The 49,591-nt window shown below is 67.0% G+C and carries 48 protein-coding genes, 1 tRNA gene and 1 pseudogene; 23 read left to right on the top strand and 27 right to left on the bottom strand.

Annotated features, from left to right (window positions below; translation table 11 throughout):
* Positions 1-194 precede the first annotated feature (194 nt).
* The 7 genes from ACTHNQ_RS19560 (at position 195) to ACTHNQ_RS19530 (ending at position 7,358) form a co-directional block, all read left to right on the top strand.
* Positions 195-2,720 (top strand): ATP-dependent Clp protease ATP-binding subunit, encoded by a 2,526-nt coding sequence (locus ACTHNQ_RS19560; RefSeq protein ID WP_440335596.1) that lies wholly within the window; start codon positions 195-197, stop codon positions 2,718-2,720.
* 89 nt (positions 2,721-2,809) lie between these two features.
* Positions 2,810-3,313: an amino-acid N-acetyltransferase gene (locus ACTHNQ_RS19555; RefSeq protein ID WP_440335595.1), complete on the top strand. Its 504-nt coding sequence runs from the start codon at positions 2,810-2,812 to the stop codon at positions 3,311-3,313.
* A gap of 79 nt (positions 3,314-3,392) precedes the next feature.
* Positions 3,393-4,085, top strand: coding sequence for a hypothetical protein (locus ACTHNQ_RS19550; RefSeq protein ID WP_051086271.1), 693 nt, complete (start codon positions 3,393-3,395; stop codon positions 4,083-4,085).
* Between the two features lie 341 nt (positions 4,086-4,426).
* On the top strand, positions 4,427-4,924 hold the full coding sequence (locus tag ACTHNQ_RS19545) for a hypothetical protein (protein WP_440335594.1): 498 nt from the start codon (positions 4,427-4,429) through the stop codon (positions 4,922-4,924).
* Positions 4,925-5,487: 563 nt separating this feature from the next.
* Positions 5,488-6,213 carry a gamma-glutamyl-gamma-aminobutyrate hydrolase family protein gene (locus ACTHNQ_RS19540; RefSeq protein WP_018170319.1) on the top strand — a complete coding sequence of 242 codons (726 nt, stop codon included), beginning with the start codon at positions 5,488-5,490 and terminating at the stop codon, positions 6,211-6,213.
* Positions 6,210-6,926, top strand: coding sequence for a FadR/GntR family transcriptional regulator (locus ACTHNQ_RS19535; protein WP_440335593.1), 717 nt, complete (start codon positions 6,210-6,212; stop codon positions 6,924-6,926). The genes ACTHNQ_RS19540 and ACTHNQ_RS19535 overlap by 4 nt, the downstream gene beginning before the upstream one ends.
* A 21-nt stretch (positions 6,927-6,947) precedes the next feature.
* Positions 6,948-7,358 (top strand): hypothetical protein, encoded by a 411-nt coding sequence (locus tag ACTHNQ_RS19530; protein WP_018170317.1) that lies wholly within the window; start codon positions 6,948-6,950, stop codon positions 7,356-7,358.
* A 267-nt stretch (positions 7,359-7,625) separates the two neighbouring features.
* On the opposite strand, the gene radA is transcribed toward ACTHNQ_RS19530, so the two are convergent.
* From radA to ACTHNQ_RS19515, 3 genes are all read right to left on the bottom strand, one after another.
* Positions 7,626-8,996, bottom strand: coding sequence for a DNA repair protein RadA (radA, locus tag ACTHNQ_RS19525; protein ID WP_440335592.1), 1,371 nt, complete (start codon positions 8,994-8,996; stop codon positions 7,626-7,628).
* A gap of 167 nt (positions 8,997-9,163) precedes the next feature.
* Complete coding sequence (locus tag ACTHNQ_RS19520; protein ID WP_440335591.1) at positions 9,164-10,117, bottom strand: L-lactate dehydrogenase; 954 nt, start codon at positions 10,115-10,117, stop codon at positions 9,164-9,166.
* A 134-nt stretch (positions 10,118-10,251) separates the two neighbouring features.
* Entirely contained in the window at positions 10,252-11,622 is a 1,371-nt protein-coding gene (locus ACTHNQ_RS19515; RefSeq protein WP_440335597.1) for an MFS transporter, read from the bottom strand.
* A 132-nt stretch (positions 11,623-11,754) separates the two neighbouring features.
* Between ACTHNQ_RS19515 and ACTHNQ_RS19510 the strand changes: the two genes are divergently transcribed.
* Together ACTHNQ_RS19510 and ACTHNQ_RS19505 are read left to right on the top strand one after the other, a co-directional pair.
* Positions 11,755-12,612 (top strand): LLM class F420-dependent oxidoreductase, encoded by an 858-nt coding sequence (locus tag ACTHNQ_RS19510; RefSeq protein ID WP_018170313.1) that lies wholly within the window; start codon positions 11,755-11,757, stop codon positions 12,610-12,612.
* 68 nt (positions 12,613-12,680) lie between these two features.
* Positions 12,681-12,771, top strand: a tRNA-Ser gene (locus ACTHNQ_RS19505).
* Positions 12,772-12,934: 163 nt separating this feature from the next.
* Here ACTHNQ_RS19505 and ACTHNQ_RS19500 read toward each other — a convergent pair.
* The gene (locus ACTHNQ_RS19500; RefSeq protein WP_440335590.1) at positions 12,935-14,041 is read right to left on the bottom strand and encodes a tyrosine-type recombinase/integrase; all 1,107 of its coding nucleotides are present in this window, start codon (positions 14,039-14,041) and stop codon (positions 12,935-12,937) included.
* Positions 14,042-14,143: 102 nt separating this feature from the next.
* On the opposite strand from ACTHNQ_RS19500, the gene ACTHNQ_RS19495 reads away from it, so the two are divergent.
* Complete coding sequence (locus ACTHNQ_RS19495; protein WP_440335589.1) at positions 14,144-14,341, top strand: helix-turn-helix transcriptional regulator; 198 nt, start codon at positions 14,144-14,146, stop codon at positions 14,339-14,341.
* 37 nt (positions 14,342-14,378) lie between these two features.
* Here the strand turns inward: ACTHNQ_RS19495 and ACTHNQ_RS19490 are convergent, their stop codons facing one another.
* A complete protein-coding gene (locus ACTHNQ_RS19490) occupies positions 14,379-14,981 on the bottom strand; it encodes a hypothetical protein (RefSeq protein ID WP_440335588.1) in 603 nt (200 codons plus the stop codon).
* 74 nt (positions 14,982-15,055) lie between these two features.
* On the opposite strand from ACTHNQ_RS19490, the gene ACTHNQ_RS19485 reads away from it, so the two are divergent.
* The 5 genes from ACTHNQ_RS19485 (at position 15,056) to ACTHNQ_RS19465 (ending at position 17,824) form a co-directional block, all read left to right on the top strand.
* The gene (locus ACTHNQ_RS19485; protein WP_440335587.1) at positions 15,056-15,709 is read left to right on the top strand and encodes a ParA family protein; all 654 of its coding nucleotides are present in this window, start codon (positions 15,056-15,058) and stop codon (positions 15,707-15,709) included.
* Between the two features lie 2 nt (positions 15,710-15,711).
* Positions 15,712-16,086, top strand: a complete 375-nt coding sequence (locus ACTHNQ_RS19480) for a hypothetical protein (RefSeq protein WP_440335586.1) — start codon at positions 15,712-15,714, stop codon at positions 16,084-16,086.
* Entirely contained in the window at positions 16,083-17,213 is a 1,131-nt protein-coding gene (locus tag ACTHNQ_RS19475) for a hypothetical protein (protein ID WP_440335585.1), read from the top strand. Before ACTHNQ_RS19480 ends, ACTHNQ_RS19475 begins: the two co-directional genes overlap by 4 nt.
* Positions 17,214-17,235: 22 nt before the next feature.
* A complete protein-coding gene (locus ACTHNQ_RS19470; RefSeq protein ID WP_440335584.1) occupies positions 17,236-17,532 on the top strand; it encodes a hypothetical protein in 297 nt (98 codons plus the stop codon).
* Between the two features lie 79 nt (positions 17,533-17,611).
* Positions 17,612-17,824, top strand: a complete 213-nt coding sequence (locus tag ACTHNQ_RS19465) for a hypothetical protein (protein WP_440335583.1) — start codon at positions 17,612-17,614, stop codon at positions 17,822-17,824.
* On the opposite strand, the gene ACTHNQ_RS19460 is transcribed toward ACTHNQ_RS19465, so the two are convergent.
* The 3 genes from ACTHNQ_RS19460 to ACTHNQ_RS19450 are packed head-to-tail and all read right to left on the bottom strand — an operon-like array spanning position 17,806 to position 19,618.
* Positions 17,806-18,393 (bottom strand): recombinase family protein, encoded by a 588-nt coding sequence (locus ACTHNQ_RS19460; protein ID WP_440335582.1) that lies wholly within the window; start codon positions 18,391-18,393, stop codon positions 17,806-17,808. The genes ACTHNQ_RS19465 and ACTHNQ_RS19460 overlap by 19 nt on opposite strands.
* Positions 18,390-19,391 carry a zeta toxin family protein gene (locus tag ACTHNQ_RS19455; RefSeq protein WP_440335581.1) on the bottom strand — a complete coding sequence of 334 codons (1,002 nt, stop codon included), beginning with the start codon at positions 19,389-19,391 and terminating at the stop codon, positions 18,390-18,392. The genes ACTHNQ_RS19460 and ACTHNQ_RS19455 overlap by 4 nt, the downstream gene beginning before the upstream one ends.
* Entirely contained in the window at positions 19,388-19,618 is a 231-nt protein-coding gene (locus ACTHNQ_RS19450; protein WP_440335580.1) for a hypothetical protein, read from the bottom strand. The genes ACTHNQ_RS19455 and ACTHNQ_RS19450 overlap by 4 nt, the downstream gene beginning before the upstream one ends.
* A 319-nt stretch (positions 19,619-19,937) precedes the next feature.
* Here ACTHNQ_RS19450 and ACTHNQ_RS19445 point away from each other — a divergent pair, with 319 nt between their 5' ends.
* Together ACTHNQ_RS19445 and ACTHNQ_RS19440 are read left to right on the top strand one after the other, a co-directional pair.
* A complete protein-coding gene (locus ACTHNQ_RS19445) occupies positions 19,938-20,537 on the top strand; it encodes an RNA polymerase sigma factor (protein ID WP_440335579.1) in 600 nt (199 codons plus the stop codon).
* Complete coding sequence (locus ACTHNQ_RS19440) at positions 20,512-21,615, top strand: hypothetical protein (protein WP_440335578.1); 1,104 nt, start codon at positions 20,512-20,514, stop codon at positions 21,613-21,615. Before ACTHNQ_RS19445 ends, ACTHNQ_RS19440 begins: the two co-directional genes overlap by 26 nt.
* A gap of 278 nt (positions 21,616-21,893) precedes the next feature.
* Here the strand turns inward: ACTHNQ_RS19440 and ACTHNQ_RS19435 are convergent.
* Positions 21,894-22,315, bottom strand: a pseudogene (locus ACTHNQ_RS19435) (transposase); the annotation flags it as partial.
* Between the two features lie 75 nt (positions 22,316-22,390).
* Between ACTHNQ_RS19435 and ACTHNQ_RS19430 the strand changes: the two are divergent.
* A complete protein-coding gene (locus ACTHNQ_RS19430) occupies positions 22,391-22,552 on the top strand; it encodes a hypothetical protein (RefSeq protein ID WP_440335577.1) in 162 nt (53 codons plus the stop codon).
* Positions 22,553-22,764: 212 nt separating this feature from the next.
* Here ACTHNQ_RS19430 and ACTHNQ_RS19425 read toward each other — a convergent pair whose 3' ends face one another.
* Positions 22,765-23,754, bottom strand: a complete 990-nt coding sequence (locus ACTHNQ_RS19425; protein WP_440335576.1) for a nuclease-related domain-containing protein — start codon at positions 23,752-23,754, stop codon at positions 22,765-22,767.
* Between the two features lie 120 nt (positions 23,755-23,874).
* Between ACTHNQ_RS19425 and ACTHNQ_RS19420 the strand changes: the two genes are divergently transcribed.
* On the top strand, positions 23,875-24,087 hold the full coding sequence (locus tag ACTHNQ_RS19420; RefSeq protein WP_440335575.1) for a hypothetical protein: 213 nt from the start codon (positions 23,875-23,877) through the stop codon (positions 24,085-24,087).
* Between the two features lie 443 nt (positions 24,088-24,530).
* Here the strand turns inward: ACTHNQ_RS19420 and ACTHNQ_RS19415 are convergent, their stop codons facing one another.
* The 3 genes from ACTHNQ_RS19415 to ACTHNQ_RS19405 all read right to left on the bottom strand — a co-directional run bounded on the left by ACTHNQ_RS19415 (position 24,531) and on the right by ACTHNQ_RS19405 (position 31,642).
* Complete coding sequence (locus ACTHNQ_RS19415; RefSeq protein ID WP_440335574.1) at positions 24,531-28,214, bottom strand: YobI family P-loop NTPase; 3,684 nt, start codon at positions 28,212-28,214, stop codon at positions 24,531-24,533.
* Positions 28,215-28,407: 193 nt separating this feature from the next.
* The gene (locus ACTHNQ_RS19410) at positions 28,408-30,399 is read right to left on the bottom strand and encodes an ATP-binding protein (protein WP_440335573.1); all 1,992 of its coding nucleotides are present in this window, start codon (positions 30,397-30,399) and stop codon (positions 28,408-28,410) included.
* Positions 30,392-31,642 (bottom strand): hypothetical protein, encoded by a 1,251-nt coding sequence (locus tag ACTHNQ_RS19405; RefSeq protein ID WP_440335572.1) that lies wholly within the window; start codon positions 31,640-31,642, stop codon positions 30,392-30,394. The genes ACTHNQ_RS19410 and ACTHNQ_RS19405 overlap by 8 nt, the downstream gene beginning before the upstream one ends.
* A 245-nt stretch (positions 31,643-31,887) precedes the next feature.
* On the opposite strand from ACTHNQ_RS19405, the gene ACTHNQ_RS19400 reads away from it, so the two are divergent.
* Together ACTHNQ_RS19400 and ACTHNQ_RS19395 are read left to right on the top strand one after the other, a co-directional pair.
* Positions 31,888-32,106, top strand: a complete 219-nt coding sequence (locus ACTHNQ_RS19400) for a hypothetical protein (RefSeq protein ID WP_440335571.1) — start codon at positions 31,888-31,890, stop codon at positions 32,104-32,106.
* A gap of 109 nt (positions 32,107-32,215) precedes the next feature.
* Positions 32,216-35,221 (top strand): AAA family ATPase, encoded by a 3,006-nt coding sequence (locus ACTHNQ_RS19395; protein ID WP_440335570.1) that lies wholly within the window; start codon positions 32,216-32,218, stop codon positions 35,219-35,221.
* Positions 35,222-35,232: 11 nt separating this feature from the next.
* Here ACTHNQ_RS19395 and ACTHNQ_RS19390 read toward each other — a convergent pair whose 3' ends face one another.
* The gene (locus ACTHNQ_RS19390; protein WP_440335569.1) at positions 35,233-35,559 is read right to left on the bottom strand and encodes a hypothetical protein; all 327 of its coding nucleotides are present in this window, start codon (positions 35,557-35,559) and stop codon (positions 35,233-35,235) included.
* Between the two features lie 106 nt (positions 35,560-35,665).
* Here ACTHNQ_RS19390 and ACTHNQ_RS19385 point away from each other — a divergent pair, with 106 nt between their 5' ends.
* Positions 35,666-35,887 (top strand): hypothetical protein, encoded by a 222-nt coding sequence (locus ACTHNQ_RS19385; protein WP_440335568.1) that lies wholly within the window; start codon positions 35,666-35,668, stop codon positions 35,885-35,887.
* Between the two features lie 68 nt (positions 35,888-35,955).
* Here the strand turns inward: ACTHNQ_RS19385 and ACTHNQ_RS19380 are convergent, their stop codons facing one another.
* The 11 genes from ACTHNQ_RS19380 to ACTHNQ_RS19330 are packed head-to-tail and all read right to left on the bottom strand — an operon-like array spanning position 35,956 to position 46,611.
* Positions 35,956-36,408, bottom strand: a complete 453-nt coding sequence (locus tag ACTHNQ_RS19380) for a single-stranded DNA-binding protein (protein WP_440335567.1) — start codon at positions 36,406-36,408, stop codon at positions 35,956-35,958.
* A gap of 35 nt (positions 36,409-36,443) precedes the next feature.
* Positions 36,444-36,914, bottom strand: a complete 471-nt coding sequence (locus ACTHNQ_RS19375; protein ID WP_440335566.1) for a hypothetical protein — start codon at positions 36,912-36,914, stop codon at positions 36,444-36,446.
* Positions 36,911-37,297, bottom strand: coding sequence for a hypothetical protein (locus tag ACTHNQ_RS19370; protein ID WP_440335565.1), 387 nt, complete (start codon positions 37,295-37,297; stop codon positions 36,911-36,913). The genes ACTHNQ_RS19375 and ACTHNQ_RS19370 overlap by 4 nt, the downstream gene beginning before the upstream one ends.
* Positions 37,294-39,114, bottom strand: coding sequence for a type IV secretory system conjugative DNA transfer family protein (locus ACTHNQ_RS19365; protein WP_440335564.1), 1,821 nt, complete (start codon positions 39,112-39,114; stop codon positions 37,294-37,296). The genes ACTHNQ_RS19370 and ACTHNQ_RS19365 overlap by 4 nt, the downstream gene beginning before the upstream one ends.
* Before the next feature lie 7 nt (positions 39,115-39,121).
* Positions 39,122-40,393, bottom strand: a complete 1,272-nt coding sequence (locus ACTHNQ_RS19360; RefSeq protein WP_440335563.1) for a nucleotide-binding protein — start codon at positions 40,391-40,393, stop codon at positions 39,122-39,124.
* On the bottom strand, positions 40,390-41,952 hold the full coding sequence (locus ACTHNQ_RS19355) for a hypothetical protein (RefSeq protein WP_440335562.1): 1,563 nt from the start codon (positions 41,950-41,952) through the stop codon (positions 40,390-40,392). The genes ACTHNQ_RS19360 and ACTHNQ_RS19355 overlap by 4 nt, the downstream gene beginning before the upstream one ends.
* 35 nt (positions 41,953-41,987) lie before the next feature.
* On the bottom strand, positions 41,988-43,478 hold the full coding sequence (locus ACTHNQ_RS19350; RefSeq protein WP_440335561.1) for an SCO6880 family protein: 1,491 nt from the start codon (positions 43,476-43,478) through the stop codon (positions 41,988-41,990).
* Positions 43,475-44,944 (bottom strand): hypothetical protein, encoded by a 1,470-nt coding sequence (locus tag ACTHNQ_RS19345; protein WP_440335560.1) that lies wholly within the window; start codon positions 44,942-44,944, stop codon positions 43,475-43,477. The genes ACTHNQ_RS19350 and ACTHNQ_RS19345 overlap by 4 nt, the downstream gene beginning before the upstream one ends.
* Positions 44,944-45,234 (bottom strand): hypothetical protein, encoded by a 291-nt coding sequence (locus ACTHNQ_RS19340; protein WP_440335559.1) that lies wholly within the window; start codon positions 45,232-45,234, stop codon positions 44,944-44,946. Before ACTHNQ_RS19340 ends, ACTHNQ_RS19345 begins: the two co-directional genes overlap by 1 nt.
* A gap of 20 nt (positions 45,235-45,254) precedes the next feature.
* Positions 45,255-45,866 carry a M23 family metallopeptidase gene (locus ACTHNQ_RS19335; protein WP_440335558.1) on the bottom strand — a complete coding sequence of 204 codons (612 nt, stop codon included), beginning with the start codon at positions 45,864-45,866 and terminating at the stop codon, positions 45,255-45,257.
* 1 nt (position 45,867) lies between these two features.
* Positions 45,868-46,611: a hypothetical protein gene (locus tag ACTHNQ_RS19330; RefSeq protein ID WP_440335557.1), complete on the bottom strand. Its 744-nt coding sequence runs from the start codon at positions 46,609-46,611 to the stop codon at positions 45,868-45,870.
* A 377-nt stretch (positions 46,612-46,988) separates the two neighbouring features.
* Between ACTHNQ_RS19330 and ACTHNQ_RS19325 the strand changes: the two genes are divergently transcribed.
* The gene (locus ACTHNQ_RS19325; protein WP_440335556.1) at positions 46,989-47,306 is read left to right on the top strand and encodes a winged helix-turn-helix transcriptional regulator; all 318 of its coding nucleotides are present in this window, start codon (positions 46,989-46,991) and stop codon (positions 47,304-47,306) included.
* Positions 47,307-47,549: 243 nt separating this feature from the next.
* On the opposite strand, the gene istB is transcribed toward ACTHNQ_RS19325, so the two are convergent.
* On the bottom strand, positions 47,550-48,341 hold the full coding sequence (gene istB, locus ACTHNQ_RS19320; protein WP_440335555.1) for an IS21-like element helper ATPase IstB: 792 nt from the start codon (positions 48,339-48,341) through the stop codon (positions 47,550-47,552).
* Positions 48,341-49,528, bottom strand: a complete 1,188-nt coding sequence (gene istA / locus ACTHNQ_RS19315) for an IS21 family transposase (RefSeq protein ID WP_440335554.1) — start codon at positions 49,526-49,528, stop codon at positions 48,341-48,343. Before istA ends, istB begins: the two co-directional genes overlap by 1 nt.
* Positions 49,529-49,591 lie beyond the last annotated feature (63 nt).

Below are 49,591 nucleotides of genomic sequence, written 5' to 3'. Positions count from 1 at the left end.
CACGAACGCCTCCTGATCCCGCGACCAGCGCCCGCCGTGCGAAGGCATGGCGGGCGCTGTTTCGTTCCGTGACGCGAAGCCGGGCTGCGCTATGCCCACGGCGAACAGCGGCGTACGGCATCCGGTCGCTCGTTACCCTCGTTTACAAGACGCCCGGAGTGCATCCGCGCGCAGTGCGTCCTGGAGGAAAAGCGATGTTCGAGAGATTCACCGACCGTGCCCGTCGTGTGGTCGTCCTCGCCCAAGAAGAGGCGAAGATGCTGAACCACAACTACATCGGCACCGAGCACATCCTGCTCGGGCTCATCCACGAGGGCGAGGGCGTCGCCGCGAAGGCGCTCGAGTCGCTGGGCATCTCGCTCGACGCCGTGCGCGAGCAGGTGCAGGACATCATCGGCCAGGGTCAGCAGCAGCCGACCGGCCACATCCCCTTCACGCCGCGCGCCAAGAAGGTGCTCGAGCTGAGCCTGCGCGAGGCGCTGCAGCTCGGCCACAACTACATCGGCACCGAGCACATCCTCCTCGGCCTCATCCGCGAGGGCGAGGGCGTCGCCGCCCAGGTGCTCGTCAAGCTCGGCGCCGACCTCAACAAGGTGCGCCAGCAGGTCATCCAGCTGCTCTCGGGCTACCAGGGCAAGGAGCCCGCGGGTGTCGCGTCCGGCGCCGGCGAGCAGACCCAGGGCAGCACGCAGGGCGGCTCGCAGGTGCTCGACCAGTTCGGCCGCAACCTCACGCAGGCCGCGCGCGACAACAAGCTCGACCCGGTCATCGGGCGCGAGAAGGAGATCGAGCGCGTCATGCAGATCCTGTCGCGCCGCTCCAAGAACAACCCCGTCCTCATCGGCGAGCCCGGTGTCGGAAAGACGGCTGTCGTCGAGGGCCTCGCCCAGGCGATCGTCAAGGGGGACGTGCCCGAGACGCTCAAGGACAAGCAGCTCTACTCGCTCGACCTCGGCTCGCTCATCGCCGGTTCCCGCTACCGGGGTGACTTCGAGGAGCGCCTGAAGAAGGTCACGAAGGAGATCCGCACCCGCGGCGACATCATCGTCTTCATCGACGAGATCCACACCCTCGTGGGCGCGGGTGCCGCCGTGGGTGCGATCGACGCGGCATCCATCCTGAAGCCGCTCCTCGCCCGCGGGGAACTCCAGACGATCGGTGCGACGACCCTCGACGAGTACCGCAAGCACTTCGAGAAGGATGCCGCCCTCGAGCGCCGCTTCCAGCCGATCCAGGTCGCCGAGCCGAGCCTGCCCCACGCGATCAACATCCTGAAGGGCCTGCGCGACCGCTACGAGGCGCACCACAAGGTGCAGATCACCGACGGCGCGATCGTCGCCGCGGCGAACCTCGCCGACCGGTACATCTCGGACCGCTTCCTGCCCGACAAGGCGATCGACCTGATCGACGAGGCAGGCGCCCGCCTGCGCCTGTCGATCCTCTCGAGCCCGCCCGAGCTGCGCGAGTTCGACGACAAGATCGCCAAGGTCCGTGAGGACAAGGAGCGCGCCTCCGAGGACCAGGACTTCGAGAAGGCCGCCGCGCTGCGCGACGAGGAGAAGTCCCTCCTCGCCGAGCGGCTGCGCCTCGAGAAGCAGTGGCGCTCGGGCGACGTCGCGTCGCACGCTGTCGTCGACGAGGGCCTGATCGCCGAGGTGCTCGCTCAGGCCACCGGCATCCCGGTGTTCAAGCTCACCGAGGAGGAGTCGAGCCGACTCGTCTTCATGGAGAAGGCGCTGCACCAGCGCGTCATCGGCCAGGAAGAGGCGATCGCCGCCCTGTCGAAGACGATCCGTCGTCAGCGCGCCGGCCTCAAGGACCCGAAGCGCCCCTCGGGCTCGTTCATCTTCGCCGGCCCCACGGGCGTCGGAAAGACCGAGCTCGCCAAGGCGCTCGCCGAGTTCCTGTTCGACGACGAGACTGCGCTGATCTCGCTCGACATGTCGGAGTTCGGTGAGAAGCACACCGTCTCGCGCCTGTTCGGTGCCCCTCCCGGGTTCGTCGGGTTCGAAGAGGGCGGCCAGCTCACCGAGAAGGTGCGCCGCAAGCCGTTCTCGGTCGTGCTCTTCGACGAGATCGAGAAGGCGCACCCCGACATCTTCAACTCGCTGCTGCAGATCCTCGAAGAGGGTCGCCTCACCGACGGTCAGGGTCGCGTCATCGACTTCAAGAACACCGTGATCATCATGACGACGAACCTCGGTTCGTCGGCGATCGCCGGTGGTCCGGTCGGATTCCAGGTCGAGGGCAACAGCGGCACGACCTACGAGCGGATGAAGGGCAAGGTCAACGAGGAGCTCAAGCGCAACTTCAAGCCCGAGTTCCTCAACCGTGTCGACGACATCATCGTCTTCCCGCAGCTCGACAAGAACGAACTGCGCCAGATCGTGGGCCTGTTCACCAAGCGCCTCGGCGAGCGTCTGCTCGACCGCGACATGACGGTGGAGCTGACGGATGCCGCCAAGGACAAGCTCATCGAGATCGGCTTCGACCCGGCGCTCGGCGCCCGTCCGCTGCGTCGTGCGATGCAGCGCGAGGTCGAGGACCGGCTGTCGGAGAAGATCCTGCACGGCGAGCTGAACCCCGGCGACCACGTCAAGGTGGACGCCGAGAACGGCGAGTTCGTGTTCGAGCACGGCCCCCGCGGCGAGAAGGTCGCGGTGGGTGTGGTCCACGGCGGCGAGATCGCCGCGACGCCCGACCTCGCGGCCAACTCCTGAGCGCCCGATAGCGCGAACGACGAAGAGCGGATGCCGGCGGCATCCGCTCTTCGTCGTTCTGGACGTTCGCAGGGTTCTACGCTGGACGAGTGGCAGAGTTCACGATCCGGCCGGCCCGCACCCCCGACGTGCGTCGCATCCAAGCGCTCCTCGAGCCGTTCGTCCAGCGGCGCATCCTGCTCGGCAAGGATCTCGTCGTGCTCTACGAGGCGACGCAGCAGTTCCTCGTCGCCGAGGACGCGAATGGCGAGCTCATCGGCTGCGGCGCCCTGCACGTGATGTGGGAGGACCTCGGGGAGGTCCGCACCCTGCTCGTCGCCGACGGCTGGCTGCACCACGGCGTGGGCCGTGCGATCGTGGACGGCCTCGAGGCCAATGCCCGCACGCTCGGGCTCTCGCGGCTGTTCTGCCTGACGTTCGAGGTCGACTTCTTCCGTCGCCGCGGCTTCGAGCCGATCGGTGAGCAGGTCGTGGACCCCGACGTTTACTCGCAGCTCATCCGTTCTCCTGACGAGGGTGTCGCCGAGTTCCTCGACCTCGCGCACGTGAAGCCGAACACGCTCGGCAACACCCGCATGCTCAAGCGCCTGTGACCCCGCACAGAAGCTGGGGGTTTCCTCACCCGGCGCGCGCCGGATCGGGATGCCGGCGGCCGCGGTCTACCCTGTCAGCATGACCGGCACCACCCCGCGACGTCGCCAGTCCCCGGCGGTGTATCGCCGTCGGCGCATCGTCCTGCTCGTCGGGCTGCTGGTGATCGCCGGTGTCATCTGGCTGCTGATCGCTCAGCCGTGGGCCGGTGCCGCCGATGAGAAGGCCACGAACGACGACACGTCGACGAAGCAGAATCAGACACAGTCGCTGCCTGTTCCCTCGTCAGGCGCGACCGATGCCGCCGGATCCACGGGCGGCGCGACGGACGGGGCCGGCACGCCCACGCCGGGTGCCACGCCCACCGCGCTGCCGTGCGTCGCGAGCGACATCGCCGTCCAGGCCGTCACGTCTGCCGACACCTACTCCGGTGACGACAGCCCGCAGTTCACGATCAAGCTCACCAACAATGGCCCCGACTGCACACTCAACGTCGGCACGAGTGGCCAGTCGTTCACGGTCACCAGCGGTGACGACGTGTGGTGGCGCTCCACCGACTGCCAGAGCGAGCCGAGCGACATGATCGTGACGATCGCCGCCGGCCAGACCGTGTCGAGCGCGGCGCCGCTCGCCTGGGACCGCACGCGCTCCGCCGTGGGTACATGCGCAGACGAGACCCGCCCGCGTGCTCCGGGCGGTGGCGCCTCGTACAACCTCTCGGTCGAGATCGGCGGCATTCCGTCGACGCAGCCGAAGCAGTTCCTGCTCTACTGAGCCGGGCCTGAGCGGGATCACAGGCCAGGAATCCCTCGCGCGCCAAGCGCCGCGTCCGCCCGCCCTCCGGCCGACCTGGCACGCTGCGAGAGCTGTCTTCGGGAGAGGCTGTCCGACGTTTCGCGTCGGGTCGGCGCCCGATTCGCGCCATCTCGCCTGGAGATGCGAACTCGAAACAGCCCCGTTTCATTGAATGGCTAGCCTCACTCATCGTGAACCACAGGCGCGCCCAGACCTGGCGAGACACCGCCACTCTCTGCATCGCCGTCGCCGCCATGGCTTCTACTGTTCTGCTCGGTTACGTGTACCCGCCGGGTGACTCCGCTGAGGGCGCTGACGTCGTGTTCGTGCTTGGTCTGGTCACCACCGATCGGCTTGCCGTCGCGCGCGAGATCTCGAACGAGCACGGCGATATCCCGATCTACGTGTCGGAGCCTCACCGCCGAGAATGGGTCTGCGATCAGCCCGACATCGCCTGCGTTGTTCCGGATCCTGCGACCACCAAGGGTGAAGCTGACGTGTTGCGCGAGATCACGGCGTCGGAAGGGTTCTCACGTCCGGTGGTGGTGACCTTCGGCCCGCAGGTTGTTCGGGCGCGGTACATCTTCGATCGGTGCTCAGTGGACGGGGTTGCGGTCGTCAGAAGCGACGAGCCGATCTCCCTGCCGACGCTGATCCGACAGATCGGCTACCAGGCGCTTGCCATGGTGAAGGCGATCGCCACGCCCTGCGCGCAGCCGGAGTCGGAGCCCGTGTCGGCGTCCGGGTCGACGCGGCAGGGTACCGATCACCGTGAGGTGCGGGATGCGTTCGACGTCGCCGACCCGATCGCGACCTGATCTCATGCGCGCCGCGAGTAACCCGTATCGCGCCATCGACATGTGCGGCGCGGCCGCCGGCCGTACCCTGGGCTCGCGCACCCGCGGTTGTGGTGAGCCGGGCTCCGGGGTGCTCCCAGCCGCCTGGGGGCCGGTTCCAGCGTCCCACCCCCGCCCGCGTCCCCGCGTCGGGTCGGGTGCCGGTGCCCCTCCCGCGGAACTCCCATCCGGCCGCGGGAGGGGTGCAGCCTCCAGGGCCCGGGATCCCGTACCCGTCACGGCTGTCGCGGTGGAGGAGGTGCACGCCAGGTCTTTCCACCATTCCGTCTGCTGGTGGCGTGCCGGCAGCCGAGACGACGGCCTGCGTCGCGTCCCCGGTCCAGCGGGCTCGCGATCACCCAGTTGCGCCGCGAAACCCGCGGAGCGGGGCGTCCCCCCGGACCGCCCCGCTCCCCGCACCGGGTCCTGGCCGAACACCGGTCGTGCGTGCTTGCGCACGATTGTCACCCCTATTGGTACGCTGTGTCTACCTTTGCGGCGAACTTTCGAGGGGATGGCGGGATCTGGAACCCACGAGGAAGCCGGTGATCGGCCTGACGACCTACCTTGAGCTGGTGACGCAGGACGTCTGGCAGGAGCGCGGAGCATTTCTGCCCGAGCCCTACATCACGTCGGTGACAGCCGCGGGCGGCATCCCCGTGCTGCTGCCGCCGCAGCCGGCCGACGAGGATGCCGTCGACGCCGTGCTCGACCGTCTCGACGGGCTGCTGCTCACCGGCGGACTGGACGTGGACCCGGCCCTGTACGGCGCCGAGCGCCACCCGCTCACCGATCCGGCCCGCACCGACCGGGACGAGTGGGAGCTGGCGCTGTTCCGCGGGGCGGAGCGTCGCCGCATGCCGGTACTCGCGATCTGCCGTGGTCTGCAGCTGATCAACGTCGCGCGCGGCGGGTCGCTTCACCAGCACCTGCCCGACGAGCTCGGAACGGAGCGGTACTGCGCCGGGGGCGGCGAGTACGCCATCAACCAGGTCAGGATCGACGAACAGTCGCGGCTCGCCGAACTCGTCGCGCCGGGTGTTCTCGACGTGCACAGCTACCACCATCAGGGCATCGACCGGCTCGGCGAGGGCCTCGTCGCCTCCGCCCGTTCCGACGACGGGCTGGTGCAGGCCTTCGAGTCCGAAGGCGACGGCTACGTGGTCGGCGTGCAGTGGCACCCCGAAGAGAACTCCGACGACCGCCGGCTGTTCGAGGGGCTCGTGGCGGAGGCATCCACTTACGCATTGTCGTCCGCGCTGCGACCATGACCGACGCACCGCTGGCCGAGGTGCGCAAAGCCGTCTACCGCCCGGTGCGCGAAGGCAACGCGCTCGAAGACACCACCGCCCGGCTCGTGCAGACCGTGCGGCTCGGCGTCGTCCCGCCGGGGGAGTCGCTGCCGTCGGAGCGCGAACTGGCGGCCATGTACGCCGTCAGCCGCGACACCGTGCGCGAGGCGATCCGCGAGCTCGCCGACGCCGGCTATCTGGTGCGCCGCCGCGGCCGCTACGGCGGCACCTTCGTCGCCGACCCGCTGCCGCAGCCCGACGATCCGCGCGAGGTGACGGTCGAAGAGATGGAGGACGTGCTCGGGATGCGTCGCGTGCTCGAAGCGGGCGCCGCCCGCGCCGCCGCCGCGCGCACCCTCGACGCCACGGCCCGCGACGAGCTGTGGGCGCACTACGAGGCCGTCGCGGCGGCATCCGAGTCCGACTACCGCCGGCTCGACACACAGCTGCACCTGGCGATCGCCGAGGCCGCCGGCATCCCCTCGCTCGTCGCCCTCGCCGCCGAGAACCGGGCGCGCGTGAACGAATGGCTCGACACGTTCCCGCTACTGCGGCGCAACATCGAGCACTCCAACGCGCAGCACGAGCGGATCGTCACCGCGATCCTCGCGGGGCGGCCGGATGCCGCCGTGAGCGCAGTCCTCGAGCACCTCGCGGGTTCCGAGGCACTGGTCCGAGGGTTCCTGGGCTGACCCGCTCATTAGGCTTATGGGGTGGCAGGCAAGAAGCGCGTGAAGAAGGCGAAGGAACCGATCGAGTTCCGCAATACGCAGCTGGGTGACGCGCTGCAGACGCAGGATATGGCGGCCGTCGCCTTCGCGCTGCGTCACGGGCCCACCGTCGTGCCGCTCATGAAGCCCGGGCAGCGCGACAATCCGCTCGACGTCGGCGAGGTGTGGACCTACCGCGACCCCGAGACCGGCGACCTCGCGCTGCTGCTGTTCAGCGACGCGGCGCACAAGCCGGCGGCGCTGCCGCCCGCGGTCGCGCTGCAGTCGCCGGGGTGGCTGCGGGCGTTCCTCGAGACGCACAAGGACAGCATCACGACCGTGTTCTTCGACATCGCAGGCCCGCACCCCTTGCAGGCGTCGCCGAGCGACCTCATCGCGGCGCTCGACGTCTGACGCGACCTCGAGCGCCACGGTACGTCCGTGCCGCGGCATCCCGACACTCCGCGCGCGGTGCCCGCGGTCAGGCGCGGCGTTCGGCATGCTCGCGGGGTGGAATTCCTCCTGGTGGGCATGGTGTGCGCGGTCGGACTCGTGATTCCGATCGTCCTCGGCTTCGTCGACTCGCCGCGGCGCCGGCCACGTGGGCGCTGACGCGTCACCGCGAAACGGGCACTTCGCCCGTCGTCTGTCGCATCCCGCTGACGCGGCCGCGGGCGACGGTCAGAACTCGGGGATATCGTCTCCGGGACGACCCTTGGTGCGCGCACGGACGTCGTTCAGCGCGCCGAGCAGCCGGCCCGAGCGGTTGTCGATCACGTCGCGGTAGCCGAGCCGCGCAGCTTCGGTGCGGCGCTGCGCGGACTGCGTCACCGGCCGGATCTCGCCCGCGAGGCTCAGCTCGCCGACCGCGGCGATGTGGCGGGGGATCGTGAGGTTGTTGACGGCGCCTGCCACCGCCAGGGCGATCGCCAAGTCTGCGGCGGGTTCGGTGAACCGCACGCCGCCCACGGTCGAGACATAGACGTCCTTGTCGGAGGTCTTCACGTCGACGCGCTTCTCGAGCACGGCGAGCACGGTGGCGACGCGCGCGGCGTCGACGCCGTTGACGATGCGGCGCGGGTTGGGGGACTTGCTGTCGATGACGAGCGCCTGCACCTCGACGGGGAGCGCGCGCCGGCCCTCGAGCGCGATCGACACGCATGTGCCCGGCTCGGTGGCGCCGTGCCCGAGGAACAGCGCACTCGGATCGGGGACTTCGGCGATGCCGGCGCCGGTCATGTCGAAGCAGCCCACCTCGTCGGTCGGGCCGAAGCGGTTCTTGAGCGCCCGCACGAAGCGCAGCGAGGTCTGCCGGTCGCCCTCGAACTGGCACACGACATCGACGAGGTGCTCGAGGATGCGGGGACCCGCGATCGACCCGTCCTTGGTGACATGGCCCACGATGATCGTCGGGATCGACCGTTCCTTGGCGACCCGGATCAGCGTCGCCGCGACCTCGCGCACCTGCGACGGGTGCCCCGCCATCCCCTCGGACAGCGCCGACGAGACCGTCTGCACCGAGTCGACGATCAGCAGCTCGGGCGCCACCTCGTCGACGTGACCGAGGATCGTCGCGAGGTCCGTTTCGCTCGCGAGGTACAGCTCGTCGTGCAGCGCCCCCGTGCGCTCGGCCCGGAGCCGCACCTGCGCCGTGGACTCTTCCGCACTCGCGTACAGCACGCGACGCCCGGCTCGCGCGGACTGCGCGGCGACCTCCAGCAGCAGCGTGGACTTGCCGACGCCGGGTTCGCCCGACAGCAGGATGGCGGCACCCGGCACGATGCCGCCGCCGAGCACGCGGTCGAATTCGCCGACGCCGCTCGTGCGTCGCGGCACGTCGGAGGTGTCGATGTGCGTGATCGGTCGGGCGACGCGCGATGCACCGGGTGCCACCGGCGTCACCGACCGAAGGATGCCGGTCTGCTCGGCGGCCTCGACCACGGTGCCCCACTGCTGGCACTCGCCGCACCGGCCGACCCACTTGAGGGTCGTCCACCCGCACTCCGTGCACCGGTACGGCGCGGTCTGCGTGGGGCGTCGGGGTGCGGCCATGGGTTCAGCGTACGTGCGCCCTGCGACATCGCCGTCCCACCCTGCCGAGCTGTCGCGATCGCCCGCTCTGGGCGAGTGCCAAGCGGCCGGCTGCGACGGGTCGGGGAGGCATCCTGCGACGCTGAAGGGCGGGGATGCCGGGGCCGCCGGCATCCCCTCTCGACAAGTCAGCCGCGCAGGGAGTCGGCCACCTCGCGCAGCGCGTCGGCCGAGCGGTGGAACAGCTCGAGCTCGTGGGTGTCGAACCGGGTCTCGTGGATCGGCACGGCGCCCGCTGCGCTCACGACCGACGGGACCGACAGTGCCACCCCGTCGACGCCGTGGAAGTCGCGCAGCACCGGTGAGACCGGCATGACCGCGCGCTCGTCGTTGAGGATGGCCTCGATGATGCGGGCGCTCGACAGGCCGATGGCGTAGTTCGTCGCGCCCTTGCCCTGGATGACCTTGTAGGCGGCGTCGCGCACGTCGATCGCGATCTGGTCGAGCTCTTCGGCCGTCATGCGGTCGCCGCGCGGTGTCACCCATTCCAGGATCGGGACGGTGCCGATCGTCGCCTTCGACCAGAGCGGGAACTCGGTGTCGCCGTGCTCGCCCACGATGTACGCGTGGACGCTCGACGTCGAGACGCCGGCGCGCTCGGCGAGCTTCCACCGCAGGCGCGACGTGTCGAGCACGGTGCCCGAGGCGAAGATGCGCTCGGGAGGGAGGCCGGTCTGCTCCTGCGCGAGCACGGTCAGCACGTCGCACGGGTTCGTGACGATGACGTAGATGGCGTTCGGTGCGGCCTCGAGCAGCTGCGGCATCATCGTCTTCATGATCCGGGCGTTGACTCCGGCCAGTTCGATGCGCGTCTGGCCCGGGTCCTGCTTGGCGCCCGCGGTGATCACGACGACGTGCGAGCCCTCGACGACCGACAGGTCGCTGCCGCCGATGATGTCGCTCGACCCGGTGAACTGCGTGCCGTGGGCGAGGTCGAGCACCTCGGCCTCGACCTTCTGCGTCGCGATGTCGTAGAGCGCGACGTGACGCGCCGATCCGCGGATGAGTGCCGCGTACGCGGTGCTCGCTCCGACGCTGCCTGCTCCGACGACGGTGACTTTCGAGTTCTCGATGACGGCCATGCGGCCAGTCTTGCAGGGCAGGCCGCAACGGGGCCAGCGTGTTCAGCCGTGACTATCGGCGGAGGAAGGATGCCGCGCACCATCCCTCGGCGCCGACGAGCGTCGTGCGGGCCCGGGCGACGGCATCCGTCCGATCAGTGCGACGGCGGCGCGGCATCGGAGCGCGGGGGATTGCGGATGCCGAAGAACGACGTGAGTCCGCCGGCGATCATGAGCGCCGCGGTCACGACGGCGGACCGGTGGAAGCCGTCGAGGTCGAGCGAGCCGCCGACGATGACGGCCAGCAGCGCGACCGTGACGAGACCGGCGACGCGGGCGACCGCGTTGTTGACCGCGGACGCGATGCCCGAGCGCTCCGGCTCGATCGCGCCGAGGATCGCCGACGTGAGCGGGGCGACGGTGAGCGCGAGACCGAGGCCCATCACGATCATGCTCGGGAGCACCTGCCACCAGTACGAGAACTCTGTGGTCGTGGTGAGCAGCAAGAGCGCGCCGACGCCCATGATGAGCGGCCCGACCGTCATGAAGAACCGTGGACCCCACTTGCCGCTCCACGCGCCGGCGCGGGAGCTGAGGGTGATCATGATCAAGGTGACGGGCAGGCTCGCGAGCCCGGCGAGGGTCGCGGGAAGGCCGGCGCCCTCTTGCAGGTACACGACGACGACCATGCCGTTGAGGGCGAGCGCACCGTAGATGAAGGCGGTCGCGACGTTGCCCGTCCAGAAGTTGCGCACCCGGAACAGGTCCAGCGGCAGGATCGGATGCGCCACGACCCGCTGCCGCAGGATGAAGGCGACGAACAGGATTGCGCCGGCGACAAGCGGGATCCAGATGTTCGGCGCCGCCCACCCGGAGTTCGGCTGTTCGATCAGCGCGTAGACCATGCCGCCGAGTCCGAGCGTGCACAGCACCGCGCCCAGCCAGTCGATGGACGCCTCGGGATGCCGCACGTCGTGGAACCCCCCGCGCGCGAGCAGGATGAGGGTCGCGGTGATGGGCACGACGTTGATGAGGAACGCCAGCCGCCACGACGCCAGGTCGACGAGCACGCCGCCGATGAGCGGACCGACGATCATCGCCGAGGTCGTCATGGCCGTCCAGATGCCGATGGCACGGCTCTGCGCCGCCCCGCTGAAGTTGGCGGTGATGAGCGCGAGCGAGCTGGGCACGAGGAAGGCGCCCGCCGCGCCCTGCACGGCGCGGGCGACGATGAGGAACTCCGCGGACTGCGACGCCGCGATCGCGATCGAGGCCACCCCGAACCCGATCAGCCCGATGCGCAGCACCAGGACGCGGCCGTACGCATCGCTGACGGATCCGGCCACCAGGATCAGCGCGCCGAGCGTGATGAGGTACGCGTCGACCACCCACTGCTGCGTGGTCAGACCGCCGCCGAGCTCCTCGCTGATGGCCGGCAGCGCGACGTTGACGATCGTGCCGTCGAGGAACGCCACGAACGACCCCAGCACGGCGATCCACAGCACGAAGCGCTGCGTCGTCGGCATGCGGCTCGGTGCGGAAGTGGCGGGGGTGTCCTCGGTCACCTGCCCCACGCTAGACCCGGCTGACGACATCCGGGGCCGGGAGGGCTAGCCTGACCCCTGGAGCGGACCCAGCCGCTCCCGGAAGGACGGCGCATGGACTACGGGCTTCACATCGCAGACTTCACCTGGCGCAGCGGCGCCCCGAACCTCGGCCCCGCGCTCGCCGCACACGTGCGCAACGCCGAGGCTGCCGGCATCCGTCGCATCACCGTGATGGACCACTTCTGGCAGCTGCCGGGCCTCGGCCCCGTCGAGCACGAGATGCTCGAGGCGTACGCGACGCTCGGCTTCATCGCCGCGCACACCGAGACGGCTCTGCTGCACACGCTGGTGTCGGGGGTCATCTACCGTCACCCGTCGCTGCTGGCCAAGCAGGTGACGACGCTCGACGTTCTGTCGGGCGGGCGCGTGGGTCTCGGCATCGGCGCCGCGTGGAACGAGGAGGAGTGTCGCGGCCTCGGCTTCCCGTTCCCGCCGGTCGCGCAGCGGTTCCGCGAGCTCGAAGAGACCCTGCAGATCTGCCTGCAGATGTGGTCGGACTCCGAGGAGCCCTATGAGGGCGCGATCTGGCAGCTCGAGCGGACCCTCAACTCGCCGCAGAGCATCACCCGCCCGCATCCCTACCTGCTGATCGGCGGCGGCGGAGAGAAGAAGACGCTGCGCCTGGTCGCCCAGTACGCCGACGCCTGCAACCTCGGCGTGCGCGACGAGCTGCCCACCCACAAGCTCGACGTGCTGCGCGCCCACTGCGACGACGTCGGCCGCGACTACGACACGATCGAGAAGACCGCGATGGTGCCACTGACGCCCGAGACCACGGCATCGTCGCTGGCCGCGCTGTCGGCCTCGCTGGCCGACATCGGCTTCACCGCGAACTACGTCTTCGCCGTCGGTGTCGACGAGCCGTCGCGCGTGGTCGACGTCATCCGGGGAGCCATCGAACTCGAGTGACCCGCGACAGGATGCCGGTGCCCGCGCTCGATTCGCGGCAACGGCCGACGTGACGTAAGCTTGTCGGCGGTGACGTGTCCGAGCGGCCGAAGGTGCAACTCTCGAAAAGTTGTGTAGGGTAACCCCCTACCGTGGGTTCAAATCCCACCGTCACCGCCATCCAGAACCCCCGCAGATCCTTTGAAAACACTGGGATCGCGGGGGTTTTGCTTTGCCCGGATCAGGCCAGGTGTGAACAAAGCGTGAACAAACGTTCTGAAAGCGGTGGCACGGCCTTCTGAAGCGCCTCGTGCTCGCGCCGTACCTTCGCCGGCGGTGAAAGCTAATTGGGAGGATCCTGCGCGTTCTCGCTCGTGCGGCGTGCCTGCGATAGCGCGTTGGCAACAAGATCCAGATCCGCGTCGAACAGGTCTGCGTAGGTGTCGAGCGTCATCGATGCCGAGGCGTGACCCAGCATCCTCTGTACAGCCTTCACGTTCGCGCCCGCGCTGATCGCGAGACTCGCTGCCGTGTGGCGCAGATCATGTGGAGTCAGCCTGGGGAAGTCCGGGTCGAGCGTCTGAGCACGTCGGACGGCACCCGCGAACCACCCGTCTCGTGAGTTCGGCAGCAGCATGTGGTGGACTCCATCGCCGAAAAGAATCTGATCGCGAGCCTTGCCCCGCATCTGGCTCTCGATCACGGGAGCGAGGAAGTCGGGATACGGCACTGAGCGGCTGACATGTGACTTGGGTGTTCCGACGTGGAGCGTGCCATTCACGAGCACTGCGTTCTCATGAACATGCACGCGCCGGCGAACGGCGTCGACATCACGGAGGCGCAGTCCGGTTGCTTCGCCCCACCGCAGGCCGGTGTAGGCGAGGAAGTACACCACATCCGGGTGCGCAGACTGGTCAGCGAGGGCGCGCACTTGAGAGTGGGTGAGGTACACCCGCGGCTTCCGCTTCTTCCTCGGCAGAGCGATCCCGCGTGCGGGGTTGGTGCGGATCCTGCGATCCCGTACCGCGTCATCGAGCAGCGACGCGAGGACCCCGTACGCACGGATCACCGTAACCGCCCCGCGCTTCCCGCTCATCTCAGTCACCCACGCCCGCACCGCCGCGTGGCGCACGCTTCCGACCTCTCGACGGCCCCAGACAGGCTGCACGTGGATCCGCCAGGCCGATTCGAGCGGGTGCATCGCGGAGGGCTTCAGCACCGCCGACTGGTTCTGCAGCCACACTGCCGCAAGCTCGTTCAGAGTGATGTGAGCGTCGCTCGGGTCGACATACTCGTTCTGGCTCTTCGAGAGTTCGACCCCCGCCAGCCAGAGCTCAGCCTCCTTCTTCGTTCTGAAGCCGCGCTTGCCGCCCTGCGAGTTGTCCGGCTTGCGGTAGCGCGCGACGTAGCGCTTTCCACTCGGTGTCGTGTACGGATGGATGCTTCCCACGACCGAACCTCCTCCAACGTCACCCATTGACAAGTGAAGTAGTTAGTACTTCACTAATGGTAAAGCAGTGAGAGCAAATACAGAACAAGGAGTGTGGCGAACGTGGCGAACAACGGGGAGCTTCGGCTCCAGCACGAATTCCTGAGCCCGGCGCAGGTCTGCGAGCTCCTGCCGGGGATCAACCCCCATACCTTGGCAATGTGGCGGTACCGCGGCAGGGGGCCGAAGTTCCACAAGATGGGACGGGTCGTCCTGTACGCCCTGGACGAGCTCAACGAGTGGATCGAGAACGGGGCGTGAGATGCTGCTCCGCAGCCTCGGACTCTTGGTGGACTATCTATCGGCGGGCGGGTCGACCTGCGTTGTAGTTCATCCCGACGAGTCGTCCGGCCTTCCGGGCATCGATGATCCACTGCGAGGCGGTGCGGTGCGGGATACCCAGCTCGTACTGGATCAGCCTCGCAGGGGGAAGGCCAGCAAGCGCGGCCGTTCCGTACAGCAGCTCGATGGTGTCCATCCGCGCCTCACCCACCCCTCGCCGGACGACTTCGGATGCGACAGCCGGCGGCAGGATTCGGCCTCTCGCCGTTGTGAGGTCCGCAACGCTCAGCCAGTCCGCGCGCGGGTCGCTCTCATCGTCGAGGGTCAGAAAGATGCAGTGTGGCGCAGCGGCCTGAACGATTCCTTGCAGCCCGAGCTTGGCCACCGTGGGGTAGTTCGCCTCAACGTCGTCACGGGTGGCCGTGTTGGTGACGCTCTGGATGACGTAGCGCCCCGCGTCCAGCGAGTAGCGCGCGGTCAGAGCGGTGTGGATGCCGAGGTCCTTCGACGTGCTTTCGGCCACGAACGCGGGCACGACGCGCAGAGCAGATCCAACTCGTTGAGTGGCAGCACCCGAAGAGACGGCCGCGCCTTCAGCGGTGCGCACTTGGACCTTCACACACCCATTCTGTCCAACCGCAAGGTGCTTGCGCGGGATCACGCGGTCGACCGTCGTCCTTTGGAGGCTCTCGCATGAAGATTGTCGGGGTTGCGAACCTGAAGGGTGGCGTCGGCAAGACCACTGTCACGATGCAGCTCGGCGCGTGGATGTCGCGTCGGTGGCGTGTGCTGGTGGTGGATGTCGATCCGCAGGCGTCGACGATGTGGTGGGCCGACAACGTCGGAGCCCGCCTGCCGTTCGACTTCGCAGCGACCGAGTCCCCCATGGTGCTGGCGCGCCTCGCCCGACTCCACCCCGCCTACGACGTCGCGATCATCGACACACCGGCAGGCTCACGCCAAGGAAAGATGGTGGAGACGGCCCTCGACGTGGCCGACTACGTCGTGATCCCCATGACTCCGGAGCCGCTTGCAGTCGACTCCACGCTGCGACTGATCGATCGCAGCGTCGCGCCGCGACAGTTGCGGTACGCGGTCATGCTGAATCGGGTGGATCCCTCACTCCCTTCTCAGATCGACACATGGCGCGAGCTGCTGGATACGACGTTCGGGGTACCGCGGCTGGACGCCTACCTTCGGCGATACAAGGCACAGTCTGATGCGCCGGTGCTCGGTGAGTTGGTCACAACGGTCGGCGACAACCGCCGAACACGCGGACTCATCTCGGACGTGACCACCCTCGGTGCTGAGGTCACCCGAGAACTCGCGGACGCAGGCGAGTGGTGAGGATGCCTCGCATCGACCTCGCTGAACGTCTCAGTCGGCAGCGAACCGAGGAACCACACGCAACCCAACTCGGCCCCAAGTTCGCACGACTGAGCCGGAAGGAAGCCCGCGTGCGAGAGGACCAGTACTCGGCGCTCTCGGCACTCGCGAGAACACTGATGCGGCAACGTTCGGTCAAGAGCGAGCGCATCACCGAGAACACACTCATCCGCGTCGCGATCGATCTGCTCCTCGCGCACACGCGCGAGCTGAGCGGCGCGACAGAGGAACAGCTCCGGGAGTCGGTCGTGGCCAAAGGTTCTGGCATCCACTCGCGCGACACCCGCGCAGCCCGTGATCGGGGCCTCGCCGACGACGAGCGAGGCGATGTGGCATGAGCGCGCAGCCTGCTGACGACGAGTCGCCTCGTGGCGGCCATAACGATGCTCAGCGCGCCTGGCGTGAGCGCAACGCGGAGCGTGTCGCGGATTATCGCCGTGACTACAACGACGCGCATCGAGACGAGATACGCGAGAAGAAGCGCGAATGGCGTCAGCGTAACGCCGACCACATCGCTGAGTACCGCCGCGAGTACAACGAGGAGCATCGGGACGAGATCCGCGTCAAGAATCGCGAGTACATGCGTGCGCAGGCTACGAAGCAGAAGGCTCGTGATGCTGCCGCAGAGCGGCGCCGCGTCTACTCGCGGGAGTATTACGCGAAGAATCGCGCGCGCTACCTCGACCAGCAACGTCAGAGGCGCGCCGCGCGAAGGGCAGCCGACCCGGACGCGTACCGTGCCCAGGCGCAGGCGAGGAACAAGCGCTGGCGTGATGCACATCTGGAACGTGAAAACGCGAAGCTGCGCGCCGCGTACGCAGCGAACCCCGAGCCGCTGCGCGAGAAGGCGCGGCAGTACTACACGCAGCACCGCGAGCACGTGCTCGAGCAGCGACGTGCAAGTTACGCGGCCAGTCCCGACCGCCGCGAGCAGCAGCGCGAGTCGCGGGCACGTGACAAGGCTCAGCGCGAGTTGGCACACCGCCTGCGAGCTAGCGAGGGACGTCGTCGTGTGCTCGGGATGCCCACGAGTCGATTGCACCCGTCGACGGCGGACGAGCGGCACGCGAACGACATCGCGGCCGACGATTTCTTCGCCCGTCGCTACTCCCGCGCCGAGAAGCACCATCTGCGCACTGGTGGACCTACGCCGCCGGAGCTGCTGGAGGAGTGGAAGCGCGACTGCGCGCGTGCACGCGCCGTGGCGTACCTCGTGTTCAGTCCTGACATTCGCGATCGGATGCGCGTTGCCGAGCGCGACCGGATCGAGCGACAAGACGCTCGCTACGCCAGGCAACTTCGCCATCAGGCCCAGATCGAAGAAGAGGACCGCCGCATGGACGCTATCGCAACGGAGATCAACCGTCGCCTTCGCGTCAGTCGACCCCCGCGGCGCACCGGGCCCGACTTCGCGGCGCCGCACCAGCCCGGAGTCGGCGATACCAGCGGTCCATCCATCGGTTGACGCTCGCGAAGGGATTGAAGGTATGTCACTGTCGACACATGACACGGAGGAGCAGATGATCGACCGCGCACTCGTCGAAGAGTGCGTCTACCGCACCGCGGCGAGCTCTCTCATCTTTGACATGACGCTGAGTCCCGCGCAGTTGCAGCGCGCCCTCGCCCAAGAGGTCGAGTGGTGCCTCCAGCCATTGTCGCGGGCCGACAGCCTGGACCTGTCCGCGCTCCGCGGTCTCGTCGAGGGCGTGCTTGTCGATCCGACGACCCATCGCGCTTCCCTCGTCGCGGCGCTCTACGCACTTGCACCGGAACAGGGCGGGTAGCCGGCGAGCATCCGTATCCGCGATGTCGGAAGCCTGCTGGACACTGGTGGAGAGGGGCCGCGAGTCCTTGGGAGGTGAAATGGACAGCATGTACGTGGCGGCGATGGCCGCGATCACCGCGTGCACCGTCGGGTTCGTACTGCTGGTGCCTGCTCTGACGATCGCCGCGATTCGAGTTGATCTGCGCGCCCTGCGCGTCGAAGCGGTGGTGCTGGTTCTCCTGGCCTCGGCTGCCATAGTCCTGGCTGCCGTGCTCGGCACGGTCCCGAACGGTTACGAACTACTGCGCTGACCGTCCGCATCACTCTCGGGCGATGCGAGAGCACGACGCACAGCTGCTTCACTGACGCCGAGCGCACGGCCGATCTGCGCGAACGATCGGCGCTGGGCCCGGAGTTCTCTTGCCACAGCGATCCGTTCATTTGTCATCACCCGCGGTCGGCCGGGGCGGCGGCCGGACGCGACTGCCGCCTCCAACCCCTCGCGGATCCGCAGGCCGATCAGTCGGCGACGCAGCGTATCGAGGGCGTCTAGCACATCACCGGGAGAGGTGAGCGTGTCGGTTGTCGTCAGAGCCGGCTCGGTCAGGGAACGAAAGTGGATGCCGCGAGCTCGGAACTGTGCGAGCAACGTCACGAACCCCTCGACAGAGGTGGCGACAGCGGTTGCCTGCACGACGACCAACGTGTCGCCCGCCGTCAGGTCCTGCAGGCATCGCTCCCATTCCTCGCGGCCCTGTTCCGGCGCCGCACGGGAATCGATGTACACCTTGGTTACGCCGGCCTGTCGTAGCCGCTGGAGATCGTCGGCGATCGGTGCTGCGCCGGCGATGCCTCGGACGTACCCGACTGGGCCCGTCATATCGAGATGCCGCGATCCGGGTCCGCCGCAGGCGCCGGTGCGGGCGCAGGCAAGGTGTCACGCGGCTGATCCGGCACGGCTGCCTTGCGGATCGCCACCAGGCGGCGGCCGATACTCGCCTCTGCCGCGGGCCGTGCCTCGGAGTCCTCCGGGAGCGGCAGGCGTGGGAGCACCTCTTGCAGGGCGACTTGGTGCAACTCGATCAGCACGTTTGCGAGCGGTGCGGAGATTCGGCGGCCAGACAGCGCGGAGTCGCTGATGGCACGCAGCTCCGAGAGCCAACGCATGCTCTGCGGTGCAGTGAGCGCAACCTGTCGCGCGCGATCGAAAGCCTCCGAGGCGCCGGCGAACGAATCTGTGCGCGCGCCGCTGAACACCTGTTCACCGTCACGATCGAAGATGCTGAGACGGTCGACCGAGGCGGAGTCTTCGAGCGCGCGGATCAGTCCACGGACGTGATCGAGTCCACCGTCGTGGTCAGCTGCCACGGTGAACGGCTGGGATCGACCGGCAGGCAACGTAGAAAGATGGCCGGATACCGTCGCCAGTAGACTCTCTGGGCGAGGAACCGCGACGATGGAGATCGTCGTTTCGAACCCGTCCCGTGCAAACAGTTCCGTACTGGCGAGCACCACGTCAGGTGTCCGGAGTTCGTCGCCATCCAGCACGAGCGAGCGGCCGGTGGTGCGTGCATATCGCAACGCGCTCGTCGTCCAGGCAGAGGCCGCCTCACGAAGCCGCCGCTCTGCCTCAGATGTGCGAGCTGGTGCGAGCTCGCCGTACTGCGGGTGGAACGCGCGCAGGTCCTTCGCCCTCACTACTGCGAAGTCGCGGCGGCCGACCAGTCGTGCCGTGAGGCGTGCGGCGCCAGTGCCGGGCTGCCCCGTGAGGACGATCAGCTCGGGCTGGTCGGCAGGATCGTGAGGAAAGACAACGGGTTGAACCCGCTGCTCGAAGATCCTCTGCAGTTCGTCGGCCGAGAGCGTCCGGTCGTTCACAGACTCGGCCCTGCGACTGAGGCGATTCGCTGATCGAGCCGCTCGATGAACGAGTCGACTGCGGCGCGATCGAAGCCGTCGAGATTCACGAGTTCGAGCCTCAGCTCCCGTGCTTCCGTGAGTGCGGTCGACAGCTGCATTGCTCCGTCGTCGACGAGCTCGAGCAGCATCGTGGTCGCAGTCGCCACTCTGTCGCGGGCCATGTCGTAGCTCACGGCATCGCTCACGCGCCATCCCGCATATGCAAGCGCCATCAAGCCTCCCTGACGGAATTCTAGTGATGCGTCAGAAACGTCGTCAGGCAGTTTCGACGCGGCAGCCTCGACGATCTCGCGGCGCGGGTTCAGCTCGCGTGTGTTCGTCTGCCTGTCCGACCGATCGTAGTTCGCTCCCGTGGCTGCGTGCCGGGCTTTCGACGCTTCTATGTTTGTCAATCCATGCAGGCTGGAGTGGTCTGGTGACTCGCGGTCGTGACCGTGTCTCCGAATGACCGTTTTGCCTGTAAGAAACTTTGAAGGTGACCGGCCCTATCGAGGAATACATAGTGTGAGCACAGACAGCGACAGCTTCAGGCGCGCCGAACATACTCCGCAGTTGTTCGCTGAGGTCTTTGATCGGCACGCCGCCGCGGTCGAATCATTCCTTCGTCGGAGACTTGGCGCGGATGCTGCGGAAGATGCCCTGAGCGAGACGTTCCTGGTGGCGTTTCGTCGGCGCGGTTCGTTTGATCAGACATGGGATTCCGCGCGACCGTGGCTGCTGGGGATCGCGTCGCGCGTTGCCGCGAGGCATCGCGCAACCGAGGCCAAGCACTGGCGCGCAGTTCAGGCATCCGCTGCCATCGATGGGGATACCTCCGGCGGCATCGAGGAGTCGACCGCGCGAATGGATGCCGCAGCCGCGATTCGCGCGTTGGCTCCGAAGATCGCGGCGCGTTCGGTGAAAGAGCGGGACACGCTGTTCCTTTACGCCTGGTCCGGCCTCACCCCGGAGGAGATATCTCAGGCCCTCGGTGTCGCGGTGGGGACGGTGTGGTCGCGGCTGCATCGGATACGACGCAAACTCGCGCCGCCTGGATCTCACGCTGGACGGCTCGCTTGGATCGGAAAGGAGATGGACGATGGAACTGTTCGAGCTCGTGCGTGAGATTGAGAGTGCACCCGATGCGTCGGCTCCGGCGCGCATCGCGCGGTCGCGCGAACGTCTGATCGGCGCGATAGCCGACACAGGGAAGCGCCGCAGGCGCACTCGCTGGGTGTGGGGTGGCACTGCCGCAGCTGGCGGCCTCTCCGTCGCAACGATTGCCACGACCGTGATCATCGCGGGTACCGTTGCACCCGTTGTCGCGCAACCGGCGTCGGCCGCGGCGGTCGCGGTGCTGAGCGAGGCCGCTGATCTCGTATTGACCGGGGTCGATCCGGTGGTCGGTCCCGGCCAGTACCTCAAGGTACGCGAGACCTACGAGCTGGTGTCGCTGTGGGATGCGGACGCGAGCTCGCCCAGCCCGGTCTCCGGGTTCAACATGGCGGCGCTTCCGACGTCCGAGGGTGCCATCTACACGCGTGGGATCCGAGACCTCTATGTGCCCAGTGACCGATCAGACGACTGGATCCTCGATGACCGGTTCACAAATGAGGTCCTCGATGTGTGGGGCGATCCTGACGCACTCGACGCGTACAACCGCTTGGTCGCCGATATGCCCGAGCGCGACGCAGATCCGGGCGGCATCGAGGCGTTGCCGGGAGGGCTGCAGAAGGGAATGGCCGACACCACCGATGACGATCGGTTCTACGACCCGCTCCGCGATTCCTACAGCGAGATGCCGCGCGACCCGCAGCAGCTGTTGGCCTGGTACCGCGAACATCTGGAGACATCATCCGAGGACTGGTACATCTTCCAAGCCATCGGACGATACCTGAGCACTGACGTCATGCCTGCTGACCTGCGCGCAGCGTCCCTCCGAGTGCTCGGATTGCTCGGCGGGGTCGATGTGGCGAGGACCAACGGTACGATCACGACCCTCGCAATGCCCGCGGATGTCGGGGAGGGCGGCGAGTTCGGCGATCTGCTCGTGTCAGAGCTCGACATCGACACCAGCAGCGGGCGCATCGTCGGCAGCCGCGAGACCTACCCGCACCGCGCGACGGACCTCATGCCCGCCGGTGTGCCCTGGGCATCAACAACTATCGAGGTGACGGTCGTCGACGAAGCACCTGAGCCCTGACATCGATCTGGGGGTGAGCGCCAACACGTGCGAGTCCGCACTCACCCCCCAGATCGAGTCGGTCGTCTTCAGGAGTGCCAGATCCGCGCTAGGGCGGACTGAATCGGAGGCATGGCGGTTGTCTGGGCATGGGCGCCCCCTCCGACGGCGAGACAATAGCGGGGCGGGGACGACTCCGTTCCTGCCGTTCGCTTTTTGCAGACTCCGCTCTCCGCTGCGCTGCGAGCTCCGCTTAGCAACCGCTCACTCGGGCACTCCGTCGTCCCCGCCCCGCTTGGTCAGCCGATTGTCGGAGCGAGGGCGGAACTTGAGGCTTGGCCGGGCACGGAGCTATAGAGCGCGTTGAGGGTTCGGTAGAGTGCCGGGCGAGGTAGCGCTTGATACAACGGCGAACCTCGGATCGGGTGCGTCCCTCGCCGAGGCGCCTGGCGAGATACGCCTGAGTCGCAGGGTCACGGCTCATCCGGGTGATCGCGATCACATGGAGCGCCTTGTTCAAGCGTCGGTCTCCGCCGCGGTTGAGGCGGTGCCGCGTGGTGTTGCCGCTGGATGCGGGGATCGGGTTTACGCCGGCGAGCGAGGCGAAGGCGGCGTCGTTGCGGACTCTGCCGGGGTGGGACCAAGCGGTGAGGATGACCGCGGCGGTGTATGAGCCGACGCCAACCTCGCCTAGGAGCGGTGCGGCGGGGCTCGCGGTGACCCGTACAGCACGTTCCAGGTCCGCAACCCTGACACGGGCGAGATTGTCGATTGCGGCGAGCGTGGCCAGCTGGTCGTGCATCACGTCAGCAAGTCGTTCCTGCTTCCCAACAACGCGGAGCGCGACTCTGTCATCCGTCACGCACCCAGCAGGGCTGACCAACTCGGCGACTCGATCGGCAGCATCGCGCCCCTGGACGCGTTCAAGGGTGTGGAGGTCATCGAGGGCGTGTACTGACACGAGCGAATGGGCTCGGTTTGTTTCCTGGTGGGCTCGGCCACCGATCGCAACGGTGCCTGACCCGACCACTTTCTCGATCCTTATTGGCGCAGGGCTAGCAAGCGGTACGTGGCGGGCGCGTCTTCGCTTGTGCGATAGTCATCCCCCATAGGGGCAATGTCGGAGGGGATCGCGGCAGCGTCCGATCGCATCCCCGCCTGTGAATGCCTTCAGCGCAAGAGGCTGAGCATGCCGACGGTGAGGGTGGCCAGCATAGCCAGCGGGCTCAGCATAAGGGCGAGCGCCCAACTACGACGCCGGTTGCGCGCAGCCGTGACGGTGCTCCGAAGCTCAGCGAACGCGGCGAGGTCGGCTACCGGAATGTTGGGTTGACCCCAGGTGGCCGGGGTGGCTGCCATGCGGCTCACCTCGGCGACTTCGTCTACCCTGAGCACCGCCACCCTGTTCTGAAGCCATCGGGGTAGTTGCGAGGCGGCGAGGACGACGACACGTTCGGGGCGTTCGCGGATGGTGAGTCTGCGGGCCGCGACGATCGCGATGACGGGGGTAACGTCGACGGGTCTGCGGGCCGCTTGGGTGAGGAGCTTCGCGACGCGTCGCGCTTCGAACTCGGCGTTGCGGAGGTGATCGGTGCGTTGCCCGTTCACGAGGAGTCGTCGGGAGGCGACCCACACGTTGCCACCTTCGTGGAACTTCGAGTTGATCGTGAAGACGCCCCCGGGCCCGATGACGATGTGGTCCACGTCGCTGCCAGCGCTTCCGACGGGCACGGCGTGAAACGCGAACCACTCGGGGCCGAGCTGATCCAGGAGTCGGCCGACCTCCAGCTCGCCAAGTGCACCCAGGTACCAGGGCCGACTTTCGACGTTCAACGGGCTGCGGCCGAAGAACCGCTGCGTCCCGGTTCGAGGTGGTACCGACGATTGGACGCGAAGGGCCTCGGCGATCACCGATGACGCGGGAGACCGGAGACGAAGCACGTCAGCATCCTCGGAAGGCGCCCCGGCGGGATTCACCACAGGGGACATGTCTGCGGACGGCGTGACTACCGGCGCGCACTCAACGCACCGCACCGTCCGGCGATTGCGCTCATAGACCGCGTCCGTCCCCGCGGTCAGCGTCGCGCCGCACAGCCGGCAGCGCCCGGTGTATCGGAGCAGCATACGACGGTCATTCGGGTCGTCGATCGGCTGCGGCATGGCCAGATTCTATGAGCGACCTGACACGCAATCCTGAGCATGACCGTGAGGCGCCGACGCGTTATGGGTGGTGCTCCTTCGGCGGGGCAGCGAGGGGCCGCCCCGCTATTGTGAGGCACCATGACGGCTCTCGTATGGGTGATCGCCGCGCTTGCGGTGGTCGTGCTGGCCATGGCGGTGTGGGCATGTCGGTTGCAGCGATGGTCAGGCGTCTACCGAGATGTCATCGAGGCGCACACTCGCGCTCTCGCCGCGCAAGGCAGCGAAATCGCGCAGCTTCGAAACGACCTGCTCGAGGCGCAGATTCGACTCGACCGGCTCGACCCGCAGTGAACGATGACGTGTGTGTCGTCGCTCGAGCCACTCATGCGTCGCCATCGCCACGATCCCTCTGCGGGCGGTGCCCGTTCGAGGCCGATGCGTGCAGCTTTGGTGGCTCAGCGAACGTGCTGCTTTGACCCGCCGGACGTGACCTTGCGGGCTGGTCGCGGGCGCTATCACCCGCACGCATAAATGACCCGAGCTGACCGGCGGCGTCGTCGACGAGAGCTTCGGCTTGGGTCAGCGTTGGCGGTGAGGTCCATGGCGCGGCCGCGACAGCTAGCAGGCTGGGCGGTGTCGACGTCACGCGGACGCAAGGAGCTGCGGCGCACAATCCCCCAGTTCCCCTGCCGCACCGGGCGGCCGAGCGTCGCCGTAACGACCATGAGCCGATCCATAACGACATTGTCCAGACCGCAAGTACTCGCCCACATGAGGATGCGTTGTCGTCACAACTACTTGTGGCGCTTGTTCGCCCTGATCGGATTCTGGGTGGGATCGAAGCTCGCCACGATGCTCTTTGACGTCAGCGCTTCGAGGAGCGCGATCGCCGCCGCTGAGTTAGGAATCTTCGGCTTGTCCCAACCGACGTAGGTCAACTTCTCGTACTCGCCGCCTAGCGCACGCAGGACCGCGAACAGCTGTTCAGCCGTCGCATTCTTCACATACGGGCGGAGCAGCGTCAGTACCTGCTCCGCGGGGACGCGGCTGGCGGCCATCTGAGCCACGAGCGGGAAGCTGATGATGATCTTGAACGCGACCGCGAGTCGGGCCAGCTGAAGAAGCCCTGCCTTGCCGCCGTACGGCGCGTAAGCGTCCGCCGCCTCCACGATGACGCGCTTCGCGGCGTCGCTCACGGTCTGGCTCGCGAGGACCGGACCCAAGTCTCCCCCGACGAGCTCGGAGGTCGCCCACTTTTCGAACTTCGGGGAATGCCGCAGTACGCGTTCCCTGGTCGCCCAGTCGGCGTCGGCGAGGTGCTCGTAGGTCGCGGCGCTGTCCGATATGACGTTCCGGGCCCGAAGCTCGCCGAACAGGGCGCCGCTCTCCGCAGGAACGGCGTCGGCGGCGACATACTTCTTCAGGTCGAGGCTCTCGGCCAGTTTGGCGCGGAGCACGGCACCGAGAACCGCTGCGGAAGATATCAGCGTCACTGCGAGCTCGCGTTTGGCGTCTTCGTCGGCGCCGTCGTGTTCGAGGATCGCCTCCGCGGCGCCCAGGACGACCGCGAGATGAGCGTCCGCTTCCCCGGCGTGGCCGAGATAGCGCGTAACGTTCGCGAAGGTGGCGGGGAAGCGGTTCTCCCGCGCCAGCAGCGCCCAAGTTTCGTCCGGCACCGTTCCGAGGTCCGCGATCCGGCTCTCCGCTGAGGCCGCGGCGACGACGTTTTCCACAAGCGCGGGCGCCGCTTCGTGAACTTCGGCAACCACGGAGGCGAAACCGGCGGCCGTCGCGTTCGACGGCGAGCGTCCGCCGACGGCGGCGAGGTACCCCGGCAGTTCGCGGAGCGCCTTGGCGTACGCTTGGCCGCGGCTGGCCGCCCTGAGTTGGTCGAGCGCCAGGCCGACGCCTTCGCCCACGGCCGACTGCAGGTTATCCGCGCTCATGTCGTAGATGCCAAGTCGGACGAATTCGGCGTGGACGCGGTCGCTGAGCGGCGAGAGGTCGGGAACGCTGATTCCCGCCTCCTTGAAGAGCGCCGCGAGGCGCCCCGCTGCCTGTGAGGTCAGATCCGCGGAGGTGACGGCGGAGAGTTCCGCGTAGCCGGCGAGCAGGTATCGCTTGACCGAGTCGTTGACGCGCTGCCGGGGCTTGTCGGAGAGACGCGCGAGGCACTCGCTGACGAGCGCCCGGCGTCCGTCGTCCTCCAGTTCGGCCTCGCCGACGAGGTAGGCGAGCACGCGCGGGCTGAGCGCGGTGAGCCGGCCTACCAGGTCTCGTGCGTGCGAGCCGGAGGTGAGGTAGCTCTGAAGGAACCGCTGCTCGTCGGACCCGAAGCGGGCCAGGGCGGTGACCATGATTCGGGCCGACGGGTTCTTCGTGGCGAGCAGGCGGTCGAGCACCGCGATGTTGTAGAGCGCGGGGTCGGCAAGCGCCTGTTCGCCGCGCTCGCGGACTACGGCGTCGACGTCAGCAGGTTCCAGCTCGAAGTGCTCGTCCATGAGCCCGCGCTCGACGTGGTGAATGATGAAATTGGTCGCGGCTGGGCTCACGCGGTCGCCGTGGAACGTGGACGTGTAGAGCGTGAAGTTGCGGTCGAGGTAGCCGGCCTTGACGAGCTCGAAAGCGAGACCGCGGGTGAGGAGCGTCTCGCCGACCGTTGCCAGCGGGACCCGCTCGTTTTCGAAGTCCACGAGAAACTCGGGGCGCTTGACGAGGTCGCCCATGTCGGCCGAGCGCAGGAACTTCAGCTGCTCCTCCAGCTCCGTGATCTTCTCGTCGGCCGCTTCGCTGTCGGCTTCCTTCCAAGCCTCGGGATCGAGCGTCTCGCCGATCAACACCTCGACGTCCGACCGGTTCAGCGAAATCTGATGGCCGCCGTAGTAGGGGTTGTTCCAGACAACGGCGGACGAGCCGTCTCCCTCGATGAGCGACTTCCAGAACGCGGCCGAGCGGAAGTAGTCCTCGGTCCGAACGCTCCCGGCGTACTGGTATCTCCCGTTCGCCTGCTGTAGGCCCGTCGTCCTCACCATCATGTCGATGCGATTCGTCAGCCGCTCACCCAGGCGGGGTGCCCTGGCGAGGGCGCTGCCCGCGCGCGCGAGCTCCTGCCGAGCGGCGCGGAGCTCCCGCTCGACACGCGCCACGTTCGTGACGACCAGCAACCGGCTCGCCTCGTAGAGCCGGTCGAGCTTGCTCTTGCCGAGACGGATCACCTCGAAGTCGCTGAGGTGGGTGCTCTTGTAGAGCATCATCGCGAACAGGTCGGTCTCGCTGAGGCCGAGTCCCTTGCCGTCGCCGGAGAAGATCCGGCCTCGGAACACCACGAACTCGTTGCGCACGTTCTTGAGGAGGCGCATGTCCGGGACGAAACGGCCCGCCAGGTCGACGAGGTCGTCGGACACTTGGTGCTTGATGCCGCGGAGGATCTGCGCGGTGAGGTTTCGCGCGCTACGGTGCGTGATGAAGGGGACCACCGGGATAACGAGGTCGAAGAACTTCGTCCGGTTTGCCCGGACCGATTCGGCCTGAGCGGGGTCGAGGTCGGCAGCCGCGGCGTCGGGCTTCCGTCCCTCGAGTTCGAGGCCGATGCGGTCGAAGATGCTGTCCTTGATCGCGTAAATGAACCGGACGGGTCGGTCCCCGATCTGAGGGGCGGCGTTCAGCAGCGTGTTGAGCGACCGCAGGGTCTCGAAGATGTGCGAGTCGTTGAAGCGATCGATGTCCTCGAAGATCACGACCCGGTGCTTGGAGGTCTCGAAGAAATACACGATCTCGTCGAGGTACTGGTCGAAGTACGAGACGGACTTCTCGTCCAGCGTCACCGCCGCCGGACCCGCCGAGAACTGCTTGATGTGGATGCGGCCGTGCAGCAGCCAGCGTGCAAGGTACGCGGCCCCGCCTGCGGCAACGAACACCGCCGGGTATACCCACAGCCCAATCTCGCCCAGCGGGCCGAGCGTCTTCGTGATGATCGCGCCCCACCCGGCGATCAGGAAGATGAGGGTGACGACCAGGCCCGTCAGTCCGGCCAGGAGCAGCTCCCTGCCGGGGCTGAATCGCTCGATGCGGCGGAACCGCGAGCCTGCCGCGTTCTCTGGTTCCTCCCGGTAGAGGAGCTGCTTGACGATCTCCTGCTGGATCCGGTTCGTCGGCGTGGTTGCCTGGCGGGGCACCGAATCGTCCAGGTCGGTCTGGTCGATCGGCGCGAGCGTCGACAGCGACAGCTCGACGACCTCGTCGGCCTTGAGGCGCGACACCTCCTGCAGGATGCTGCTCTTGCCAACCCCGTAGTTGCCCGACAGCGCGATATTGCGGACCAGAGGATCGTCGAGCGCCTTCACGATCGCGTTCGCGTACTGGGCGTGCTCCGATTCGATGAAGGTCGGCGTGAGCGCGACCAAGTCCCACTCCTCGATCGGTTTAGTCTCGTCTCCCGCGTTCGTAGCCGCAGCCTCGGCCGATGGACTCGTCGCCATGTTCTCTTGAATCCCCATCCCCACAAGTGCCCCTGATTATGACAGCGGGGTCCGACAGATCCTGCAAGAGCGGTATGCCGGTGTCGCGGGAGGCAATCCTGGGCAACGCGCCGGCCGTCGCATCTGGCCGGTTTCTCGACGACCGCTGTGCGGAACGAGACGCCGGGAACGCGGTTTTGACCGCCACTCGCGCCTAGAACGGCGGAACGGCGTCGGCGGCGGCCGGCGGGTGGGGTGCTTCCGGCAGCGTCGCGCTGACGGGCGCCGGCGCGATTGGCCCTTTCGACCACTCGGTCGTCACCGACATGGTGCGGCTGTTCGGCTCGAACTCCTCGCCCAGTGGGGCGATTTTCGCTACGACTGGCACCTGCGCGGACACGCCCGCGATGACGCAGGCGCCCGTGGGCAGGATGGGCAGGGACTCGAAGGACACCCTGTCGAGGTAGGCGACGGCCTTCTCGACGGCGTGGATGTCGAGGTTGTTGATGAGGCGGTGCAGGAAGTAGTTGTGCAGCTGCGAAATGATCGTCTCGGAGATGTCGTGGGGCCGCTGGCTCGCGATGGTCAGGAAGACACCGAACTTGCGCCCCTCCTTGATGATTTCCTCGAACGTTTCGAGCCTGTAGTCGCGCCAGGCCTCGCTTTCACGTGACGACTCGGTCGACAGGATGTTGTGGGCCTCGTCGATGATGAGGTTCAGATAGCGCTCGTTCGAGGGATCCGACTCTTTCTTCTCGTCGTAGAGATGCTTGCAAAGAAGCATCGGGATGACCTTGCGCATCGACAGGCTGACGTCCCTCAGCGACACGACGGCCAGGGGTCGGTCGGCCAGCGGGGCGTCTGAGATCTCGACGAGCTTCTTGATGTCCGGCACCCGCGTTTCGAGCCGCTTGATCAAGGGCGACAGGTGCTCCCGGTTCGAGTACCCGCTGATGATGTCGCTGTAGTACTGGAGCACGATCTTGAAGCGAACGAGGTCGATGCCTTCGCGTACCTGGCTGAAGTCGACCGGCAGGCTAGTGATCTTGTCCTTCGTGAGGCTCTGCCACCGGGGGTTGTCTGGGTCAAGGGGCGGGTTGCCCCACGCGCCCCAGTAGAACTTCCTGAGGGTGCTGTTGTAGTGGAGGTTGACCTGGAAGTCGTCGAGCAGTGCTTCAAGTTCGGCGGGGGCGTGCGACCCCAGGCACGTCTGCACTTCGAGCAGGAGGTTGATGACGGTCTGCCGGTCGATGGACACGTCGTTGCTCTTCGTGGCGCGCAACACCATCTCGCCGATCACATCGAGCAGGTCCGCCGGGTTCGCGAGCCGGCGCTCCCAGAAGTCGCTGGCCAGCACGCGGGCGAGGAAAGGCGCCTGAGTCTTCTCGGTCGCGTCGAGGAGAACGGACCAGAAGGTCACGTCCTCCACTGCGGAAGCAGGGAGCGGGATCTTCGCACCGCCGTTTTTGAGGTGCGTCGAGAGCACGTACTCGCGCTTGTTGTCCGAGGAGGTGATGACGGAAGTAGACCGGCGGTTCTCGACGGCCGCCGGCCTGTCGACATACTCGCCGTTGAAGTCGATGAGGACGAACCGAGACCGCTCGCGGAACCCGGGAGACCCCGCGAACGCGTCGAACAGTTGGTGGTACAGCTTGGAGAGCGTGTAGGACTTGCCGCTGCCGGTGTTGCCGAAGATACCGATGTGGCTGCCGAATATCGCGTCGACCCCGACGACAACCCGTTGCGTGGGCTCCATCGCAAGTGATCCGATCTCGACCGAGGCGTCTCCCGGCGCGACGAAGGTATGGACGAGGCCGAACTCGCTCTCGCTCAGAATGAAGCACTCGTTGTCGAGAAGCGGCATCTCCCGGACGCCTCGCTCGAACTTCCCGTCCTCGAGGTAGCCGATGAGGCTGACGTCCAGCGTGCGGAACACGCGATCGTCGTCAGCCTTGAAGGCCGAGGAGTTGGCGCGGTTCTCGTCGACGTGTTCGCCGTCAACCTTTGCGATGAGCTCGACGAAGCCCTTCGAGATCTTGACGTAGCTCGCGACCGCGACGTTGCGGACGATGCCGCCGCGGTAAAGGAGATGGGCGCCGTTCTTGAGCTTGTCGACCTGGATCGATATCCGGCGACCTTCCACACCCGTTACGCGGCCGACCCGGAAGACCGCGTCGCGCTGCAGGTCGACATCGAAGTCACGCATCGGGCGTCGGCTCCGACCCCACTCTGACGTCCAGCTGGATCACCGGGTCGGCGGCGGGCACGGGGTCGCTGACAAGCGGGACGAAGTACGTCTCGCGCAGGCGGTCGAGGTCGAAGACGAGCTCCTCTGCGCCTTCCTCCGGAGCGAAGGGAGTGACGAACAGCACGTTGCCGTTTTTCACTTCTGGCTCCGGCAGGAGCGCATCGTAGGCCTCGCGGTCGGACCGCCGGTAGCAGAACACGATCACCTGCAGGGTCGGATTTGTCCGGGCGCCGCGGAGGACGAGGTCGCGGATGTGCTCGTCCCGGAACGAGAAACCGTGGACGAGAAGGAGGCTGTTCTCCTTCTCGAGCTCGTTGGCGAGCCGCCGGATCAGTTCGTAGTACGTCTCGTTGAGGACTGTCGTCGCGAACTTGCTCTTCTCGGGGTTGACGATCGCGAGGGTCCCGTATGCTTCGGCGAAACGGCCAGCCGCATCGGTCAGCGTCTTGCCGGAAGCCGCCGCCGCGAGGTCCGAGACATCGAGGCCTTCGGCGGACCTGATCGGGAGGAGGTCCCCCTCGGCGGCGTCGTAGACCTGGCCGACCTCGCCGACGCGTTCCAGTCCGTGGTCGTAGAAGATGCGTTCGCCGGGTGCGTCGTCCGCCTCGACCCGCCATCCGACGGATCCGTGGAGTTTGTATAGGTCGATCACCGGGATCTCGGATCGGCGCTCGAAGCGCGCGGTCTGCCGGTAGCGCGTGGAGCCGAACTCGCCGAGATCGAACCGAGGGCGGATCTTTCCGCTGAACCCGTCGATGACCTCGATGCCAAGCTGCTCCAGGGCTACCTCGAACGTCATATCGATGTTCGTCGTGAAGACGTTGGCCTGCTTTCCGAGGAGGGTAGACCGGCGGCGGAGCAGGATGTGGTTGAGGGTGCGGAAGAACTGCGCGTACGACCGCACGACGCCCGCCGCGGCGGCGTGAAGCGGAATGAGCTGGCGGTTCGGCCGCACGACCCGCTGGAAGAAGTAGCCCTGAATTGAGGCGCGCACGAGCGCCTTCTCCTCAGGTGCGACCACGAGATTGTCCAGTTCCGTTAGCGCCGTCTCGATGTCTCCGAGCCTCTCGAAGAAGATGCTCGGCGTGCCGGCCCCGATTAAGAAGCTGACATGCGAATCCTGGACCATCGTGCGGAACCGCTCGACACTCAGTCCGTCCGCTCCTCCGGGCCGCTGGGGCGTCGACGCCGAGACGCGCACTTCCGCGCTCATCACGAAGCCCCCTCAGCCGTTCCGTCGTTCTCCGTCAGTGCTGCTTTCGTGTGCTCGTCGCCTGCCCGCATGTCCCTGGTGCATCCTCGCTTTCTGCCCTGATTATTACAGTGAGGTCAGGCAGGTGAAGCAAGAGCCGCATCGGAGTGTCGGTTCGCAGCGGGGGAGCGCGGGCGGCGGCTGTCGTCAGTTCCGGCACGCCGACACCGGAGAATCGCTCGAAGGAGGGGCGGGTGCTGCCTCCTTTGGGCGCCGCACGCAAGCCGGTGCTTGAATGCGCGAGCTACATCGCGTGCGGCGCTGCCGATGACTGGCTTGGCGCGAAGGTTCGTATGACCGGCCCGTGGCAACGCCCGCAGAGCCCACGCCAAATGAACGACGGCTACTCGACGAACTCCTTCGCGAATCTCGCCGGCGACAACCACTCCTACCAAAGCACACCATCCCCGTGACCGACGAGAGCCAAGACAACGACGAGAGCCAAGAACAAGAGAGCAATGCACGCAGGCACTTGCTGTGTAAGCACTCGAGACTTAGACACGCTCGGCGTACTCTGGATCCGTGCGCGGGGGCCTCGAGCGGTGGAAGCGGGGTGTCGAATCGCAGGGCGTTCGGCAGGCGATGGCGTACGCGTTCAAGGGGAGCTGCGATTCGCATCTGCGCACCGTGACGGGGGTCGAAGCGCTCGCTGCCTACAGCGGCGCCGATGCCGCCGGCGTTCGGCGCTTCGTCGTCGAAGCCGGCGACGTCTCGACTGACGAGCTCAACACTGTCGAGCTCCGGCGCTGGGTCGACGGTCACGACCCTCTTACGGACGAGCCGCGCGGTCGCGAACTCACATCCCCTCACAGCGATCTTCTGCTCGACGGCACGATCAATGCGCCGAAGTCTTACAGCATCGCTGGCTTGATCAACGCGGACCTCGCTGCCGAGTTCGAGGCGCTGCAAGACCGCCTGCGTGAGCGCATCATCAGAATCTGGCAGCGCGAGCTCAGCGCTCGCCGCGGGGCGGGTGGCAGCATCCGTGAATCACTTCACCGGATTGAGGTCGTCGAACTCCAGCACCGACGCTCGCGCGCACTCGACCCTCATATCCACCGGCACCTGTGGCTGAACGTGAAGGTGCTCGGCGAGGACGGCAAGTGGTCCAACGTCGACTCGCGCGTCGCAATGAAACTCCACACGCTGATCAACGCGGAAGGTGAGCTGGCCGCTCGCACCGACCCGATGTGGGTCGCAGCGCTCGCACGCAACGGATACACGCTCGACACCGATGGAGAAGTCGCCGAGCTGGCTGCTGCGGTTCGACCTCTCTCGCGGCGGTCGAACCAGATCGAAGCGAACCGCGCCAAGCTGCTCCTGCAGTGGCGGGCACAGCATCCCGGTCAGGACCCCGACCACGACGTCATTCAGCAGATCGATCGGCGTGCGTGGGCGACCGATCGTCCGAACAAGCCCAATGACGTCGACGAGGCCGCATGGGAGAACCTCATCCGCGACGAGGTTCGCGCGATCGACGACCACCTGCTCGACTGGCGACGTCCATCGAGGCCGCACGCCATCGAGCGCGAAGAACTCGACCGTGACCTGCTGGCGGCGCGGGCGATCGTGGATGCCGACGCCCGCGCAACCTCGTATGGTGGCCGGTTCAGCACCTACGACCTTCGAGCTGGCGCGATGCGTGCGGTCGCGGCATCCGGAGTCGTCGCTGAGCGTGCGGGCCTGCAGGAGTTGATCGACGACGTCGTCCATCGAGGGCTCGGGCACGCGATCGACTTACTCGAAGCGGAGCGGCCGCGCCCTGAGCACATCAAGGGTTTCATGGCCGCGTCAACCGCAGGCTTGAAACTCGAACTCGCGGCCAAGTTCAGCGCCTTGACCTACGAGGGAGTCCGCGTGAGCGATCACGCGATCGACCAGATCGCGGCGAAAGTGCTGGACGATGGTGTCGCTCTCGACCGAGGCCAAGCTGCGGCTGCGGGGGCGATCGCCGGAACCGATCGACTCGTCTCCATCACGGGCCCGGCCGGCTCGGGCAAGACAACTATGCTGAGGGTCACCCGTGTCGCGCTCGACGCGCAACACCGACAACTTGTCGTCGTCGCTCCCACCAAGAAGGCTGCCTCTGTCGCGGGTCGCGAGATCGGCGCTGCAGCGCTCAGCCTTCATGCGCTGCTCGCCGACTACGGGTGGCGTTGGGGCCGCGATGCTGCCGGCGCCGAGCTATGGTCGCGACTGTCTGTGGGCGAGGTCGACGAGCGCGCCGGCACCGTCTACATGGGGCCTCGTAGGTTCTCGCTCAAGTCAGGCGACCGGATAGTGGTCGACGAAGCCGGCATGGTCGACCTCCACGCCGCCAACGCTCTTGCGGCGATCGCAAGCGAGACCGGTGCCGGCATCGCGATGGTCGGAGATCACCTTCAAGCGATGCCGGTCGGGCACTCCGGAGCGATGGCCTGCATGACCAGACGCGCGACCGCTGTCGTGGAGCTGACGGCGGTGCACCGATTCCGCGACCCTGACTACGCCGAGTTGACACTGCGCATGCGTGAACCGGCAACCAAAGAGCACGCTCTCGCCGTCGCCGCCGAACTAGACTCACGAGGACTGATCCATCGTGTGACGGATACCGGCCACGCGCGCGATGTGATGGTCGAAGCCTTCTTTCGCGCGGCCGCCGCTGGGCGACGGGTCGCCCTCGTCACCAGCACGAATGAGGAAGCCGACGCGATCAACGAAGCCATCCAAGCGAGGCGCGTCGACATGGGGCAGTTGCACCCCGAGCGACTCGTGATCGGCCGAGACGAGCAGAGACTGCTTGAAGGCGACATCGTGCAGACCAGGCAGAACGATCGCGCAGCGGATGTCGAGAACCGAGCGCTCTGGCTGATCCGACGAATCTCACCGACCTCGATAGAACTGGCAGCCCTGGGCGATATCAGTGACACCCGCTACGTCACCCTGGACTACGCGGCCGAGCACGTTCACCTCGCCTACGCCTCCACGGTGCACGGCATCCAGGGCGAGACGACCGACGAATCCATCGTCGGGCCGGGTGTCGACGCGTCTGGGCTGTACGTTGGAATGACTCGGGGACGCGTCCACAATGAGGCGATCGCGATCGCCTGGACGGCTGATGCCGCGCTGGACCGGATCGCCGACGCGATGATGCGTGGTGTGCCGGAGGTAAGCCTTGACGACTCGGTGCGCGCGGCTCGCGGCGAGCTGAGCAGAGCCGCCCTGCAGCCCGCAGATCCTGAGTCGGGCGTGACGCAGATGGCGGAGTGGTTGGATGCCGCCCGCACAGCGCTCGCCGACCTTGACGCGTTGATTGTCACCCAGGATGCGCGGGCACATGCGCGATCAGGTGCGTCGGGATCGGGCCTCGGGGACGCGCGGCGGCAGCGCGACCAGTTGCGCGAACGCTTCGAAAAGGTCGCGACGCAGTACGAGCGGGAGCTCGCGGATGTCAATGCACCCGGTCGCGCGCGCGCTGGTTCCCCGCAGCATTCGGGGCCGATGGTCGGGTGGACGCCGGACTCCGCTGGTTCGACTCTTGACCGTTGACCATGGGGCGGTCATTGCGTCGCGCGAGTGGGTACGACTGCCGTGACAGCGTTCGCCCAGACCCAGCACCGTAGCTGCGTCCCGCCGACCGTGGATTCGATGCCGCACGCGACGTCGTTCCACACGACGACGACCGCGTCGACCAGCATCGTGTGGGGGCCGAACCGTACCCACGCTCGGCACGGCTTCGGCTGAGGGTCGCGAGTGACGGGCAGCGCATCGCTCTGCAGCTCTTTCGGGGTGAGGGTCTGGAGCGGGTTCTCCGCGGCGATGCGCTCGAGGATGCGTGCGTCCATGCGGCGGTCGTAGTGGGCGGCGTATCGCTTGTTGGTACCCATGGCCGGCTCCGTTCCTCGGCCGGTCTCGACTCTACCGTCTGTCGAACATAAGTACTAAACTGCCCGCATGACTTCTATGCAGGTTGATCATCCGGCAAGCATATGGATGGTCGACGACGTCCCTGACCGGATGGTCTTTGCGGGCAAGCGCTGGCGGGTCACCGATACGCCGACAAGACTGCGTGACGCGGTCTGGGGCGCGGCGCTTGACGGAAGACGTTCTCTCTATGGCTGGCGATACCAGGCCACAAGCGAGGCGGGCGAGGTCGTCATGTTCGATGTCTTCCGCGACAAGACGGAGTGGCACGTCCACCACACCTACACCTGAATCGGCCAGAGACAGAAGAGCGGGGCGCGAGTACGCTGACTCTCGCCCCGCTCTCCTGTTGCGATGGGTCAGCGAGCAACCTCGGCGCCGGTGGATGAGACCGGTGCTGCTACCGGCCCCGTGGCGGAGCGATCCGCGGCGGGGCCGTTAGCTTTTGGGGCGCGCTCGACCGCGACGCTCGCGAACTTGAGCGACGCGCCGACGTTGTCCGCGACGATGTCGCGGGTCTCGCGGGTGTTGCCGGTCTCCTTGTCGACGTAGCTGCCGAAGCGGAGGTCGCCGGCGACGATGACGCTGTCGCCCTTGCGGAGCGACGTGGCCACGTTGCGGGACTGCTGGTTGAACACGACGACGCGGTGGAACACCGTGCCTGCGTCTTCCCACAGTCCCGTCATGTCGTTGAGCCTGCGGTCGTTGACGGCGACGGTGAACCGGGCGTACTCGTTGCCCGACTCGCTGGCGCTGTGCTCGGGGTCACCGGTGAGGTTGCCCTCGATCGTGACCGGGATCTTGGTCGTCATCCTTCTTCCTTCCATTCAGGAGACACGGCTGTGTCTCAACGGGCGTGGCTCTGGTCGATCCACGCGTCCCATTCCGTCTCGTCGAGCGCGGCGTTCCACGAGCGGGGTTTGACATCGAAGTGTCCGCTGGTGCAGCCGGCGCCCGCGCGCTGCAGTCGACCGTTCGCCTGTGCGAGCCGTTCATGCCAGCCGATCGGCCCCAAGCCGGTGTCGCTGCTGTCGAACGCCGCGAGGTGCGCAATGTGCAGTGCCGAGAGCTCCTCGACCAGCGCTCCATGCTTGAACCAGCACGGTGGCACGACGCTGACCGGCACGTTGTAGCGCACGGTGAACCACTCCACCCACTCGCGCAGCATCCCCCACTCGGCCCGCGCCTGTTCGTCGGAAAGGTGCCGCCAATCGACGATGTGCCCTCCGGGCCCGGCATTCTCGGGTTCGGTGAAGGGGCTTCCTGCCATATGGGCGGCGATCAGCGCCTCGATGTGGGCTGAGTCCGGCTCGTTCATGCAGCATCCCTCCTCGCCAAGCGGTCGCGCATTCGCGCGATCGCGATTGCGGAGGCGACCCGCCGTGTCCGGTGGAACGCGAGCACGCGGTCGCGATCGAGCATGCGGTGCAGCACTTCGTGACAGGCCGGATGCATGGGAACGAGGTCCGAATCGTGTTCGTACGCTCGCCACACCCCGTCGACGATGCGGACGCCCGAGTAGTCGAGGTGGTGAAGTTCCAGGTCCGCCTTGCGAGCGGCGCGTCCGCATACCAGGCAGTGCAGCGGATGACCGAGCTGCTCCTGTCTGCGGAACCAGCGCGCCCGCCTCGCAAACCATGCCGGCGATCGCAGGAACTCGCCGTACGCGTTCCTGCCTCGCGGCTTGCGGCGATTGCTCACTTGTCGCCCACCTCCTCGGGTGCGGCGCTCGGAGCGGCGACGGGCGCTGATCGGTCTGCATCCAGAAATACGGTCTGCTGGTCGCGCTCGGTCTCTCGCTTCGCTGTCTGGATCTCGCGGGCGTCACGCCGCTCGTCCCACCCCGTGAGGTCGAGCAGCACGCCGCGACGGTTGCGGTAGGCGAGGAGGCCGACGCTCTGCGGCAGTCGTCGGATCTCATCGACCGACATCAGGGGGAGCCGCTCGTGGTGCTCGCTCGTCGAATGACCCGCTTCGCGCGTCGACCAGGAGCGTTGCGTCCGGCTCGTCTGCCTGGTGCCAAGCAATGTCTCGACGTCACGAAGATGATTGACGTGCGAGGCCCCGCCGAGCAGCACCTTCGCGGTGGCGGCGGCCCAGATCGTGTCGGCTTCGGCGCGGGACCACGATGTCTCGGCCTGCGACAGCGCCTGAAGAACGACGAAAGTGCAGATGCCGCGGCCTCCGCCGTCGGCCATGATCCGCGGCAGGTTGCCCCAGCGGAACATGTTGGCGATCTCGTCGAGGATCAGCCCGAGTGGATGCTGCAAGCGTGAGCCGGGGGAGGCGAGTGCTCGGATACGGGCGACCTCGACGATGTCGTCGAGCAGGGCGCCGAGGAACCCTCCCATCGCGGATGCGCCGGATGCGGAGCCAATCAGATAGAGCGTGTTCGCGTCGTCGAGGAAATCTCGTGGGTCGAATAGCGGGTCACCGGGGCGGGGCATCAGAGCGTCGCGGATCTTCGGGACGGCGAGCGGTGCGACGGCGCCCTGCACACCGAACCAGATCGACGAGACGAGCTTGTCATCGGCGGCGAGCGTCGCTTCGAGGTTGTCGCCCCAGCCGGGTGCGCCCTCAGCGCGGAGGATCGACACGGCCGAACGCCGCGCCAGGATCGGGTTCGTCCCCCATTCATAGATGTCTTTGATGGTGCAGTTCCCCACGGCGGCGGCGTGCAGAAGGCGCCCCAGTGCGACGCCCGAGGCCTGCGCCCATTCGCCGTTCGTCGAGGATGCACCGAGGGCCGTGCCGGTGATGATGGCGGCGCCGCGCTGCATCGCGACGAGAGGGTCCTCGCAGCCCTCGATTGGCGAGACGCGCAGCGGATGCCGGACCCCGGAGAGGCCTTGCGGGTCGAAGACGTGCACCTGCCCGCGTCGCTCCCGCATGCGCAGTGTGGCGGTGAGGTTGTCGTTGGTCGTGGAGGTTGTGATCAAGGGGCCTGACCAGTCGAGGATTGCGGAGATGAGCACGCGGTATCCCTTGCCTGACCGGGGTGGCCCCTCGAGCGCGACGGAGTCTTCGATCGAGACGAAAACGTCGGATCCGCGCGACCGGCCTACCCGCCATCCGACATCGGTCGGCTGAGGGCGCGCGATATCGGGGCGCAACTGCTTGGCTCGTCGGAGAACCGCCCTGCCCGACAGGTGCTGGCGGATCTCGGATGCCTCGGCGAACCCCTTTCGGGACCGTAGGTCGGCGATGAACGCCTGGTCCGATGCGAGGTAGCGGCGGTTTGCAGCGATCCCGGCGAAGACCGCGCAGACGACCGCCGCCACGAGCAGCAGGTCGACGATGCGGATGACTGTCGTCGGGAGGGTGCATCCGTCAGGCGTCGTGAACGCGCTCGAGTCGCCGCTCAGGGCGAACCAGAGGCCCGAGAATGGCGTGGTCGGCGTCGGGCGCGTACCGCAGACCACGCTGGTGACGGCCTGGGCAGCGAACGTGAGCGCCAGACTCAGCACGACGCACGCCGCCAGAAGTGCGGCGATCGCCTTGCCCAGCATCCCATTCATCACGACCTCACAGACCGCGCGCCACCATAGCCGCGGCGTGGACCCACGCAGTGCGCGTCGTCGGTCGCAGCGCATCCAATCGCAGCTGGCCTGACTTGAGAGCGGGGTCGAACGGGATCCGCACCACGCCTCGCACCTGCTCGGCGAAGTCCGAGGTGATCCGCGCTGCCAGCCGGCGATCGGGCTCGGCCTCGGTCACGATGACCACCGCATTCCGGGCAAGATACCGGGAACGGTCATCGCGCGCACGGAGCGCATCCAGCAGCAGCGCCGCCGATTCGGCGGATTCGGGCACGGCGAGCGTGGGCACGACCAGTTGGTGGGACGAGTCGATCATTCGCAGCCAGCGGTCGGCGGACTCGTCGTTGCCGGAGTCGAAGATCACGAGCCGGTAGTAGCGGGCTGCCACTCGCATGAGCAGGTCGAATTGCTCGGCGGCGATTCGTTGGTCTGTCGCGAGCAGTTCAGGGTTCGATCGCAGCACGTCGTAGCGATCGACGGACTGGTGGTGCACGAAGCGCGCGATGTCGCTCACGCCCGCGCCCGGCGTGAGCAGGTCCTCCGCTGCCGGCAGCAGGTCCTTGACGGTGGTGTCGTAGTGACCCTGTTCGGTGCGCCATCCGAGTGTGCCGCGGGTGTCGTTATTGTCCCACGCGAGCACGTTTCCCCCACCGTGCCGGGCGAACACAGCGGTCAGGATCGCCGTCGTCATGGTCTTGCCGACACCGCCTTTGCCATTCACGACGGCGATGGTGCGGCATCCTGCCCACTGATCGGCGACGGCATGCTTGTCGCTCTCGCGTTGCACTGCGGCGCGGGAGGGGCCAATACCGAGCTTGGCCAGGAGGCTGGGCCAGCCGGTCGGCGCATGGGCGCCGTCGCCCGTGGGTGCGATGAACGATCGGCGGTTGGAGGGCTCCGGGGCGAGGTCGCTGGCGAGACCCTCGATCCCCGGAGCTTCGGTGTTCACCTCCTCTCCCTGTTGCGATGGGTCTGATTGCGGGTTCGGCATCGCGTCGACATGCTCCGGAGCCGTATCGGTGGACAGCGTGCCGTCCGCGAAGACGACGATGCGGTGCTCGCCGCGGTCACCGTCCGTCACCAGTTCGACGGGGATGCCGGCGGTCCGCGCTGCGGCGGCGGCCCGCTGCAGGATCACCTGACGGATGTCAGCGCCTGGGGACGCGGCGAGGGGTTCCACGCGCCCGTCGGGTGACGTGAACGACGCGCTTCCGCCTCGGACGGTCGCGAACGCGCGGGGCGTGGTGTCGAGGCTCATTGTGAAGCCTCCTTCCAGGTGGGCGATAGCCAGCCGTCGAGGCTGGTGTCAGTGGGGGAGTCGCCTGGCCAAAAGCGCTCGAGCTCGTCCGGGTCTACGAATCGCAGCCGCGCGTCGCTCGGATCCGGGATGGCATCGTCGGTCGAGAAGAGGCTGAACTCCCAATCCGTCGATGTTGCGAAGCAGTCGACGACGTAGGCGAACTGGCCGACGTAGGCGAGGAAGACGCCGACCCGCAGCCGGCGGGCGTCGTCGGCGTGGGTCGCGGGCAGGTTCAGGCGTTCGCGGAGCGCGGCGGACTCCTGGTGGTTCACTCGGAAGATGAACTTGTTCTCGATGTCGCCGACGATCGAGTAAGCAAGGTTGCGCTCGCGTGAGTCCGCATCGCCGACAGCATCCAGGTCGCCCATCTTGTGGAGGATGACGATGTTGCTGATGCCGTAGTGGCGCGAGAGTTTGAGCCACTGTTGGAACATCTCCAGCGCGGCGAGTGAGTTCATGTCCCGCCAGCCCTCCTCGCGGATGAGGTAGCGTGTGCGCCGGGCGGAGCGGTCCGAGACGACGGCCTGAATCCAGGCGGTCGTGCAGATCTGGGTCAGCTGCGCGACGAGTTCGCTGCGCGCGAAGAGCTCGCTGGTGTCGACCACGACGATGGGTGCCTCGGCATCGAACGCGACTGTCGATTCGTCCTCGAAGAGGCCCGAGAGGTCGCCGTCGACGAAGCGTCGAAGGACGAAGCGGGGCTGCACGGCGCCATCCGAGAGTCGGAAGTCGGTGCCCGTGTCGTCCACGATGGTGCCGAGATGCTCATACACGCTGCGCAGCGTCGGGTGGTCGACGGTGGAGCGGATGCTGCGATCGAGGGCTTCATGGATCGCCGCGTGTTCGACTGCGGTGAGCCGCGTCGGACCCAGTGCAAGCTCGATGAGGGAGACGAGGGTCGTGATGCGACGCTGACTCACCATCTTCTCGTCCTGCTCGTCGGTCGCGTCGGAGCGCCGGGGACCACGGTCGAGGGGATTGAGACGTGCCGAGCTGCCGCCTCCGATTCGGATCACGGTGCCGCCGGGCACGGCTTCGGCTACAGCGACCCACTCGCCCTTCGGGTCGGAGGGCACCACGGCCTGGTGCCCGAAGGCGAGCGAGCGGGTAACGAGGGTCTTGATGGTGCCGGATTTGCCCGCACGATACGCGCCGAGCACGAGCACATTCGTCGACAGCGTGCGGCGCTCGGTCTTGTCGATGTATGTCTCCCAGGGGGAGAAGTGCCAGAGCGCGTCGGCGTTGAGGTCGACGCCGAGGATCGGGCCCGAGTGTCCGAGCCCCGCGTCCGCCACGAACGGGTAGATCCCGGCGATCTGCCGCGATGTGGCTTGATGCGCGGGGATGGTGGGACGCGCGAGGTTCCAGTACCCGGCCTCCGAGAGTCCCGGACCGAAGGGGCCCGGGACCGCGGCCGGTGGAAGAGCGCGGTCGCGGCGGCGTGTGGGGATAGGACGCTCGCTGCGCTCGACCTGCGCAACCGTACGGCGCAGGTCGCGGCGGTCGCGTTTGCTCATGTCGCCAGGTTCGAAGAGGGCGACGTGGCGGGTCATCAGTTCATCCCCAATCCGATGGGCAGCGCGTTCACCATGAGTGCCTCAGCCTGCTGGCAGTAGAGGATCTGAGGCTCCATTCCGGCTCTCGCGAGCGCGTTCCTCATCCCGGCGATCGCTTGGTCGAGCTTCTCCTCGTCGTGTGCCGACACGGTCAGGTAGGCGCCGTAACGGAACTCGCCGTGCCCCGCGACGATCTCCTCCTCCTGGCGCTCGAGTCCTTCCCAGTCCGCGGCATCCGCGGCCGAACCGTCGACGCCGCGCTTTGCCCGCAGCTTCTCGTTTCCACGCCAGATCTTCTTGTCGTCCTCGATGCGATGCAGCGCCTTCTTCACCGACACCGGTGTCAGAACGATGGAGAAAATGTGGGTGATCGCCTCGCCCGTTGACGGCGTCCGGGCGAAGACGAGAGGCTCAACGAAGCCGACCGCGGTCTCCGAGCGAGGCCACTCGTGGATCCACATGGTGGTGTGCACGGCGGAATCGGTGTACACGATTCCGTTGCGGCCGCGTGGCTCTTCCAGGTACATCGGACCGATCGCGATCGGATCGACCCCGGAACGGTCGTCCTCGCGGTTCTGCACGTTCGCGGCGAATTCCGGATCGAAACCGAGGCGCGCAAGGGACGCCACATCCCGCACCGTCAACCAGCTCCGGACGCTGATGCGCGCAGCGCTGAGCGCATCGGCGAGGTTGCGCGCCTCGAGTCGGGCGAGCGCCTTGACTGCCGTGTCGCCACCGCCGAGGGCCTTCAGCTGCGGCCCCAGCGCGATCAGGTCCAGGGTGAAGGTGAGGTAATTGCGGTGCGACACCGCGAACGGTTCTGATGCATCCATCACGTCCGAGTAGTTGCGTCCGATCGGAGACTCCGGGTCAAGGCGGTGTCGCTCCACCGCAGCGTCATAGCTGGCGCGAGCAGCCCGGATCGTCGTCGGAATTGTGCGTTCCTGCAAGACGGCGCGTTTTATCCCCGGCCGCTGCGTGAAGGATGCCAGCACGGGCGCCCACTGCTGCGAGAGGTCGTACCGCTCGGTGATGTCCTTCATCAGGAAGCCCTGCACTTCGACCTCAGCCGTGACGGACACAGAGCGGTCGTGCGGGTTGTACACGCAGGCGACGCCATCGACATCCCACAACTGCACAGATGCGCGGATGCCCGGAAGATTCAAGGTGCCAGCGACGTGGGAGCGCTCCGGACGATAGACCTGTGTGGTCGCGCCCATCGCGTGGCGCAACTGCTTCATGAGCCAGATGCCGACTTGATGCGGAGCCGAGTCGCCGTGGATCGTGATGAACGCGAACACCCCGATCGGCAGGTACGCCGGCGCCGCGTACAGAAGTCCCGGCGGTCCGAATCGGTTGACGCCGATCAGGAGGATGACCGCCGCGACCGCCAGACAGGTCAGCTGCCAGACATCCATCCCCATCACCACGCCCTGGCGCGAGCGGCGGGGGAGCCTCACCGGGTGAGTAACGTCTTGCGCTGTCATGAGCCGCTCCTGTCAGTGCGGGGACGCGGTGGGGCGCCCTCGGGCGGTGGCGCCGACCCACTCGGCGTCGTCGTGGAAGTGGACGATGACCGATACGTCGAGGTGCCTGGTGCACTTGACGCAGCGGACCGCTGCGCCCCCGGCATCCCACCTTTCGACGAACCGCTCGATGCAGCGGTGCCAGCCGCGACCGGGGTGGAGGCCGACGTGCGCGCGGATGGCCTGCCCGCGGGCCGCGCGCTGATCCGACTCGGGATCCGAGCCGCGGAGCGCGCGGCGTTGCTCGCCACGTGGCTCGCCCCCGTTCCGACTCGGGAGCCGACAGAGTCGGCGGCGACAGCACCGACGAAGCTGAACAGCCCGAAGACCGCGAACGGGGCGAAGGCGACGAGCACCAGCCCGACGAGCAACGGCCAGGACTGCGGATCCCAGATCGTGTGGATGCTGGCCAGACCGTTGATGATCAGTGTGGCGAAACCGATGGTCAGCGGTCCGGTGAGAAGCAGCACCACGACCGCCGACACATAGCGCACCACCCACTGCGGCCCGACGGCGCGCGTCGGGTACAGCATCCAGGCAATCGGTCCCACCGCAATCAGCGCAGCCAGGACGATGTTGCGGAAAGCGAAGACGACCATGAGCAGCAGCATCCCGAGCATCAGCAGGCCGTGAATCACGAAGGCGAAGAAGTAGTTCGCCTGCCCGCCGGCCCACATCACCGATTGCAGGGTCGCGAACAACGTGTCGGGACCGTCGCGATCCATGATGTACCAGGTGAGGTCGTCGACCGCGTTCAGCAGATGACCCGTGGCCCACAGAGTGATCGCGGTCGCGGGAAAGGCGATGAAGCTCCGGATCAGCGCGCCGACCAGCTCTGCCCGGTCGCCGGAGACGGCGGCGGCCGCGATCGCCCAGACCATCGCCCCGAACAGGATCGCAAGTACCGCCCACTGCCAGAAGGACCATTCGTTGGTCGCGGCCGTCCACAACATCGACGAGGTGTCGAAGCGCATGTTCTGCGCGACGGCGAACATCATCGACGTCGCGGACATCGCCATGGCCCGGCCGGCGTTCTCGAACGTGAGGCAGACGACGTCTCCGAGCGAGCAGCCGTATTCGACGAGCAGCGGCTTTCCGCCGCTCGTCTTGATCGCCGAGACGTGGTCTTCATACGTCGTGCACACGGTCGCCTTCGTGCCGGCGACGAAGACGTTGATGAAGCACTGCTGCGGCTTGATGTCGGCGGTGTTCTGCGGCGTGCAGGTGACCTGCCGATCGACCTCGTAGCAGTCGACGGGGTAGGCGGGCGCTGACCAGGGTTCGCCGGACACGGGAACCGCCGTAGAGGAGGCCTCGCTGCGGGGGCTGCTCGTTGCGACTTCGGTCGCGCCGGCGGGCGCGACGGCAAACAGTGCGGCTGCGATGCCGATCGCCACACCCGTGAGTACAGCCCGCAGCGAAGTCATCAGAATCCGAAGTCGAAGTTGACGAACCACTGGAACAGGCCGCTGGCAGCCCCGAGCACGGCGGCGGCGATGAAGATCCACAGGATGTTCTCACCGGCCCAGGTGCGCACGCGGTCGGAAGCAAGACCGCGGAACGCGAGGGCTGCGCCCGCGATGATCAGCATGATGAGCACCACGATCATCGCGCCGGCAAGGATGTACGAGGCGACCACTTGGAACCCCTGGAAGAAGGGGGCCGAGAAGTCCGGCTGGATATCGGGGACATCGACATCGGTCGGTGTGATTCGCATGACTTGCTCCCTCGGTTGGGTCACTTGAGCGGAAGGCCGAGTGCGGCCATGAAGGGTTGGGGATCGACGGATCTTCCGGACTCCCGGAGTTCGAAATGCAGGTGGCAGCCGAACGACTTGCCGGTGTTGCCCTCGGCTCCGAGCGGTGTTCCGGCCGTGACCTGATCGCCGACGGCGACGCGGAGCGAGTTCCACTGCATGTGGCCGTAGAGCGTGACGATGTCGTCGCCATGGTCGATCCGGACCGTGTTGCCGTACCCCTGGTAGGTCCCCGCGGTGATGACCTCACCGGGACCGGCGGCGTAGACGGTCGCGCCGCAGCCCTGGGCCATGTCGTAGCCCTGATGATTGGTCGAGCAGTAGCTGCAGCCGCTGACAGGGTTGTGGCCGAAACCACGGCCCTTCGTGTATCCACCGGCAAGTGGATAGCCCCAGTCCCCGTTCGCGACGGGTGCCGGGCGGGTTTCGACGGTCGTAGTGACGGACTGGCCAGCGACCGCCAGCGGCACGACCATCAGCGGCACGAGCAGGAAAGCAACCGCGAGCACGACGAACGCGACAAGCCCGATCACGATCCGGCGCCCGGTCCTCGTGCTCGCGAGGGCTGCTGCAGCAACGACCGGGGCGCCCATGTCAGGGTTCCACTTGCCCGGAGAAGTAGCGGACCACCTTGCAGTCACCCGCTTGCTGGGCCGAGTCAGCCGTCGGGACGGATGCACTTCCGCACAGCACCTGAACGCTCACCCTCACGGGTTCGTCGTACGACGTCTCTTCGCCGCTCTCGTCGCTGCGCGTGTACGTCAGCACGACGTCGGCAGTGCCGATCTTCATGTCACCCGACGTGTCGCCGGGCACTTCCGTGTACTCGATATCTCCGTCGACGTCGGCTTCCACACGCCCGTCTTCGTTCGCAAGCGAGTCCCATTCGGACTCGGGCAGCACGACACCTTGGCGTAGCTCCAGCTGCGAAGCACGCATGTCATCCTCGCGATCAGCCTCCGTCGTATAGCGCGTGTCCGGCGTGAACCACGTGTCGAGATAGTCGAGCCATTCCGCTCGCGTGCTCAACTGCGTATCGAAAGTGGATGCCGCAGTCAGCGCCGCGCGGACGTACCGGTCTCGGTCTGTCGTGATCGGTTCCGGTACCCAGCCCTTGTCGGCTGCTGAGGAATCTACGAACTGCTCATCTGGCGAGGCGGCGGTCGCGCTCGGAGTCGCCTTCGCCGCTGGCGATGACGAGCCCGTGAGCGCGGGCTCGGCATTCTGAGAGAACAGCGGAACGAGGACTACCGCGAGAAGCGCGACCAGGAGGACCGCGCCGCCCACGACAGCCCATACCAACCCGCGACGGCTGGATCGTTGCGTCGACGCCATCATCTGCCTTCCTGACTGTCCAGGGCGGCGTCGATGTGTGGAAGTTCTGGCGCGGGGGGACAGTCGCCGTGGCGGCATCCTAACCGCGAAATCAGCGCGTCTAAAAGGAGAATTCTCTAATAAAGACGCGCCAGACACGCCTGACGGACGTGGGCCCGCGGCTCGCGTCTTCGTATGCTTCGATGCGGAGAATATGCCTCCGGACCTGGGGCTGTCTGTAGGAACTTCGGGGGACACGTCGTCAGCAGGGTCAGTGCCCTGCGTGTCGGCATCCGTTCCCCTTGACATGAGTGGAGCATATAACCGTACACTCCGCTTGTGAAGCATTTTCTGGTTCGGTTATCTGGACGAGCCTGAGGATGGTGCGACAGACTGGGCAGGTGCCTCGCTACGCCCGCCCCGTGAACAGTGATTACGCGGAGGATCCCATCAAGGCTTTCGGGAACATCATGCAGGCGACGATCATCGGCCACCTGCGGAAGAACCCTGGCCAAACCCGGGCAGAGATCGCCGAGGCGATCGAGCTGCCGAAGATGACGATCGCGAACGGGATCGAGAAGTTGCTGGACGCGGGGCTGATCATCGCTGATCCGCCGCGCGACGTCGCAGTGCGCGGGCAGCGGGTTCGGTACACGGTGGATGATGCGCGGGTGACTGAGATGGTGATGCGGCTGGAGCAGGTGCTGGGGGAGTTCTAGGTGTGATGTCCAGGGACGTTGTTTCCGGGATTCGTCTTTGAGCTGCTGACAGGCGAAGGCTTCCCGGGTGTGAAGTGGAGCTGTTCAAGGAACCGTTTCACGAACCAAGGAGGCCTTCGCGTCCCACACTCATGCGCTGACCCCCGCGCGCTCGTCTCAGGCCGGCGACGTTGATCTGTCGGCGACGGTTGAAGAACCGGCCAAAACGACGGGTGAAAACTAGGCCACCTGGTTGTCGTTTGCTCAGTCTGCCGGATCCTGGGTTCTGATGCTCGGGAGGCTGTCGATGCCCCTGCCGCGGAGCCGGTAGCTGGCGCCTTTGAGGGTGAGGACGTCGGCGTGGTGGACGATGCGGTCGATCATCGCGGCAGCGACCGCCTGGTCCCCGAACACGCCTCCCCAGCCGGAGAACGGCAGGTTCGAGGTGAGGATCAGCGAGGCGTGTTCGTAGCGGGATGAGACGAGTTGGAAGAAGAGATTCGCGGCGTCCTGTTCGAACGGTAGGTAGCCGACCTCGTCGACGATGATCAGCCCGTAGCGGCGCAGCCGAGTGAGCTCTCGTGGCAGGCTCCCTTGCCGGTGGGCGTCGGTGAGGCGGGTGACCCAGTCGGTCGCTGTGGCGAACAGCACCCGGTGCCCGTGTCTCGCGGCGACGATCCCGAGTGCGGTCGCGAGGTGCGTCTTCCCGGTTCCGGGTGGGCCGAGCAGGACCACGTTCTGCGCTTCGAGCAGGAATCCGCCGGACGCGAGAGCGGCAACCTGCTGGCGGACCGCCGGCTGGGCGTCCCAGTCGAAGTCCTCGAGGGTCTTGCGGGCGGGGAACCCGGCGGCTTTGATCCGCAGCTCCGCGCCGGACGCGTTGCGGGCTGACACTTCGCGTTCGAGGACGGCGGCGAGGTAGTCCTCGAACGACCAGCCCGCATCCCGCGCTTGGTCGGCCATCCGACTGGCAGCTTCGCTGATCCGGGGTGCTTTCAGTGCGCCGGCGAGGTAGGTGATCTGCTTGACCGACTCGGTGCTCTTCGTGCTGGCCATCACGCCACCCCGCCGATTCCGAATGCGCGGTCATAGTCGGCGAGATCCCGGGTCAGGTCCGTGTCCGCGAGACTCGGTCGTGGCTGTTGGAACTGTTGCCGCAGTAGCTTCGCGGTCTCTCGGTGAGCGGGGTCGGTGACGACGGCGCCGCGCGCCCAGATCCGTCGGTGGTCAGCGAGGATCCGCCCGTCCAGTCGCACCCTCACCCGGTCAAGATCTCCGGTCACGTCGACCATCCGACCGATCGCGGTCGGGTCGACGGAGTAGTCGCTGGCATCCAGACGCACGTAGTAGTCGCGTCCGAGACGCACTCGTTCTCGCCAGCCCAGCTGCAGCGGGATCGGCGGCAACGGCAACATCCGGGACCGGTCATGCTCGATCAGATCCACCGGCCGCGCCTTGATCGTCCGCACTACCCGGGCGTTGGCCCGTTCCAGCCAGTCCGCCAGCTGGGTGTTGAAGTCGGCGGGTGAGGTGAAGGTGCGGCCGGGCATGAACGAGGTCTCCATCCACCCGTTGCGGCGCTCCACGATCCCCTTCGACTCGGGGTCGTAAGGCCGCAGCTGGACCACCTTGGTCGCGAGGGTGCCGGCGAACGCGGCCACGCCCTGCGCGAGTCGGCCCTTCTGGCCGATGCCGGGTTCGTTATCCCAGATCAGCCGGCGCGGCACCCGACCGAGCTGTTGGATCAGCTCCCACGACCCCAGCAGCAGGTCCTCGGTCTTGCGGGTCGGGATCATCCTCGCCGTGATGAACCGGGAGTGCGCGGCGACGATCACCAGCACCGGCAGCAGCACACTTCCACCGTCTTCGAGTGGAATCTTCCGCGGTGGGAACCACAGGTCGCACTGCGCCGCGTCACCGGCCGCCCACGACAGCCGGTCGGCCGGGTCGACAGGGCGATGCTCCGGCCGCAGCCGGCGCACGTTCTCCCGGAACCAACTGATCGAGCCGGTCCATTCGACGCGCTCTGCGATCACGGTCGCCGGCATCGACGGGTGCTCCGCCAGCAGCGCCCGCACCCGCGCCTCGAACGGCGAGAACGACCTCTCCTGCGTCCTTCGCTGATACTTCGGAGGTCTATCCGACCGCACCGCCGCCGCGACCGTGTCCCTCGCGACCTGGCGCTGCGGAACCCCGTCCGCGACCAGCCGCCTGATCAACGCCCAATCTTCCAAGGAGATCACCCACCCAATCTGGTCTGGGTGGCCTAGTTTTCAAGCGTCGTTTTGGCTGGGTTCTCGACCGTC

It is taken from the genome of Microbacterium sp. (assembly GCF_051953575.1).
GTDB lineage: Bacteria > Actinomycetota > Actinomycetes > Actinomycetales > Microbacteriaceae > Microbacterium.
Note: the sequence above shows the minus strand (reverse complement) of the source record. Positions and strands in the feature narration are given on the sequence as shown.

Bases quoted from the DNA above. Each gene is read 5' to 3' on its own strand.
- radA (WP_440335592.1), bottom strand. From the start codon at position 8,996: ATGGCCGCACCCCGACGCCCCACGCAGACCGCGCCGTACCGGTGCACG.
- ACTHNQ_RS19460 (WP_440335582.1), bottom strand. From the start codon at position 18,393: ATGACGGGCCCAGTCGGGTACGTCCGAGGCATCGCCGGCGCAGCACCG.
- ACTHNQ_RS19390 (WP_440335569.1), bottom strand. From the start codon at position 35,559: ATGGGTACCAACAAGCGATACGCCGCCCACTACGACCGCCGCATGGAC.
- ACTHNQ_RS19480 (WP_440335586.1), top strand. From the start codon at position 15,712: ATGCCTCGCATCGACCTCGCTGAACGTCTCAGTCGGCAGCGAACCGAG.
- ACTHNQ_RS19485 (WP_440335587.1), top strand. From the start codon at position 15,056: ATGAAGATTGTCGGGGTTGCGAACCTGAAGGGTGGCGTCGGCAAGACC.
- ACTHNQ_RS19475 (WP_440335585.1), top strand. From the start codon at position 16,083: ATGAGCGCGCAGCCTGCTGACGACGAGTCGCCTCGTGGCGGCCATAAC.
- ACTHNQ_RS19470 (WP_440335584.1), top strand. From the start codon at position 17,236: ATGTCACTGTCGACACATGACACGGAGGAGCAGATGATCGACCGCGCA.
- ACTHNQ_RS19515 (WP_440335597.1), bottom strand. From the start codon at position 11,622: ATGCCGACGACGCAGCGCTTCGTGCTGTGGATCGCCGTGCTGGGGTCG.
- ACTHNQ_RS19440 (WP_440335578.1), top strand. From the start codon at position 20,512: ATGGAACTGTTCGAGCTCGTGCGTGAGATTGAGAGTGCACCCGATGCG.
- ACTHNQ_RS19420 (WP_440335575.1), top strand. From the start codon at position 23,875: ATGACGGCTCTCGTATGGGTGATCGCCGCGCTTGCGGTGGTCGTGCTG.
- ACTHNQ_RS19340 (WP_440335559.1), bottom strand. From the start codon at position 45,234: ATGCGAATCACACCGACCGATGTCGATGTCCCCGATATCCAGCCGGAC.
- ACTHNQ_RS19535 (WP_440335593.1), top strand. From the start codon at position 6,210: ATGACCGACGCACCGCTGGCCGAGGTGCGCAAAGCCGTCTACCGCCCG.
- istB (WP_440335555.1), bottom strand. From the start codon at position 48,341: ATGGCCAGCACGAAGAGCACCGAGTCGGTCAAGCAGATCACCTACCTC.
- ACTHNQ_RS19330 (WP_440335557.1), bottom strand. From the start codon at position 46,611: ATGATGGCGTCGACGCAACGATCCAGCCGTCGCGGGTTGGTATGGGCT.
- ACTHNQ_RS19385 (WP_440335568.1), top strand. From the start codon at position 35,666: ATGGTCGACGACGTCCCTGACCGGATGGTCTTTGCGGGCAAGCGCTGG.
- ACTHNQ_RS19560 (WP_440335596.1), top strand. From the start codon at position 195: ATGTTCGAGAGATTCACCGACCGTGCCCGTCGTGTGGTCGTCCTCGCC.
- ACTHNQ_RS19550 (WP_051086271.1), top strand. From the start codon at position 3,393: ATGACCGGCACCACCCCGCGACGTCGCCAGTCCCCGGCGGTGTATCGC.
- ACTHNQ_RS19425 (WP_440335576.1), bottom strand. From the start codon at position 23,754: ATGCCGCAGCCGATCGACGACCCGAATGACCGTCGTATGCTGCTCCGA.
- ACTHNQ_RS19335 (WP_440335558.1), bottom strand. From the start codon at position 45,866: ATGGGCGCCCCGGTCGTTGCTGCAGCAGCCCTCGCGAGCACGAGGACC.
- ACTHNQ_RS19365 (WP_440335564.1), bottom strand. From the start codon at position 39,114: ATGAATGGGATGCTGGGCAAGGCGATCGCCGCACTTCTGGCGGCGTGC.
- ACTHNQ_RS19380 (WP_440335567.1), bottom strand. From the start codon at position 36,408: ATGACGACCAAGATCCCGGTCACGATCGAGGGCAACCTCACCGGTGAC.
- ACTHNQ_RS19345 (WP_440335560.1), bottom strand. From the start codon at position 44,944: ATGACTTCGCTGCGGGCTGTACTCACGGGTGTGGCGATCGGCATCGCA.
- ACTHNQ_RS19350 (WP_440335561.1), bottom strand. From the start codon at position 43,478: ATGACAGCGCAAGACGTTACTCACCCGGTGAGGCTCCCCCGCCGCTCG.
- ACTHNQ_RS19415 (WP_440335574.1), bottom strand. From the start codon at position 28,214: ATGGCGACGAGTCCATCGGCCGAGGCTGCGGCTACGAACGCGGGAGAC.
- ACTHNQ_RS19465 (WP_440335583.1), top strand. From the start codon at position 17,612: ATGGACAGCATGTACGTGGCGGCGATGGCCGCGATCACCGCGTGCACC.
- ACTHNQ_RS19360 (WP_440335563.1), bottom strand. From the start codon at position 40,393: ATGAGCCTCGACACCACGCCCCGCGCGTTCGCGACCGTCCGAGGCGGA.
- ACTHNQ_RS19355 (WP_440335562.1), bottom strand. From the start codon at position 41,952: ATGAGCAAACGCGACCGCCGCGACCTGCGCCGTACGGTTGCGCAGGTC.
- ACTHNQ_RS19520 (WP_440335591.1), bottom strand. From the start codon at position 10,117: ATGGCCGTCATCGAGAACTCGAAAGTCACCGTCGTCGGAGCAGGCAGC.
- ACTHNQ_RS19510 (WP_018170313.1), top strand. From the start codon at position 11,755: ATGGACTACGGGCTTCACATCGCAGACTTCACCTGGCGCAGCGGCGCC.
- ACTHNQ_RS19375 (WP_440335566.1), bottom strand. From the start codon at position 36,914: ATGAACGAGCCGGACTCAGCCCACATCGAGGCGCTGATCGCCGCCCAT.
- ACTHNQ_RS19410 (WP_440335573.1), bottom strand. From the start codon at position 30,399: ATGCGTGACTTCGATGTCGACCTGCAGCGCGACGCGGTCTTCCGGGTC.